At 40.3% G+C, this 57,671-nt stretch carries 41 protein-coding genes and 1 tRNA gene (2 of these 42 running past the window's edge); 22 read left to right on the forward strand and 20 right to left on the reverse strand.

Annotation, left to right across the window (positions count from 1 at the left end; translation table 11 throughout):
- Nucleotides 1-1,871: the 5' portion of an ATP-dependent zinc metalloprotease FtsH gene (gene ftsH, locus AABJ44_RS11180; protein WP_338369150.1), read on the reverse strand. 220 nt of this gene lie to the left of the window's left edge; only the first 1,871 of its 2,091 coding nucleotides appear in the window; its start codon is at nucleotides 1,869-1,871; its stop codon lies off the left edge, out of view.
- Nucleotides 1,872-2,165: 294 nt separating this feature from the next.
- Here ftsH and fliS point away from each other — a divergent pair, with 294 nt between their 5' ends.
- Both fliS and flgN read left to right on the forward strand, forming a co-directional pair.
- Nucleotides 2,166-2,606 carry a flagellar export chaperone FliS gene (gene fliS / locus AABJ44_RS11185; protein WP_074642487.1) on the forward strand — a complete coding sequence of 147 codons (441 nt, stop codon included), beginning with the start codon at nucleotides 2,166-2,168 and terminating at the stop codon, nucleotides 2,604-2,606.
- Nucleotides 2,607-2,619: 13 nt separating this feature from the next.
- Nucleotides 2,620-3,102 (forward strand): flagellar export chaperone FlgN, encoded by a 483-nt coding sequence (gene flgN, locus AABJ44_RS11190; protein ID WP_074642484.1) that lies wholly within the window; start codon nucleotides 2,620-2,622, stop codon nucleotides 3,100-3,102.
- Between the two features lie 61 nt (nucleotides 3,103-3,163).
- On the opposite strand, the gene AABJ44_RS11195 is transcribed toward flgN, so the two are convergent.
- Nucleotides 3,164-5,443 carry a glycoside hydrolase family 3 C-terminal domain-containing protein gene (locus AABJ44_RS11195; protein WP_338369151.1) on the reverse strand — a complete coding sequence of 760 codons (2,280 nt, stop codon included), beginning with the start codon at nucleotides 5,441-5,443 and terminating at the stop codon, nucleotides 3,164-3,166.
- Nucleotides 5,444-5,573: 130 nt separating this feature from the next.
- Here AABJ44_RS11195 and AABJ44_RS11200 point away from each other — a divergent pair, with 130 nt between their 5' ends.
- The 4 genes from AABJ44_RS11200 to AABJ44_RS11215 are packed head-to-tail and all read left to right on the forward strand — an operon-like array spanning nucleotide 5,574 to nucleotide 8,882.
- On the forward strand, nucleotides 5,574-6,353 hold the full coding sequence (locus tag AABJ44_RS11200; protein WP_074642479.1) for an ABC transporter permease: 780 nt from the start codon (nucleotides 5,574-5,576) through the stop codon (nucleotides 6,351-6,353).
- A 17-nt stretch (nucleotides 6,354-6,370) separates the two neighbouring features.
- A complete protein-coding gene (locus AABJ44_RS11205) occupies nucleotides 6,371-7,087 on the forward strand; it encodes an ATP-binding cassette domain-containing protein (protein WP_338369152.1) in 717 nt (238 codons plus the stop codon).
- Complete coding sequence (locus AABJ44_RS11210; protein WP_338369153.1) at nucleotides 7,084-7,992, forward strand: MlaD family protein; 909 nt, start codon at nucleotides 7,084-7,086, stop codon at nucleotides 7,990-7,992. The genes AABJ44_RS11205 and AABJ44_RS11210 overlap by 4 nt, the downstream gene beginning before the upstream one ends.
- Entirely contained in the window at nucleotides 7,992-8,882 is an 891-nt protein-coding gene (locus AABJ44_RS11215; RefSeq protein ID WP_338369154.1) for a tetratricopeptide repeat protein, read from the forward strand. The genes AABJ44_RS11210 and AABJ44_RS11215 overlap by 1 nt, the downstream gene beginning before the upstream one ends.
- Here the strand turns inward: AABJ44_RS11215 and AABJ44_RS11220 are convergent.
- Genes AABJ44_RS11220 through AABJ44_RS11230 form a run of 3 tightly spaced genes read right to left on the reverse strand, consistent with a single transcriptional unit; the run spans nucleotide 8,872 to nucleotide 12,607 of the window.
- Nucleotides 8,872-9,774, reverse strand: coding sequence for a DNA/RNA non-specific endonuclease (locus AABJ44_RS11220; RefSeq protein ID WP_074642470.1), 903 nt, complete (start codon nucleotides 9,772-9,774; stop codon nucleotides 8,872-8,874). The two genes, AABJ44_RS11215 and AABJ44_RS11220, sit on opposite strands and share 11 nt — an antisense overlap.
- Nucleotide 9,775: 1 nt before the next feature.
- The gene (locus AABJ44_RS11225; protein ID WP_338369155.1) at nucleotides 9,776-11,140 is read right to left on the reverse strand and encodes a M16 family metallopeptidase; all 1,365 of its coding nucleotides are present in this window, start codon (nucleotides 11,138-11,140) and stop codon (nucleotides 9,776-9,778) included.
- The gene (locus AABJ44_RS11230; RefSeq protein WP_338369156.1) at nucleotides 11,141-12,607 is read right to left on the reverse strand and encodes a M16 family metallopeptidase; all 1,467 of its coding nucleotides are present in this window, start codon (nucleotides 12,605-12,607) and stop codon (nucleotides 11,141-11,143) included.
- 169 nt (nucleotides 12,608-12,776) lie between these two features.
- Here AABJ44_RS11230 and AABJ44_RS11235 point away from each other — a divergent pair, with 169 nt between their 5' ends.
- Complete coding sequence (locus AABJ44_RS11235) at nucleotides 12,777-14,825, forward strand: ABC-F family ATP-binding cassette domain-containing protein (RefSeq protein WP_338369157.1); 2,049 nt, start codon at nucleotides 12,777-12,779, stop codon at nucleotides 14,823-14,825.
- On the opposite strand, the gene AABJ44_RS11240 is transcribed toward AABJ44_RS11235, so the two are convergent.
- Nucleotides 14,822-15,967, reverse strand: a complete 1,146-nt coding sequence (locus tag AABJ44_RS11240; protein WP_338369158.1) for an ATP-dependent metallopeptidase FtsH/Yme1/Tma family protein — start codon at nucleotides 15,965-15,967, stop codon at nucleotides 14,822-14,824. The genes AABJ44_RS11235 and AABJ44_RS11240 overlap by 4 nt on opposite strands.
- 90 nt (nucleotides 15,968-16,057) lie before the next feature.
- On the opposite strand from AABJ44_RS11240, the gene AABJ44_RS11245 reads away from it, so the two are divergent.
- From AABJ44_RS11245 to AABJ44_RS11255, 3 genes are read left to right on the forward strand one after another with little or no spacing between them, the layout of a single operon-like run.
- On the forward strand, nucleotides 16,058-19,357 hold the full coding sequence (locus tag AABJ44_RS11245) for an exodeoxyribonuclease V subunit gamma (RefSeq protein ID WP_338369159.1): 3,300 nt from the start codon (nucleotides 16,058-16,060) through the stop codon (nucleotides 19,355-19,357).
- Nucleotide 19,358: 1 nt separating this feature from the next.
- Nucleotides 19,359-22,982, forward strand: coding sequence for a UvrD-helicase domain-containing protein (locus AABJ44_RS11250; RefSeq protein WP_338369160.1), 3,624 nt, complete (start codon nucleotides 19,359-19,361; stop codon nucleotides 22,980-22,982).
- The gene (locus AABJ44_RS11255) at nucleotides 22,969-24,987 is read left to right on the forward strand and encodes an ATP-dependent DNA helicase (protein ID WP_338369161.1); all 2,019 of its coding nucleotides are present in this window, start codon (nucleotides 22,969-22,971) and stop codon (nucleotides 24,985-24,987) included. The genes AABJ44_RS11250 and AABJ44_RS11255 overlap by 14 nt, the downstream gene beginning before the upstream one ends.
- Here AABJ44_RS11255 and malQ read toward each other — a convergent pair.
- Nucleotides 24,984-26,489 (reverse strand): 4-alpha-glucanotransferase, encoded by a 1,506-nt coding sequence (malQ, locus tag AABJ44_RS11260; protein WP_338369162.1) that lies wholly within the window; start codon nucleotides 26,487-26,489, stop codon nucleotides 24,984-24,986. The genes AABJ44_RS11255 and malQ overlap by 4 nt on opposite strands.
- 89 nt (nucleotides 26,490-26,578) lie before the next feature.
- Between malQ and AABJ44_RS11265 the strand changes: the two genes are divergently transcribed.
- Complete coding sequence (locus tag AABJ44_RS11265) at nucleotides 26,579-28,279, forward strand: SulP family inorganic anion transporter (protein WP_338369163.1); 1,701 nt, start codon at nucleotides 26,579-26,581, stop codon at nucleotides 28,277-28,279.
- 4 nt (nucleotides 28,280-28,283) lie between these two features.
- Here the strand turns inward: AABJ44_RS11265 and AABJ44_RS11270 are convergent, their stop codons facing one another.
- Nucleotides 28,284-30,350, reverse strand: coding sequence for a right-handed parallel beta-helix repeat-containing protein (locus AABJ44_RS11270; protein WP_338369164.1), 2,067 nt, complete (start codon nucleotides 30,348-30,350; stop codon nucleotides 28,284-28,286).
- A 121-nt stretch (nucleotides 30,351-30,471) separates the two neighbouring features.
- Between AABJ44_RS11270 and polA the strand changes: the two genes are divergently transcribed.
- Together polA and coaE are read left to right on the forward strand one after the other, a co-directional pair.
- Nucleotides 30,472-33,354, forward strand: coding sequence for a DNA polymerase I (gene polA, locus AABJ44_RS11275; protein WP_338369165.1), 2,883 nt, complete (start codon nucleotides 30,472-30,474; stop codon nucleotides 33,352-33,354).
- On the forward strand, nucleotides 33,354-33,944 hold the full coding sequence (gene coaE / locus AABJ44_RS11280; RefSeq protein ID WP_338369166.1) for a dephospho-CoA kinase: 591 nt from the start codon (nucleotides 33,354-33,356) through the stop codon (nucleotides 33,942-33,944). Before polA ends, coaE begins: the two co-directional genes overlap by 1 nt.
- Here coaE and AABJ44_RS11285 read toward each other — a convergent pair.
- Together AABJ44_RS11285 and AABJ44_RS11290 are read right to left on the reverse strand one after the other, a co-directional pair.
- On the reverse strand, nucleotides 33,941-35,776 hold the full coding sequence (locus AABJ44_RS11285) for a tetratricopeptide repeat protein (RefSeq protein WP_338369167.1): 1,836 nt from the start codon (nucleotides 35,774-35,776) through the stop codon (nucleotides 33,941-33,943). The two genes, coaE and AABJ44_RS11285, sit on opposite strands and share 4 nt — an antisense overlap.
- Before the next feature lie 11 nt (nucleotides 35,777-35,787).
- The gene (locus tag AABJ44_RS11290) at nucleotides 35,788-36,762 is read right to left on the reverse strand and encodes a hypothetical protein (protein ID WP_338369168.1); all 975 of its coding nucleotides are present in this window, start codon (nucleotides 36,760-36,762) and stop codon (nucleotides 35,788-35,790) included.
- A 154-nt stretch (nucleotides 36,763-36,916) separates the two neighbouring features.
- Here AABJ44_RS11290 and AABJ44_RS11295 point away from each other — a divergent pair, with 154 nt between their 5' ends.
- The 4 genes from AABJ44_RS11295 to AABJ44_RS11310 all read left to right on the forward strand — a co-directional run bounded on the left by AABJ44_RS11295 (nucleotide 36,917) and on the right by AABJ44_RS11310 (nucleotide 39,731).
- Nucleotides 36,917-37,471 (forward strand): STAS domain-containing protein, encoded by a 555-nt coding sequence (locus AABJ44_RS11295; protein WP_074642432.1) that lies wholly within the window; start codon nucleotides 36,917-36,919, stop codon nucleotides 37,469-37,471.
- Between the two features lie 396 nt (nucleotides 37,472-37,867).
- Complete coding sequence (locus tag AABJ44_RS11300; RefSeq protein ID WP_338369169.1) at nucleotides 37,868-38,932, forward strand: FPP/GGPP synthase family protein; 1,065 nt, start codon at nucleotides 37,868-37,870, stop codon at nucleotides 38,930-38,932.
- Nucleotides 38,926-39,444, forward strand: a complete 519-nt coding sequence (locus tag AABJ44_RS11305; protein WP_074642427.1) for a tetratricopeptide repeat protein — start codon at nucleotides 38,926-38,928, stop codon at nucleotides 39,442-39,444. Before AABJ44_RS11300 ends, AABJ44_RS11305 begins: the two co-directional genes overlap by 7 nt.
- The gene (locus tag AABJ44_RS11310; RefSeq protein WP_338369170.1) at nucleotides 39,441-39,731 is read left to right on the forward strand and encodes a hypothetical protein; all 291 of its coding nucleotides are present in this window, start codon (nucleotides 39,441-39,443) and stop codon (nucleotides 39,729-39,731) included. Before AABJ44_RS11305 ends, AABJ44_RS11310 begins: the two co-directional genes overlap by 4 nt.
- A gap of 6 nt (nucleotides 39,732-39,737) precedes the next feature.
- Here the strand turns inward: AABJ44_RS11310 and AABJ44_RS11315 are convergent, their stop codons facing one another.
- The 6 genes from AABJ44_RS11315 to AABJ44_RS11340 form a co-directional block, all read right to left on the reverse strand.
- Nucleotides 39,738-40,934: a protein-glutamate methylesterase/protein-glutamine glutaminase gene (locus AABJ44_RS11315; RefSeq protein ID WP_074642422.1), complete on the reverse strand. Its 1,197-nt coding sequence runs from the start codon at nucleotides 40,932-40,934 to the stop codon at nucleotides 39,738-39,740.
- A 24-nt stretch (nucleotides 40,935-40,958) separates the two neighbouring features.
- Nucleotides 40,959-41,780 carry a CheR family methyltransferase gene (locus tag AABJ44_RS11320; RefSeq protein WP_074642419.1) on the reverse strand — a complete coding sequence of 274 codons (822 nt, stop codon included), beginning with the start codon at nucleotides 41,778-41,780 and terminating at the stop codon, nucleotides 40,959-40,961.
- 66 nt (nucleotides 41,781-41,846) lie between these two features.
- A complete protein-coding gene (locus AABJ44_RS11325; RefSeq protein ID WP_074642417.1) occupies nucleotides 41,847-42,866 on the reverse strand; it encodes a sugar kinase in 1,020 nt (339 codons plus the stop codon).
- Nucleotides 42,867-42,906: 40 nt separating this feature from the next.
- Nucleotides 42,907-43,545 carry a bifunctional 4-hydroxy-2-oxoglutarate aldolase/2-dehydro-3-deoxy-phosphogluconate aldolase gene (locus AABJ44_RS11330; RefSeq protein WP_074642414.1) on the reverse strand — a complete coding sequence of 213 codons (639 nt, stop codon included), beginning with the start codon at nucleotides 43,543-43,545 and terminating at the stop codon, nucleotides 42,907-42,909.
- A gap of 98 nt (nucleotides 43,546-43,643) precedes the next feature.
- Nucleotides 43,644-44,201, reverse strand: coding sequence for a flavin reductase family protein (locus AABJ44_RS11335; protein WP_074642412.1), 558 nt, complete (start codon nucleotides 44,199-44,201; stop codon nucleotides 43,644-43,646).
- A 431-nt stretch (nucleotides 44,202-44,632) separates the two neighbouring features.
- Nucleotides 44,633-44,705, reverse strand: a tRNA-Asn gene (locus AABJ44_RS11340).
- 110 nt (nucleotides 44,706-44,815) lie between these two features.
- On the opposite strand from AABJ44_RS11340, the gene AABJ44_RS11345 reads away from it, so the two are divergent.
- Entirely contained in the window at nucleotides 44,816-45,457 is a 642-nt protein-coding gene (locus tag AABJ44_RS11345; RefSeq protein WP_338369171.1) for a 5-formyltetrahydrofolate cyclo-ligase, read from the forward strand.
- Between the two features lie 43 nt (nucleotides 45,458-45,500).
- Here the strand turns inward: AABJ44_RS11345 and AABJ44_RS11350 are convergent, their stop codons facing one another.
- The gene (locus AABJ44_RS11350) at nucleotides 45,501-48,638 is read right to left on the reverse strand and encodes a FlgD immunoglobulin-like domain containing protein (protein WP_338369172.1); all 3,138 of its coding nucleotides are present in this window, start codon (nucleotides 48,636-48,638) and stop codon (nucleotides 45,501-45,503) included.
- A gap of 25 nt (nucleotides 48,639-48,663) precedes the next feature.
- On the reverse strand, nucleotides 48,664-49,722 hold the full coding sequence (locus tag AABJ44_RS11355; RefSeq protein ID WP_338369173.1) for a PorV/PorQ family protein: 1,059 nt from the start codon (nucleotides 49,720-49,722) through the stop codon (nucleotides 48,664-48,666).
- Between the two features lie 139 nt (nucleotides 49,723-49,861).
- On the opposite strand from AABJ44_RS11355, the gene AABJ44_RS11360 reads away from it, so the two are divergent.
- Nucleotides 49,862-51,430 (forward strand): hypothetical protein, encoded by a 1,569-nt coding sequence (locus AABJ44_RS11360; RefSeq protein ID WP_338369174.1) that lies wholly within the window; start codon nucleotides 49,862-49,864, stop codon nucleotides 51,428-51,430.
- Nucleotides 51,431-51,505: 75 nt separating this feature from the next.
- On the opposite strand, the gene AABJ44_RS11365 is transcribed toward AABJ44_RS11360, so the two are convergent.
- Together AABJ44_RS11365 and AABJ44_RS11370 are read right to left on the reverse strand one after the other, a co-directional pair.
- Nucleotides 51,506-52,174, reverse strand: coding sequence for a methionine ABC transporter permease (locus AABJ44_RS11365; protein ID WP_074642398.1), 669 nt, complete (start codon nucleotides 52,172-52,174; stop codon nucleotides 51,506-51,508).
- A 1-nt stretch (nucleotide 52,175) separates the two neighbouring features.
- Entirely contained in the window at nucleotides 52,176-53,198 is a 1,023-nt protein-coding gene (locus AABJ44_RS11370) for a methionine ABC transporter ATP-binding protein (RefSeq protein ID WP_338369175.1), read from the reverse strand.
- Nucleotides 53,199-53,409: 211 nt separating this feature from the next.
- Between AABJ44_RS11370 and AABJ44_RS11375 the strand changes: the two genes are divergently transcribed.
- From AABJ44_RS11375 to fusA, 3 genes are all read left to right on the forward strand, one after another.
- On the forward strand, nucleotides 53,410-54,273 hold the full coding sequence (locus AABJ44_RS11375) for an SPOR domain-containing protein (protein ID WP_338369176.1): 864 nt from the start codon (nucleotides 53,410-53,412) through the stop codon (nucleotides 54,271-54,273).
- A 211-nt stretch (nucleotides 54,274-54,484) separates the two neighbouring features.
- Nucleotides 54,485-55,873 carry a hypothetical protein gene (locus AABJ44_RS11380; protein WP_338369177.1) on the forward strand — a complete coding sequence of 463 codons (1,389 nt, stop codon included), beginning with the start codon at nucleotides 54,485-54,487 and terminating at the stop codon, nucleotides 55,871-55,873.
- 70 nt (nucleotides 55,874-55,943) lie between these two features.
- A protein-coding gene (fusA, locus tag AABJ44_RS11385) for an elongation factor G (protein WP_074642389.1) crosses the window boundary here: on the forward strand, nucleotides 55,944-57,671 show its 5' portion. It continues 369 nt past the right edge of the window; only the first 1,728 of its 2,097 coding nucleotides appear in the window; the start codon lies at nucleotides 55,944-55,946; its stop codon lies beyond the right edge, outside the window.

Below are 57,671 nucleotides of genomic sequence, written 5' to 3' on the forward strand. Positions count from 1 at the left end.
AGTTTTACTACGTAATTGTAGCGTTCGTTCATGATACGGGCAATTTCTTCATCAATATAGTTCTGAGACTGTTCACTGAACTCACGGATGAGGTTTGCATCACCGCCACGAGTTCCGAGTACGCCCTTTCCAAGTGTCATGTTCTTGAACTTGTCTGACATACCAAAGTCTGTAATCATGCGCTTAATGATATCTGTAGCGCGGGCAATATCGTTAGAAGCACCGGTAGAAATATCACCGAGAATAACCTCTTCTGCGGCACGTCCACCAAGCAGGCTGTCGATTTCGTCCATCATATCCTTGCGGGTCATGTTGAACTTTTCTTCGCCTTCTTCGCGGTACTGGGTAAAGCCGCCTACTCCATGGCTTCGAGGAACAACTGTAATCTTATTTACAGGCTCGTGGTCCGGATTAAAGGCTGCAACAAGAGCATGTCCTGTTTCGTGAACAGAAACAAGGCGCATCTGCTTTTTATTATCCTTGCGGCTCTTTTTCTTAAGGCCAATGCTTACCTTATCGATAGCATCGTTGAAATCTTCCATTGTTACCTTCTTGCGGCCATTGCGAACTGCAAGAAGAGCAGCTTCGTTTACTACATTTGCGAGGTCTGCACCAGCAAAACCTGTAGTTCCGTGAGCAACCGATTCAAAATCAACGTCCTTATCAAGTTTTACGTTCTTTGCATGGATGCGGAGAATCTCCTCGCGGCCCTTAACATCTGGCTTTTCAACTGGAACCTGGCGGTCAAAACGGCCAGGACGAAGAATTGCAGGGTCAAGAACGTCTACACGGTTTGTAGCTGCAAGAACAATCAAACCTTTTTCGTTATCAAAACCATCCATCTCAACGAGGAGCTGGTTCAATGTCTGTTCACGCTCGTCGTTGCTAGAGAATCCGTTTGCACGGCTCTTAGCGAGGGCATCAATTTCATCAATAAATACAATACAAGGAGCTTTTTCACGGGCCTGCTTAAAGAGGTCGCGGACGCGAGAAGCACCAACTCCGACAAACATTTCTACGAAGTCTGAACCGGAAATACTGAAGAATGGTACTCCAGCCTCTCCTGCTACAGCGCGGGCAAGCAATGTTTTACCGGTTCCAGGGTCACCGACAAGCAGAACTCCCTTAGGAATCTTTCCACCGATATCTGTATATTTTTTAGGAGACTTAAGGAAATCAACAACTTCTACAAGTTCTTCCTTAGCCTCATCAACACCTGCAACATCTGTAAAGCGGGTTTTGATTTTTCCTTCTTCAACAACCTTAGCGCGGGAATTACCGACACTGAAAATACTTCCCATTCCGCCTGAACCGCCGCCCATCTTTCTGAAAAGGAAGAAGTAAAGCAGAAAAATAAGTCCAAATGGAACTACAAGATTCAAAAGCAGCTGGAGGAACCAGTTATTCTGCTTTGCAGCAAACTTATAATGAATATTGTTCTCTTCAAGGAAATCAAGGAAGCTCTGAGTAAGCACTGCTGAAGTCTTATACTGAACAGCAGATTTTACAGAAGGAGCATTAAAAAGCTTAAGACCTTTGCCTTCTGCTTTTGTTTCAATGACATTTCCGTAGCCTATAAAATAGCTGTCGCTTATAACTACAGATTTTATCTCGCCCCTCTCAATTTTCTCCTTGAAATCAGAATAATCAATTAAATCATCATTCTTAGGGAAGAGAAAAACCTCTGCCATAGCTACTACAAAAAGAGTTAGCAGAAGAATTGGCCAGAAAGGAAGCTTCTTTTTGCCATTATTCTTCTTGTTTTTATTCTTATCATCATTATTTTCCGGTCCAGGGAACTTGAAAAACTTATATGGATCGTTTTCGTCATTGTTATTCGAGTTCTGGTTTTCGTTCTGATTCTCTGCCATCGCTGTATCCTGAGTAAAAATTCGTTTGTTACTATAAATATAGTAAAGATATTTGTTTTTTTCCACTAAATTCGAATTTGAAGTGGATTATAAATAAAATATTAGAAACTTCTTACTCAGGTCCTTCCATATTATAAACAAATTAATCGATATATTGGCTCCCAGTCGCGCCAAATTTCGATTTTTTTATAAAAAAACTGTATCTTTTTGCTAAACTAATTTTTTTATTATCCGACAATCAGAGAAGAATACCCGCATTTTTTGCGGAATTCCGTATTTCAAGGAGGAACAGACATGGCTTATCAGAACGCTTATGCTGCATATCAAAAAACTAATGTAAATACCGCAAGTCAGGGACGTCTTGTTGTTTTACTTTATGAAGGTGCTGTAAAAAACTTAAAGGGAGCACTTAATCTTTTTGATCAGAATGATAAGCTGAAACCAGGTGATATTGAGCAATTCGGTATTTATCTTCAGAAAACTCAGGCTATTATTACTGAACTCCAGGTTTCGCTTGATATGGAAAAAGGTGGAGACATTGCAAGAAATCTTATGTCTCTTTATGTGTATTTTAATGAAGAACTGATGGATGCAACTATCAATCATAGTAAAACAAAAATTGAGTTTGTTTTGAACAAGATTGATGATCTTGCAGGAGCATGGAGAACTATTGCAAACAGTACAGCAAACGCTCCGGCTGCAAAAGTTGCAAATACACTGAATATTGTAGGGTAAGGGGAAAAACAATATGGCAGAAATCACACAGGAAGAATTAAACGAACGAGTTGCTATTTTGCGCCGTTTCAGAAGTCTCTTAGAGGAACAGCGCGGCAAATTCCGTGAATATCTTACTGTTCTTGAAAAACAGCAGGATTCTATTACTTCAGAAAATCCAGAAAGCCTCCTCGCTCACACAGAACTTGAGCAGCAGGTTGTAAAGAATATCGCAAATCTTCAGAAGGTTATTGTACCTATGGCAAAAATGTACAAAGCTAATTCATCTAAAGCTGTTTCTGCTGCTGAAGATGCAGATATCATTAAGATTCAGAATGAACTTTCTGACCTGCAGGATAGAGTTCTCAAGCAGAATGCCATTAACCGTGACCTGCTCCGCGTTCATATTGAGCAGCTTAAAACTCAGATTAATAACTTTAAGAATCCATACAAAGCTACAAGAAATGTATATGCGACGGTTCAACCGGTTGCACAGATGGTACATTTTGAAGCATAAAAAAAAAGACCTGTGGTTTGAACGAGCTCAATCACAGGTCTTTTTTTAGATAACTAAAAAATTATTTGTCTAATTCCTTATTATATCTTTCAACCTGTTTGAGAATATCTTCCATAGTAATTCCATTTTTACCGCGGTTTAAGCGGAATGGATTACTCTTTGTCATCTCAATCATAGCATCCTTTGTGAATGGGAACAATTTAGCAAATTCTTCATCAGATAAATCACCAATTGCAGCATAACATGCCTGGTCAAACTCAGGCTTAATAATTGCAGCCATTTCACGGTTACGAAGCATATCGCCCATTGTTGTCTGAGGAGTAATTGTAAAAGCCTTCTTTGAAGTTGAAGTAACATCAACTTCGGCAGTAGCACGAATGTCGCGGCTTGAAGCACCAATGCTGATGATGTATTTTCCAGACGGAGCATACCAGTCATCAATATCGATGTTCCAGAAAGCAAATGAACGGCGGTCCAGCTTGAAAGTAACTTCTTTTGATTCACCAGGCTTAAGATTTACTTTATCAAAGCCCTTAAGTTCTTTTTCAGGACGAACTTCTACGCCGGTTTTATCGCTTACATAAAGCTGAACAACTTCTTTACCTTCAACACTTCCTGTATTTTTAATTGTGATGCTTACTTCTACCCCATCACTATCTTTGAAAGCAGATTTTGAAACCTTAAGATTTGAGTACTCAAAAGTTGTGTAGCTGAGACCGTATCCGAATGGGAAAAGAACAGGCATTTTTCGGCTGTCGTACCAGCGGTAACCTACAAAGATCCCTTCTGAGTAAACACAGGTACGTCCGTTTCCTGGATATGTAAGATAACATGGAGTATCTTCAAGGCGCAGAGGGAAAGTTTCTGCAAGCTTTCCGCTTGGATTTGCCTTTCCAAAAAGAAGATTAACCTGTGCAGTACCAATATTTTCACCACCAAGGTAACATTCAAGAATTGCAGCAACCTTATCTACCCAAGGCATTGCAACAGGCGCACCGTTATGAAGAACTACAACTACGTTCTTGTTTACAGCAGCAAGTTTTTCAATAAGTTCATTCTGAACCTGTGGCATATCAAGAGTTGTACGGTCAGCCCCTTCTGTTTCATAACTTTCAGGGAGACCTGCGAAAACTACTACAGTATCGGCTTCGCGTGCTGCAGCAACTGCTTCATCAGTGAGGGCTGCTGTTGTAGTTACAAAGTCCTCGTTATATCCCTTAACATATTTTACACCAAGTCCAGCTTCGCGGGCTGCATCAACAGCACTTGTCATCTTATAGCATTTAATTTTTGAACTTCCACCGCCACCATAGCGAGGATTTTCAGCAAAACAGCCTGTAAACAGAACCTTTTCTGCAGAAGCTTTGATTGGAAGTACTGCATTATCATTTTTGAGGAGAACACAAGACTCTTCAGCAATTCTTGCAGATTCAGCATGGTCTTTATCCATATCAAAAACGCCGCTCTGCTTATGTTCTGTATAATTCAAAACCATTTCAAGAACATGAGAAACGGCTTCATCAAGTTCTTCCATAGTCAAAGTTCCAGCTTTAACGGCCTGAACAATATCATTGTCTGTATGGCCGCCACTGTAAGGCATTTCAAGGCTCAAATCAGCCTTAATTCCTTTTACACGGTCGTAAACTGCACCCCAGTCTGAAACAACCATTCCCTTAAAGCCCCATTCATCACGAAGAACATCCTTCAAAAGCCATTTATTCTGACTTGAAAGTTCACCGTTGATTGCATTGTAAGAGCACATAATTGTTGTTGGTGCTGAATTCTTTACACAGTTTTCAAAAGCAGGAAGATAGATTTCACGCAGAGTACGCTCGTCTACTTCTTCACTTACAGAGAAACGGTTTGTTTCCTGATTATTTGCAGCAAAATGCTTTACAGAAGTTCCAACATTCTTTGACTGAACGCCTTTTACATAAGCCGCGCCGAGTTCTCCGGCAACATAAGGGTCCTCTGAAAGATATTCAAAATTACGTCCACACAATGGAGAACGCTTAATATTTATAGCAGGACCGAGTACTGTTGAAACATTATAGTTATTAGCTTCTTCTCCAAGAATCTCTCCAAGATTACGAAGAAGATTGCGGTCAAAAGATGAAGCAGTAGCACATCCCGAAGGGAAACTTACTGCAGCACGAGAGTCATTTTCATTTACGCCATTTTCAACCTGAGTACGAAGACCGCTTGGACCATCACTTACCATTACTGATGGAATACCAAGTCTTTCAACTGGCTTTGTACGCCAGAAATCTTTACCGGAACAGAGTCCAGCCTTCTCTTCAAGTGTGAGTTGTGATAATAATTCTTTAATTTTAGTGTCCATAACAATATTTTATCATGACAACACAAAGGATTCAAATATAAGAAAATATTTAATAATTGTACAAAAATGATTAGTAGCGAAATTTCAAGTATTGGTATATTATATAATATATAGAAGAAGGCATTCAAAAATGGTTACCGCACTAGGGCATTCCTTAAGACAAAAAGTCAGAAACTTTTTATACATGATCGGTTATCTCGGCAAACTCATAACCGCATCCTTCTTTTTTGCCAAACGTGGTAAAACCGCACGAAAAATCCTTACAATGCAACTGCTTTTTACATATGTAGAAGCACTTCCTATCTGCTGTTTTCTTGCCGCTGGAATTGGAACTTCTGTCTTTATGATTGGAAATACTTTTCTTACAGCCTTTGGACAGGACAAACTGAAATATGACCTTCTGGTTCTTCTGATTATGAGGGAACTCGGTCCTATTCTGATTGCATTCATCGTTACAGCCCGTTCTGCAACAGCCATCGCTACAGAAATCAGTACTATGGTTGTGCGCCACGAAATAGAAGCTTATATTTCTGTAGGAATTGATCCTATCAGCCATATTGCAGCTCCACGATTTCTTGGCGTTACTTTCTCTCTGTTTTTCCTGAATATTTATTTTTCACTTTTCGGCCTGCTCTGCCCTGCCATCATAATCCAGTTTATTTCTACAACGAGCATTTCCGACTACATCATGAATCTGTTTCTTTCGCTTGATTTGAAAATCATACTGATTTCGATTTTGAAAAGCCTTGTGTTTGGAATGATAATTTCCGGCTCAGCTACACTTTATGGTTTTAATGCCGGACGAGCTTCTACTGAAATTCCTCTGGCGGGACTTCGGGCTGTGAGTAAGGCGTTTCTGTTTATTATAATTGCAGATGCGTTTATTACAACGCTGTCGTATATTTTATAGGAAGACGGGAGTTATTGATGTCGATTTTTAAGATGATAAATGTCTGCTTTGAAGACAACGGTCAGAAAATCATAAACAATATCTCTCACTATATTGAACAAAGTACTGTTACAGCCTTTCTTGGAAAACCGGGAAGCGGAAAGTCGACGGCCCTTAAACTGCTCGCAGGGCTTATTACACCTACTTCGGGAAGCATTACTTTTGAAGATAAAGATATTCACAGCATGACTCACAAACAGAACGAGGCTTTCAGAAAAAGAGCTTCGTTTATGTTTCAGGATTCAGCGCTTTGGGCAAATCAGGATATATACCACAACCTGGAACTTCCGCTTCTGCTGCATTTTCCAGACATGAGTGCGGCAGAACGAAAAGACAGAATTAAAAAGATTACTGAGCTTGTTGAATTTCATAAGCCGTTGATTATCAGGCCGGCATCTCTTTCAATCGGAGAACAGAAAAAGATAAGTTTTGCGCGGGCCTTAATTTGTGAGCCGGAAATTCTCTTTTTAGATGAGCCAACAGAATCAATTGATGAAAAAACAGAAGATCTTTTTATTTCCATTCTTAAGGATTTTATCAGCCAGAATAAAACTGTCATTTACGTAAGTCATGACAATTATTTAATCAATTCATTTCTGTGCGATAAAATCTACTTTGAAGATGGTGAAATTAAAGAAAAGATTCTTCTTGATGATATAAACCAGATAGACGATTATTATGAGGGTGATTTATGAAATTTAAAATTAAGTATGCAGATCAGATTGTTGGTATCCTGAGTCTTCTCGCAATCATTGCGTTAATCTTCATCATCTTTTTAATCGGCTCCACTCAAAAATGGTTTGTTCCAAAACATAATTACTACACTGTAATTTCTTCTGCTTCGAATATCAGCGCAGGAAAATCAATTACCTATAAAGGCTTTGAAATCGGAAAAATCAGAAACTTTACACTGGATGATTCAGACAATGTTATAGTAAATTTTTACATAACAGATGATTACAAAACGAAGGCTGTACATAATTCCATTATAGAAATTCTTACCAGTCCGCTTGGTTCTTCTGTAGTTTTTTATCCGGGAAACAGCATAATTCCACTGGAAGACAATTCCTTTATACCGGAACGTTCAAGTGCTGAAGCCCGAGCTTTAATTAAACAGCGAAAGGTAAGCGTTGTTGAACAGACAGATTCAATCAATACAATTCTTGCAATGGCCACTACCCTTGTAGGCGATATTGATACTCTTGTAAAACAAATCAATATTGCACTGGAAGGAAAGGAACAGACTCCTCTGACAAACACACTCAGACAGGTTAATGCAATTCTTGAAAACATAAATACAATCACTGCCGATACTTCTGGTCTGGTGCCAAAACTGCTTGAAGATGAAAATGCAAAAGGTTCTATAGCAAACGTTCTTTTACAGCTTGATACTACAATGGGTGATATCAATTCAATCACCTCTTCTGTAGAAGGAAACATGCCGGGCATTTCAATTCTGATTTCACAGATGCAGACACTTTTAAAACAGATGCAGGATGTAATGGAAGGCTTAAAGAATAATCCTCTTTTAAAGAATGGAATTTCTGAAAAACCGGAAAAAGAAAATGCAGCTCCAAAACTCAGGGAGGATAATTTCTAATGAAAAAAAATCAGCTTACAGCAAGTATCATTTCAGTTTTGTTTTTTTTCACAGCCTGTTCATCTGGTCCAAAACGTCAGATGTCTATAACAACTATTCAAGATTCCTGCAAACATTCCATTGAATCTGCTAATGCCTGTATTTTAAACGGTAACTACCAGCAGGCAGAAGAAATTCTTGCACGTGCACGAACTCAGGCACTTTCCATCGACAATTATGATTTGTTGCTTTCGGTTTCTCTTGCCCATGTGAGTCTGTACCTTTCCTATAATCCGCCTGAAATTGAAAAGGCAAGACTGTATGTTGAAAACGCTTATGAACTCGTACCAAGCACAACAAAACGAAAGGAAAGTGAACTTCTTTGTGCTATGGGAGAAGCAAGAATTCTTATTGCAGAAAATGCAGTTCAGGAAAATTTCAAAACAATTATAGATAAAATTGATGATGCAAAAAAAGTATTCAAAGACAGTCCGTATAATCATGCTCAGTGTGACAGTATTCTTGGTGATGTTTACAGACTTGCAGGAAGATATAAAGAAGCAGATAAAATCTATAATGAAGCTGCAAAACTTTTTACAGACCAGCGCTATCTTTCTGAAATAGGAATTACCTGGTATAAAATTGCACAGAATCAGTCTCAGTCTGGAAATCAGAAAGGTGCCCTTGAAGCTCTTAATACTGCAATTCACTATGACCGCCTTGCTGAAAATTCAATGGCACTTGGAGCTGATTATTACATAAAGGCTGTTATTCTTTTAAAAGGAAAACCTACAGAAGCAAACAGAGCCGAAGCAAAAAAAGCCCTGCTGCATTCTGCAGAAATTTATACGGCTGCTAATCTGGAAGAACTTGCTTCTAAAAGTCTGGAGCTATTCCTAACTATTGAATAAACTCCATAACCTGTGATTCAAGCACAGATTCAAGTTCATCATCCAGAAGCTCAAAGAAATCATATCCAGTATTTTCTTCTATATAATCTACACTGCAAAGATATTGCTGCCAGCTTCCGTTTTTACCACACCCCTTCTCATTCGGAACACATACAGCAATAATTTGGGTATCAGCAGAAACACGAGAAAGGTCCTCTTCTCCTTCATCAAGAATCAGAAGCACTTTCCAGGTAAATGCCGGAACTGTAATAGAGAGTTCTGTCCCATCTTTTTTCGTAACAGGAATCGCTTCAAAATACCCTTTATCTCCAGTTCCGCCAGCGCCTAATGGCCCTGCAAAAATATAAACTTCTTTACCCTGCAAAACCAGTTCGCGCTCGTACTTTTCCAGAGCCACCCATACAATGCGGTTATTGTCCGGAGACTGCGGAACCATATTCGTCATAAGAAAAGTCATTGAATTATCTTCTGTATTTGCAGTTCGGTCTGCTGAAGGACAAAGATGTCCGCGGTCAAAGCCGTAAGCCGGAAACTTGTAATCCTGCTTGCGAACTGCATACCATTCTGATGGAAGTTCTTTATCTGGACGGAAGGTATCGGCACGGTCTGCATCTCCAAGATCATCGCGACAAAGATGCCAGGCCACCCAGTTAGGATTCAGAGTTGAAGTATTATAGCTGAGCGTAAACTGCGGTCTCTCCATCAGATAGTTTTTATCTGACTCAATGGAAGGCATTGAGTCAGAAGGATTCCCAAAATATAAAGGAGAGTTTTCTGAGTAGCCTACATCAAGAGATGGATCTGAACATTCCTGACTGAAGGCTACACCAGCAAATACAAGAAGTGTAATAATCAGAGAAAATATTTTCTTATTTGATTTCTTCTGCTTCATTCTATTTTAATTCTATTCCTTCTGATTCCGGGCCAACTACAGCAAACCAGCGGGCTGGCTGCTCAATCCAGTACTTATTAAAAACACGAAGAACATCATCTTCTGTTACTGCATGGATTTTATCTACCATAGAAGTATACGCATCCATATCATTATAATCTATAAGTGCAGAACAAACCATAGCGGCTCTTCCACCAGTATTTGTTGCAGAACTATAAATAGAATTGACGAGAGTATTCTTTGTACCAGGCAGAACTTCTGAAATAGGAGCAAACTCATATGATCCATCATCATTTATTTTTGAAACATATTTTCCAGAAGCCATGATAGTACGAGCCTCTTCTGCACATTTCTGGAAATCATTCAGGTTAGAAATCATATAAAAGAATTCCAAACCATAACCTGCTGCAGAGCCATTTATATAAGATCCTGTAGAATAGCAGGTTCCATATTTTGAGCGGACAATATTGAACATTGTTTTACTGTAAATACTTGCCGCAAGATCCGCTGCAAAATAATCTTCGCTTGTATTCGAAGGAGTCTGGAAAGCACATGCTGCATAACCAGTACCAGCTGCAGCCTGATTTGTCAAAATTACAGGATTTCCTGAAATAACAACATCTTTTACTTCAACTTCCGGAAGCGGAGTATTTAATGCTTTTATTGTACCAAGGCTGGAATTAAGCTGCTCTACAAGTTCTTCCGGATTCATTTTAGTAATTGCTATTACACAAATACGGCGAGAATCCAAAACTGTTTTATGTAGTTTTTTCATTTCAGAAATTGTGATATTCTTCAATGAATCTGGAGTTGGACCTGTTGAAGTTTCATACGGATGTCCTTTATAAATATTGTCAGAAACAGTTCTTTTCAATAATGACCATGGATCATTGTATGTTGACTGAATTTCCTGTGAGAACTCTTTCATCATCATGTCATAAACCTGCTTTGGATAAACAGGATTCATAAAACCATCAGTCAGAACAGGAAGCAGCTCTTTGAGATAATAATTAGCACACTGCAATGAAATAACACTTGCATTATTCATATCTGTGCAGAAGATTCCAGAAGTCTTTTCATAAAAAATCTGCATTCTCTTATAATAATTATATTTACCTGAACCTCGTGACATCATTAAAAACAGCGCTTTTTCAAGACCAGACAGTTCAGGCTTAAGCCAGGTACGACCGCCCTTTACAACAATAGAAACATCATCTATTGAGTTTTCATTATTTTCTATATAATACACAGGAATTCCATTCTTCAAAGAATATTCTTTTATATCTTTTGAAGAAGGAGTTGCAAATGCATTTCCTGCAAATAAAACACAGCATAAAGCTGTAAATAAGATCTTTATTTTTTTCATTTACTTACTCCACCAGAATGCATTTTCAGCTGTTATCTGAACAAAACCAGCCTCATCAAACTCGGCTTTTGTCTTTTCATAAACTGCAGGATTTACCAGAACAAATACAACAGGATTTCTGCTGTAAACATATTTCTTCAGATACTCATCAATATCTTTCTTTTCAATTGTTTTAAAATTTTCTGAGCGATTCAGATAATAATCACTTGTAGCATAAGCCCAGTAATAAGAAAGTGTTGAAATAAGAGAATCTGCAGTTTCTGTTTCCCATGCCTGATTATCTTTTAGAGTCTGAAGCAGAAGCTCTCGTTTTTCCTTAGTTTCAAGAGATTTGTCTTTTTCAATTGCAGGAAAAGCTTTTTTAGTTACAGTCTCATAATAATCTTTTGCACGCTGAGGCATATTTTTTTCAGGATTATTAGCCATAGCATTAAAAGTCATAATACCATGATGGCGATATACCTGATATCCACCCCAGATATATGAGCTGTCCGGAATCTGAAGTTTTTTATTCTTCATAATAGTTTTTGTATAAGCACCATTAGGATCACGCATTATCTGAGAAAGAGTCTCACCTACAGCGACATCCTTTATATCAAAATCAGAATCAGTTCCATGAATGGCAATTTGAATCTGTGCAAGCTGAGGAGAAATTTCATTATGAGGAATTACACAATATAAAGGAGCATCCAAAGGATTTGCAGCATAAGGTTCACCAGCCTCTGCCCATGGATCAGGTCCTCTATTCCAATTTCCATACACCTTCTTTACAAGTTCATAAGCTTCATCAGGATTTACATCACCACCAACAAAAACTGCTGCATTATTTGGAATGTAGTATTTATTCTGAATTTCGCGAAGCTGTTCAACTGTTGCATTCTGAATATTTTCTACAGGACCACATGGGTCAAAAGTCCATGGAGCTTCCGGGAAAAGACTTTTTACAGAAAAATAAAAAATCTGCTCAGATGGCTGACTATAATATCCCTGTATTTCAGAAATAACAACTTTCTTTTCATCTTCAAATTCTTTCGGATCCATAAGAGGTTCACGGATTGCATAACTCCAGAATTCAAGGCCATTCTCAAACTGATCTACAGGAACTGTAATAAAATAATTAACACGGTCAACCGAAGTTATACCGTTCCAGTCTGATACTCCCATGTTATTAAGGGCTGTCTGCATAGCCTGGCTGTTAGCATATTTTGAGTTACCCTTAAACATCATGTGTTCGTACAAATGAAAGAGGCCCGCATTTTCTTTTGTCTGAGCAATAGAACCAGCGCGAACTGCAATTTCAATATTAACAAGCGGTGCAGAGTGATTTTCTGCAACAAAAACCGACAAACCGTTCTCGAGCTTGTAATAATACAAATGCTCAATTGATGTTTCTTCTGCAAAGAGCTGAAGAATTGAGAAGATGATCAGCACAACTAAGGCTGACTTTTTTTTAAATCGTGTTTTCATAAATTCACTTCCTTACAAACAAATTTTTACACTACTGTATTATTTGTATAATACAGTAGTACAATTAACATATCAATATACTATAATGACAGTTTGAAGTCACTTTAGTTACATATTTTTTGAATAATCTGTATAATGGCAAAAAATCGATAATTACACGGAGTAAACCTTGAACATTCTTTCCATAAATAATCTGGCAAAAATCGGGCGTGAAAAACCGCTTTTTACAGGAGTAACCTTTGGTATTCAGGAAGGTGAAAAAGCAGCCCTGATTGGCCGGAACGGAACTGGAAAGTCTACCCTGCTCGCTACAATAGCCGGCGTTCTTGTACCAGATGAAGGAACTGTAGTTATAAATAAAGAGGCCGGAGTTTCTTACCTGCCACAGACTCCATCTTTTAATCCGGACGATACAATCCGTGAACATATTTTTAAGAACAATTCTCCAAAGCTTGCGGTAATCCGTGAGTATGAGGAAATCTGCGAGGAGATGGGGACTAAAGAACAGTCCGCAGGCCTTCAGACCCGTTACGAGCAGATTATGCACAAAATGGACAGCGGCGACCTCTGGAATTACGAAGCTCAGATCAGTTCAATTTTAAGCACACTCGGAATTACAGATATGACCCGCCGCATGGGAACACTTTCCGGCGGAATGTGTAAAAAAGTTGCACTCGCTCAGGTACTCGTAGAAGATACAAAACTTCTGCTCCTCGACGAGCCTACAAACCACCTCGACATCACAACAATTTTCTGGCTCCAGAATTACCTGCACGATACAAAACGCTCCATTCTCATGGTTACCCACGACCGCTGGTTCTTAGACGCTGTTTGTACAAATATCTACGAGCTCGCACGCAACAAACTCAAGCTCTACGTTGGTAACTACAGCCAGTACCTCGAGAAAAAAGAAACCGAAGCTGAGATAGAAGCAAACACCGAACGCCGCATAGAGTCCGTTCTCCGCTTTGAACGCGAGTGGCTTCTGCGTGGTCCGTGTGCCCGCGGTACAAAAATTAAAGCCCGCATCCAGCGCGACGAGCAGCTCATAAACCGCGAAAAGTTTCAGGCCGATAAGGGTTTTACCTTTGAGGTTAAAGGAAAAAGGCTCGGTGGCAAAGTACTCGAACTTCACGGCATTTCAAAGAATTATCCAAAAGGTTATGTAGGAACAAATGAAGGGGAAAGCCTTCCCCTCGCTCCAGCCGCGTCTTCCGCTACCCCTTCTAACGGGGGACACCCCCGTAACGCCCCCGAGTATGTTCCGGTTATAAAGAACTTCTCCTATATCTTTACAAAGGGACAGAAAATAGGAATTTTCGGCGACAACGGTTCTGGTAAATCAACCTTCCTTAATATTATAACCGGTCAGATTGCTCCGGACAGTGGAACTGTAGTTGTCGGAGAAAACACAAAGTTCGGCTACTACACACAGAACCCGGTTTTCAAAAATACAAATCTCACCGTACTTGAATACATAAAAGAAACCGCCGAACATATGACACTCAACGACGGCAAAAAAGAAGTGAGCGCTACAAAGTTCCTTGAAGAATTCGGATTTGAAGGAAAGATTCAGCACAGCCCGGTAAGCACACTCAGCGGTGGTGAGCGCAAGAGACTTTATCTTGTAAGACTTCTTCTTGAAAACCCAAACTTCCTCGTCCTCGACGAACCTACAAACGACTTTGATATTTTTACAATGAATATTCTCGAGCAGTTCCTCGAAGGTTATCAGGGATGTCTGCTGCTCGTCAGCCACGACCGCTATTTTATGGACAAAACCGTAGACAGTCTTTTCATCATGGAAGAAGACGGAAATATCAGCGGCTTTGTTGGAAAATGTTCGGAGTATATTGATTACCGCGAAGAAAAACGAAAAGAAGAAAAAGAAGATTCGTCACGAACTTCAGCCAACTCAACTGCCGGGGGCGTTGCGGGGGTGTCCCCCGCTGGAGAGGGTGGCGAGCAACGAAGTGCGAGCCAGGGGGAGACTTCCCCCTCTTCTCAAAAGAAAAAACTTTCTTTCAAGGAACAAAAAGAATTCGAACAGTTGAACGAAGAAATCCCGGCGCTCGAAGCAGAACAAAAATCGCTTGAAGAAAAAATGGCCTCAAGCGATTTTGAAAAAGTCCGCGTTGCCGGAGAACGCTATAAAGAAATCGAAGCGCTGCTCGAAGAAAAGTATCCGCGCTGGGAAGAACTGGCAGAGCGGGCTTAACACTCCGAACACGCCGCTTTTACATCTGCAAGAGTGAACTCTGCGCGTCCTTCCTGTCCGGCACGTAAAGCGGCGCCGTTCAGTACGCTTTCAATTTTCGCACAGGAATATCCGTTGAACAGACGGGCAAGCACATCCGCAGTACACTCTGCTGCCGGCGCCTTCCCGCGTGTATACATTTCTACCAGCTTACGGCGGGCTGCCTCATCAGGATAAGGAACAGTGAGTTTTGCATCAAAACGGCCCGGGCGAATAAGAGCCGGGTCCAGCGCTTTAATGCTGTTTGTTGCAGCAATTACAAGTACACCATTCGAAGCTTCAAAACCGTCGAGTTCATTAAGAAGCGCTGTAACGATTCGTGTATTTTCAGTTTCAAGTGCTGAACCGTTGTAATTTCTGATTGTACCGATACCATCAAACTCATCAATAAAAACAATACAAGGAGCGCGACGGCGGGCCTTCTTAAAAAGCAGCTTTACCTTAAGCGGACCAATTGCCATGAACATACTTTCAAAATCAGTTGCTTTGGCAGGAATGAAATTTATTCGGGCCTCACCAGCAAGAGCCTTTGCAAAAAGAGTTTTTCCGTTTCCAGGTTCGCCTTCAAGAAGAATTCCCTTTGGCATACGAATTCCCTTCTTTGCATACTCAGCAGGCTTTTTCATAATCTCCATTACCTGCACCATATCGCGCTTAAGTTTATCCATACCGACAACGTCATCAAACTTTACGCCTGTTTTATGAACAACCTTAAAGGTATTCGGACTTATAAATTTTCTGAAGGCAATAAAAATCACACCAAAGAAAAAGAGGTAGAAAATCAAATCAAAAATCAAAGAAAGAATTTCTGTACCATCTTTAGCAACAGTCACCTCAATTGCACGCTTCATCAGTTCTTCCTGTAAAACAGGCGAATTAGGATTCTGTGTCTTAAACTTTTCCGAGTTGGTCTTAACTGAAAAATGAATTGTATTTCCTTCAAATTTTACAGAAGAAACATCTCCAGCTTCAACACACTGCCAGAAATCAACATACGAAACATTCTCTTCTTTATTATCAAAATAATTCCATGCAAAATAACCGGCACAGCACAAAACTGCCGCAATCAAAATCACAAAAAATCTAACATTTATTTTCTTCATATATAAAATATATAAATTCGCAGTAAAAAAATAAAGTAAATTGCCACCGAAAAGCTTAAAACATGTTATACTATATACGAGGGGCTTTTGATGAAAAACGTTTATACTTCATGGGATCTTGATCTTCTTGCAGATAAATTAACTGAACAAATCATGGAAAACTGGAAAACTCCTTTCAGTTCTCCGGCAGTCGTTTTTACTGACCCGAAGACAGAGCAGTGGTTCAAGCTTCACTGGCTCAAAAACAAGGGCACCGGCAATTCCATTCTGATGAATCTCAAAACCCTCCGAATCCAGCAGTTTCTTTTTGATCTGGTAACTCCTCAAAGCACTGAAGCCCATAGCGTTGAAAAGCTTTCTGTAGAACTTCTGCGTGATGTCATTATTAAAAAGCTCACAGAAAAAAATGCCGCAGGAAAATATTATTTTCAGACTCTTAACGCTCCAGAAGTTGAAACTTATATCACCGGCGGTTCTTCTGCAATCAACGCAAATCATCTTTATGATTTTTCTGAAACAATCGCCAGCCTTTTTATGGATTATGAAGATGTCCGACCAGATACATTGAATGAAGTACTTGAAAAATCTCACTGGCAGAAAAAGCTTTATGATGAAGTAATTGGAACTGATGGAATTAAAATCAAAGATACCCGATATTTAACACTTTATCAGCTTGCTGAACAGAATAAAAAAACAAATAACGGTTCACTTGCTTTTAGCTGGCCGGACGAACGTCCTGTTTTTATTTTCGGTTTCTCCGGACTTGGTCAGATTTACCGCAGCATTCTGAATGACTTTTCAAAAGAGCATACTCTGGAAGTTTTTATCCAGACTTCTGATGATAAAAATCAAGAAAATCAGCTGCTGGAAAAATGGGCAGTTTTTGGCCGGGAGCACCTTCAACTTTGGACAAAGGACACTCCGCCTCACAACCTGGACATCAGCGTCTCACATTCTAAAACCGACACTATCCTCCACCGTATTCAAAAGTCCATCGCAGAAAACTCTACGCTGACAACAGAGCAATATTCCGAAGAAGATAATTCTCTTACCCTCACCGGAGCCCCTACCCGTCTTCGTGAAATTGAAGCAGTTCATTCAAAAATCTGTAAACTGCTGACACAGAATGACGGCACACAACTTGGAGATATTCTCGTTGTTGCGCCTCAAATTCAGGAATATAAAACTGCAATCGAACAGGTATTTGATCAGACTGACCAGTACGCTGCAGATTCAAACTTTCCTTACATTCCATATACAATTGCAGACTTTTCAGGCGAACGGTCACTGACTGCAGAGGCACTTCACATTCTTTTTGGAATTCTCAAAAAAGGCTATCTGTGCCGCTCTGATGTTTTTGAACTTTTGCATAATTATCTTGTGCAGACTGTACGAAATATTTCCGATGAAGAAGTTTCTAACTGGGCAGACTGGGCCACAAATCTGAATATTTACCGCGACCGTGAAAATCATGAAGAATGGCAGAAGGCTAAAAACCGTTTACTACTTGCCCGTCTCACAACAGACCTCACAGAAACTAACGACTGTCAGTTTTTACCTTATGAATCAATGAGCACAGCAGACAGCAATTCTCTTTACAAGTTTATTCAGGTAGTGGATGAACTTGAAGAATGGGCTTCATATTCTGATAAAGAAAAACTAAACATTGACGACATCACTCAGCTTGAAATACTTCTCAAAAACTGGCTGCTTCTCAGCGACAATATTCCGGATGGACTTTACAATGAAAGCCTTGTTTTCCAGAATGTTGTAGAAGAAATTGAACGACAGCGGCTTACCGCTGAACCTGAAGTTTTTTCAGACTGTTTTGCAAACGCTTTATTTGACCGTTCTGCAGCAGTTACACTTCACAGTGCAAATATTTTAACAAAAGGCGTTACCTTCGCAAACTTTGAATCAAACCGCGTCCTCTCAGCAAAGTATATTTTCTTTATGGGACTTGATTCAAAAAGCTTCCCCGGCGTAGACAGTGATAACGAACTTGATCTCAGAAAACTGAACGACGAACGTCAGCCAGGAGACGAATCAATTCCGTTGAAAAACAAAAACGCCTTCCTCTGCCAGCTCATGACTGCACGCGAAGGATTTTTTATCAGCTACGTAAATAAAAATCTTCAGAAAGATGAAGACTTTTTTATGTCTTCTGTTCTTAAGGATTTATTCGAAACAATTTATCCGTTAAACAAAAAATTAAAAAAGCAGATTTACGAAACTCAGATAAATATTGATGAAGACCGTTTCTGGAGCGAGTTGTATACTCAGCGTGAATTCCGTAACAAGAAAAATTTCATCAAACTTCAGGAAAGCGATAACGAAATAACGCAAACCGGAGAACAATCGCAGCACAACGCAATTCCACAAGACTCTGCTCTTGCATCAGACACTGCATCTGCACTTCCAGACCGTATAACAATAGGCCAGATGAAAGCCTTTCTTCAGGAACCGTTTATCTTTATGGTTAATCAGAAACTGAACAACAATTATGATGATGAAGAAAAAGAGCAGCTTGAATTTGAACCTCTGGCACTGAATGCAAAAGTCAGTTCTGATATCAGAAAGTCATATATTCAATCCAGTCTCAAAAATGAAAACACAATTACAGCAGAAAGCATTTCCTTTGAACTGAATATTCATAATGCACTTCCTGATGATTTCTTTGGAGAAAAAGCAGCCGAGATAGTTCTGAAAAACAGCAAAACAATTCTTGAAGCAATACAGGCGTGCTCATTCACCAGCAATCTTGTCTTTAATGAAAATACAATGCTTCTGATTAAGCAGCTTCCAGGCATCACACCAAAAGACTGGTTTATTTCCGGAGAACTTGCCTGGTACAACAAAGATTTTAATCAGACAAAAATTATCAATACTCTTGAGCTTTCAAATTCAGAAAACGTTCTTACCGGTTATATAACTTCACTTCTCCTGCTCGCTTCACAACCAGAAAGCGACACCAGTGAATACAGCATAACCTTGAATGCTGCCGTTCTCTCGGAAGGTCAGGCAAAGATTAAGCATCAGAAATACAAAACCACTCCAGAGTTTGCGCGAGCTATTCTGAACAAAATCTATAATGCAATGTTCATTTCACGGTTTAATAAAAGTGCACCTGCAAAACTTGTTCAGAATGATTTTAAGAAAAATGATGATGAACAGCTTTCGTTCCAGAACTTTAAGAATAAACTTATTGATTCTTATAACAACGGAGAATGGCAGTATTTTTCAAAACGAAAACTTTTTGATTTAGACAAAGACATCGGCTACTCTCATGAAAAATTTGCAGAAGAGTGGCAGACAGCAAAGGCTCATCAGGCAGAACTGATTCAATACATAGCACAGAGTGCTTCGCATATTACAGGCAGGGGAAAATAGAATGGCACTTAAAGAATTTAATTTAGATAATTATTCTGACATTACAGAATCCATGTATATTCAGGCCTCTGCAGGAACCGGAAAAACTTATAACATTACCGGAATCGTAAAAAAGCTCATTGATAAAAAAGTCAGGCTTGAAGAAATACTTGTCGTAACCTATACCGAAAAAGCAGCCGGAGAATTACGCGACCGAATCAGAGCAAAATGTCCTGATGAAGATGTAGACAATGCTGCAATTTTTACAATTCATTCGTTCTGTCAGAAAACTCTCAGTGAATTTTCATTTACTGCAAATCAGTGTGCATCTCTTTCTCTTGTTGATGATGACGCAATTGATGATTTTATTGACCGCTGGATTCGAGACGTACTGAAAAACAATTCAGATTTCAAGCAGCTTTTTGTAGATGCAGAAAAACAATCTACATTCATAAACAATCTTAAAAGAGATTTCAAACAGGCGCTCTCAAAATATTATCTTGATTATCAGCATGATGAAGTTGAAAGCATTGTAAAGCTTGATGAAGACAATTTTATTTTCTTTGAAGATACACCACTCTCTTTTACCACTTTTGAACAGGTTACAGCTCCACAAAGAATAGAAGATCTTTTTATTATCCAGGGCTTTGAAGAAGCCTGGACAGAACTTAATGAAAAGCTTTATGCAAAAAAAGCTGAAGATTTTAAGAACTCGATTTTATCAAATATCAGTGAAAATCACACTTTTGGTTTTGATGGAAGAAGCATACAGGAGAGATGGATTGGAGAAGAAATCGCCGAAGTCTTTCTGTATTTTAAGAATCTAAAAGAGTCATATAAAAAGCTTCTTGAGAAAAGGTCTACGCTTCCACTTAAGAAATTTTATATTTCTCAACTCAAAAATCTTTACACAGCCTGGCAGAAGGAAAAAGAAAACAATAAAATGCAGAGCTACGATGATATGCTCAGAAGTGTACGCGAAGCTGTCTGTCAGCCGGAGTCAGCACTTAAAAAACAGCTTCAGAAAAAATATAAATACGCAATCATCGATGAGTTTCAGGATACAAACCAGAAGCAGTGGGACATTTTCAAAACCGTTTTTATGGAAGATTCAGATCACGTAATTATTGTGGTAGGTGATCCAAAGCAATCTATTTACTCCTTCCAGGGAGCAGATGTAAACGTTTATGAAAATGCCATTAAGGCAATCGCTGCAAATGGCGGCGGAGAATATTATCTTGCCACAAACTACCGTTCAACTGATTCAATGGTAGAAAGATGTAATGATTTATTTCAGACTAAAAATAACAGCACTCCTTTTTTCAGTCTGGATTCCGGAATAACCTTTTCTGATTCAAAACCTTCTCATAAAAAAGCCCCTGCAAAATACTGCGGAAAAATCATAGAGCCGGTATGGATAGCAGGCCGCACTGAACATAGAACGACAGAAGAAGAGTTTGCCACAATTGCCGTTCAGCAGATTATAGACTGCTGTACTTTTGAAAACGGAAAAACAAAACTCCAGGTTTTCGACAAAGATAAGGAAGACGAGACTGGTAACTGTTCTGAACTTCGCAATGTAAGTTTTCATGATTTTGCAATTTTAGTACGTTCTTCATCTGAATATACAGAAATTGAGAGGGCATTAAAAAAAGCCGGTATCCCGTCTCTGCGTTATAAGGATGCAAATCTTTTTGCAGGAAAAGAATGTACTCAATGGATTTCTCTGTTTAATGCAATAACCGCAAAAGATTTTACAGGACAAAAAAGAGCAATTTTAAGTGAAGCTCTTTTTACAGATTTTTTCTGTATTCCACTTGAATCTGTTGAAAACGAAGAATTTGATAATCCTTCCTGCCCACAAAGACAGATCATAATTCAATGGCAGGAACTTGCACGTCAGAGAAAATGGGCAAAGCTTCTTGAAAATATTTTTGAAGTTACAAATATAGAAAACAGACTTTCCGATTTAGGTCAGATGCTGTCGCTTACAAAAATCCGCCAGATTGGAAAATACGCTGTTGATTATCTGTATAAAACCGATAGCTCTCTCGAAGACCTTAGCAAACATCTTCTTCGACTTTCGACCTCATCGGATTCTTCTATTGATGATGGTGACATTGTAGAAAAAGGAACTGATTTTGACTGTGTTCAGCTTATGACAATCCATGCGTCAAAGGGTCTTGAATTCCCGGTTGTTATCGTTCCTGCTGGTTTAAGAGGAAGAAATAAACAGGGACCATGTGCATGGCTTTATCATGATGAAAACAGAAATGCAAAATTGAGTTTCTGTGATTACGGAAAAACGAAATACCAGACAGAAGAAGATTTTGAAAGAGAACGACTTTTCTATGTTGCATACACACGTGCTTCTTCCATTCTTATGCTTCCTGTTTATGATATCTGGCAATCAGAAGGAGACAAGGACGCAAAAGACGGTATTTATAATTTCTTAAATGATAACATAACAGCTCTTTCTGATAAAAAAGATGAAGAAGAAAAAACTCTTACGAGAAGCATTTCAAAAAATGATAAAAAATTTGATGAACTGAAAGAAGATGTTCTGGCAATACTTCAGGAATTCAAAAAATCAAAAGATGAAACAAACGCCGGGCTGATATTAGAACAGGATATCTCAGAAGAAGAACAGTTGGCAGTTACTAAAGAACTCTCGTCAAAAATTCCGACTCTCTCTATTCACAAACATTCCTACTCTTCTCTTTCTCATAAAAAGTCAGCCGCTGAAGACATGACAGAAAATGGTGGACGAGCGGATAAGGAAGGCACAGAAGAACAGAAGGTTTCACTTGCACGCTTTGATCTGGCAGCAAATCCGGTTTCCTACATTGTAATCCCTGACTCAGATTCAGCTTACCCGCCAGCCGCAGCAGCTCCTTACAATTACCCTAAAGGAACAAAACTTGGTATTGCTCTTCATGAAGTTTTCGAAAAAACTGATTTTTCTGCATCACAGGATGATGAGGGACTGCGCCGTCTCATAACGGCCTGCTTCGAGAAGCAGACCTTGAGTATCCCCGAGAACGATCCAGATCAGTGGCTCACATATACAGCCGCCCTCCTGTGGAATACCCTCAACGCAAAACTTCCGGAGATTACCGGCTTCACACAGACCTGCCGCTATTTTAAACTCAGCGAACTCGCAGCCGAAGACCGGATCAGCGAAGCCGAGTTCAACATGAACGCCGACATAATCGCGGGGTCCGACGTCACCACAGACGGCGATATCACCGGTGCACTAAAAAATTACTGCAATGGCTTTATCGACCTCGTATTCAAACGCAATATCGGTGGCAGAGACCTCTACTCCATCCTCGACTGGAAGAGCGACACCTTCGAAGCCGGCGAATATTCCGACGGTACACTTCTCAAGACACACACCGACGACCGCTATTCTATCCAGCGTGTTTTATATTCTTATAGCCTCATCAAATGGCTTGCTTCTTTCTACAGGGATGAGACCGAAGCACAGATATTCGAAAATCATTTCGGCGGAATTTATTACGCTTACGTCCGAGGCTGTCATGCAGACACCTGCAGCGGAATCTATGCACGAACCTGGAACAGCTGGCAGGAACTGGAAAACGCATTTAAGAAAATAATGGGAGCAGAACATGAAAGCAGATAAACAACAACTCAAAGATTTTATCAAAAAACTCTCCGACATGAACTGCATCACTCCCGTCTGGGAAAAAGTTCTTGATGTTCTAATTCAGCTGGAACCCGATGTCAGCTTTGAAGCGCTCGCCGTAATCTGCATTTATTTTTCTCTCCTCGATGACGGCAACATCTGTATTCCATTAGCAGCAGGTAAACTTACAGATAAATGGCAGAAAAAATGGGAAGGACTTCTTTTGCAGGAAGGCAGACTTTCACAAAAGACTGATGATATTAAATATTTTGCAGACCTTATCGCAAAAAGCTTACCACAGATTTCCACAGAAAAACTTCCGAATCTTATTTCATATTCTGACTCTTCAAAACCTTTTATAATCGATTCCGGATGGCTTTTTGCCGCAAAGTATTATAAGGCAAAAATCAATATAGAAAGAAGAATCAGCCTGATAATGCCTCACAACACAATTTCTCCTCTTGAAGAAGAAAAGCAGAATATTCGGGAATACTTTAAGAATCTTACATGCAGCGAAACTCAGCCTCCAATGATCCTTAAAGACGAACAGATAAACGCAATTCTCCGCGGCCTTGATGAAAACCTCATTATCACCGGCGGACCTGGAACCGGTAAGACAACTGTAGTCTGCTATCTTTTGTGGGAGTTTTTTCTTACAAAGGATATCATGAATTATTCTCTGTTCCTTGCAGCCCCAAGCGGAAAAGCCGCAGACCGCATGAAGGAAAGTATTTCTGAGACACTTGCACGATTGAATCTTAATGCAATTCCCGAAGGCCCGCAGCGCACCACAGCTCGTACAGTTTTTGAAAAACTTAACAGTGCCCAGTCTTCAACAATTCATCGTCTTCTCAGTTTTAATCCTTCAACCAACGGCTTCCGCTATAACGCAGAAAATCAGTTTGAAAAGAAATCGATTTTTGTAATTGATGAAGCAAGTATGATTGATATTACTCTCTTCAGTTCTCTTCTCGAAGCAATTCCAGAAGGTGCACGGGTTTTCATTCTTGGAGATAAAGACCAGCTGCCTTCCGTTCAGGCAGGTGCAGTTCTTGGCGAACTCTTAGCAAAAAAGACCAGTAGTGTTGCAGAGCTTAAGCAGTCCAGCCGCTTTAATGACAATTCAGATGTCGGACGGCTTAAAAACGCAATGCAGGAAGATTCCAGTCTCGACAAAAAACTGGCATTTCTTACAAACTGGAACGAGTGGAAAAACAGCCACAGCTTCACGAGCATACCTCAGGGAGATTTCCCGGTTACAACCTTTGTACCAGAGAAAAATTTTACAGAGCGTACAAAACAACTTGAAGAAATAATAACCTCATGGAGCCAGGCTTTTTATGAAAACCTCGTTCAGCAGGCCCACGATGCTTCTGTAGATTTCACTCCTTCAAAACTCAATTCCCTCTGGCAGTCTGCAAGCAAAGCCCGCATTCTCTGTGCAGAACGCAGAGGTCTTCAGGGCGTTGAAACAATCAACAATCAGATTTGTGAGAGTATTATAAAAAAATACAATCTGCCGGCAGACGACGATTACTTTACCGGCCAGCTTCTGATGCTGACAAAGAACCAAGCAATATTCTGTCTTTATAACGGAGACTCTGGAATTGTTGTAGAAAACAACGGGCTAAAATATCTGATGGTGAAAAAGGAAATAAAAAACAGTTCAGACACAGCGGGACAGCAAGCCACTAACGACCGTTCGTTAGTACAACATGGTATTTTTCAGAAGGGCAGTTACATCTTCTACCCTCTTCATCTGCTTCCAAAAGAATCAATTGAAACAGCGTACGCAATTACAATTCATAAATCGCAGGGCTCTGGTTACAAGGCCATTCTTGTACTGCTGCCATCGCTGATAGGACACCCTCTTTTGAACCGGCAGATTGCTTATACTGCAATCACCAGAACAGAGGGAGCTACATATATTTTTGCTGATTACGATACTCTGGAGCACGCCCGACAGACAGTCATCGAGCGCGACACACAGATTCATCTCTAGTTACGTCCGGCAGCCTTGCTTGCCTGCTTCAGCCATTTAGCCTCATCCGCAGTAATCTGCTCTTCAGTTGCACGCCACTTCCAGTTTTCACCAACCGATGACGGGAAGTTCATTCGTGCTTCGTGGCCCAGACCAATAAGATCCTGCATAGTAAGAATGCACACGAAGGCCTTACACTCAAGAGCTGCTTTCATCATTGTTTCACACATCTGGGCTTTATCGGTAAGCTTGAAGTATTTCATTGCGTGGTCGAGTTCAGCCGGGCTAGCCGACTCAACCCAGCCGTTGATCGGATCGTTATCGTGTGAGCCGGTATATACAATGCTGTTCTCAGGAATATTGTGAGGAAGATAAGTATTTGTATCATCTCCACCAAAGGCAAACTGAATCACCTTCATTCCAGGGAAGCCGCAGTCCTTAAGCATTTTATGAACCTTAGGAGTTAGATATCCCAAATCCTCCGCAATAATCGGAACCTTTCCAAGAGCCTTCTCTACTTCCTTGAATAAATCAACTCCAGGTCCTTTACGCCACTTACCATTCTTAGCATCTTCCGCACCATACTTTATACAATAGAAAGATTCAAAACCGCGGAAGTGATCAATACGCAAAATATCATAAATCTCAAGACTGGCCTTAAGTCTCTGCTTCCACCAGCCGTAGCCGTCTTCCTTAAGCTGTTTCCAGTTATAAACCGGATTACCCCAGAGTTGTCCCTTATCGGTAAACGCATCAGGAGGACAACCTGCAACCTCAAGAGGGACTCCCTTCTTGCTAAGCAAAAAGTTTTCCGGATGAGTCCAAACATCAGCACTGTCGGCAGAAACATAAATCGGAATATCACCAATAATCTTTATATCCTTAGAAGCCGCATAAGCACGAAGATCTTTCCACTGCTTAAAGAAGAGATACTGAAGCATCTTGTAATATTCCATGCGGCGGGCGCACTTCTTTTTCCAGTCAGCCACAGCTTTTTCTTCACGAAGGCGGATATCCTTTTCCCAGTCCATAAAAGAAGCACCATTGTGAGCATCCTTTACAGCCATAAACAGGGCAAAATCCTCAAGCCAGAATTTATTCTTACGGCAGAAAGCCTTGTAATCCTCTGGAGTTTTCTTTTCAAAATTATCCTGAAGTTTTGCAAACAGCTCGTTACGCTTTACATAAAGAAGACCGAAGTCTGCACAGGTCGGATCAGCACCCCAGTCAATTCCATCGTAGTCTTTTTTTGAGAGAAGTCCGTCCTTTTTAAGTAAATCAAAATCTATAAAATAAGGATTTCCTGCAAAGGTAGAAAAGCTCTGATAAGGAGAGTTACCATAACCGGTAGGACAAACCGGCAGAATCTGCCAGTAGCTCTGCCCTGCTTTCGCAAGGAAATCTATAAACTTATATGCATTTTTACCAAGGGTACCGATTCCAAAAGGTCCAGGAAGCGAAGAAATATGCATCAGCACACCGCTTCCACGTTTTTTAAACTGTGTTACGTTTGATTTAGCCATATTTCAAGTATACATCACTTTTCCAAATTCGCAAGCAATGACATAGATAGAATGACACTCTTTTGTAAACTCGGTATAATCATTTCACTATGTTTAAACCAGAGTTACTTAATTCGCTCAAGACTTATAATTCAAAGACTTTTGTGAGCGATCTCATCGCCGGTGTTATCGTCGGCATCGTTGCCCTTCCACTTGCAATCGCATTTGCCATTGCATCGGGAGTGAATCCTGCTGCGGGACTTTTTACCGCAATTATCGCAGGTTTTTGTATTTCTGCATTTGGCGGAAGCCGCGTTCAGATTGGCGGTCCTACAGGTGCCTTTGCAGTAATCGTTTACGGAGTAGTTGCTCAGTACGGGCTATCAGGACTTGCCACAGCAACCGTTATGGCCGGAATCATTCTGATTCTTCTCGGCGCTTTTAAGATGGGTGGTCTTGTAAAGTTTATTCCTTACACAATCGTTACAGGCTTTACAGCAGGTATTGCAGTTACAATTGCAGCAGGCCAGCTCGGAGACTTCTTCGGACTCCGCCCGGACTTCTCAACTCCAATGATGATTCTTGGAGAAGAGTATTCAAAGATGCCAGGTGATTTCCTTCCAAAAATCATCGTATACATCCGCTCAGCTGCATCAATCAACGTTTACTCAACAATCATGGCAGCAGTTTGTCTCGCCTTTATCTTCATCTGGTCTAAGTTTATCAAGAAGATTCCTGGAAGTTTTGTTGTAATCATTCTTGCAACAGTTGTAAGTATCATCCTTGAAAAAACTGCAGGACTTCACACAGACACAATCGGAAAGTTTGCAGACGGCTCACAGCACTTTGTAATTCCAAATACACTTCCAAAGCCACAGCTTCCAGCCCTCAGCATCAAGACAATCACAACACTCTTCCCTACAGCAATTTCTATCGCAGTTCTTGCCGCAATTGAGTCTCTTCTTTCTGCTGTAGTTGCAGACGGTATGATTGGTTCTAAGCATGATTCAAACACAGAGCTTATTGCACAGGGTATCGCAAATATCGCGAGCCCTCTCTTCGGTGGAATCCCAGCTACAGGTGCTATTGCCCGTACAGCTACAAATATCAAGAACGGTGGAAAAACTCCGATTGCCGGAATCATCCACGCAATCACACTTTTGATTATTCTTCTGTTTGCAGGAAAATATGCCGCTTACATTCCAATGGCAGCCCTCGCAGCAGTACTTATCAATGTTGCATGGAATATGGCAGGCTTCCCTGCAATCCGCGCACTTCTTAAAGGTCAGAAATCAGATATCTGTGTTTTTGTTGTAACATTCCTTATTACAGTATTTGTAGACCTTACAGTTGCTATTGAAGTTGGACTTGGCTTTGCTGCCTTCTTCTTCATCAAGAAGATGATTGATCTTTCTGAAGTTCAGAATCAGAGAGAAACACTTACCGGCGGTATCAAGGTTGATCAGCCGGAAGAAAACCTCGACATTCCACCTCAGACTTTTGTTTACGAAATTGAAGGACCACTCTTCTTCGGTACAGTACGCAAGTTCGAGCTTGCAACAGAACGCGCACGCACAGACTGTAAGTATCTCGTACTCCGCATGAGAAACACAATTTATCTTGATGCCGGTGGAATTAAGGCTCTTGAACAGTGTAAGGCCGCATGTGACCGCAAGGGAATTACAATCGTAATCAGCGGTATTCACACACAGCCTTACTTACTGCTTGAAAAAACAGGAATGGCAGACACACTCGGCCGTGAAAATATCTTCGATAATATCACAGCCGCACTTGATCGCTGCCGAAAATAATTAATTACAAAACTGCAATTTCATCCGCAAGCTCTGCGAACGGACCTGGAATTGCATGAGAACCGCGGTGGTTTCCGAAGAAGTCTTCATTAAAGATAATATCGGTTCCATCGCGGTTTTCAAATTTCTGCTCAGGCTCAAAAGCCGCGCCGAGGACAGCAGTAGTTATAATACCGGTCTTATAGTCACCAATCAGCTCTGCAAGATTATTCCTTAAAACACCGCCCTTCAAAGAAATCTTAGCCTTATTCTTTTTATCACCTACAAGCTTATCAGTTTCATGTTTGCAGACAGTTGCACCATTAAAATATGCATTGCCGCCCAGCCATACAGGAAGATGACCGAAATGATATTTTGCAAGCGGTCCCATATCAGGTTCACGGTCCATCATAAAATTACTGATCCATTCATCATAGGTTGGGAAGATATCGAACGGAGCTGTTCCAACTACTTCATAATCTGTAGCTGCAGCAGTTTTTTCCTTATCAGTGATTTGAGCAATCTGAGCAAAGATATTATTGTAAATTCTGTCATCACCATGAAGAATTGTCATAAAGCCGGCAACCTCTGTACGGTGGCGGATATGGTATGGAGTATAACGAGGCTCTCTCTGATCATTTACAATACTGTCTACACCGGAATTGATGAGACTGAAAGAACCAAGGATCAGATTATGAACAACAGCAATTCCTTCACTTGGAATTGTAATGGAAACCTTAGAAAGTAAAAGGTTATTATCAATTGTTGTCGGACCATGTCCAACTTCAATAAACACATCAGTTGAGAACATTGCTCCCTGCGCAGCCTCGCGTCCAGCCGGCCGTTCATTATTGTACATCAGATTCTGAGTAATGCGCGCCCCCTGTGCTTCCCAGTCCAGCCATACACCCATAATACAGTCATGAATATGATTGCGTCGGATTACAACATCAATAGCAGCATGCAATTTGATGCCCGCAGTCTCCGCACCACCAAGCTGCTGAGAATTACAGATATGATGAATATGACAGTCTTCGATAGTAGAGAAAACTCCACCCATACGGCCGACAATACCAGTCTGCTCACAGTGATGAACATGACAACGGCGCACAGTATGAGAGCCGATATTCTCCTTTGTCCAGCCGTGATACTGACCACGACAGACTGCATCGCGTTCCATCTGAGTAGGACTCTTAAGATGCTTAGTATAAAAGTACATATCGTTTTCGTCGTCGCGATATTTACCAAGAGAAATACCACAGCAGCGGCTGTTACAAACCTCAAGGTCTTCGAATACCCAGCCCTTACTCCAGTGAGGTCCAATCAAACCATCCTGATAGGCAGCCGGAGGAGCCCAGGTAGTAGCACCATTACAGATTTTAAAACCGCGCACAGTAATATAATTAAGCCCGTTTACTTCCGGCATAAAGCAGTTACGGCGCGCAAGAATTTCTACACTCTGCTTGTTAGGATCAAGCCCCTTAAAGTTGCAGTAGAAAACAGTGTACTTGCCGGCCTTAATTTCCTTAGCCTGTGCATTGATTATATATTCAGATTTATAAGGACCGTTTGCATTATACTGAGGACCCGGAGCATCTCCTTCCTGTTCGCAATACCATTTGAACTCAGATTCCTTCTGATTCCAGGCACATGGATCAGCCTTACCAGCCACACATTCTTCAAGAGTTGCAGTCTCATACATCATAAAACCGTTCAAAACGACACTTCCAGTATGACGAACCGTAGGAGCAAAATACCAGTCTCCGCAGACATAACTTGTATATGGATTGTAACCGCCAAAAATACTGTTATCAATTTTAGCAGTCCAGACATCACCCTTATATTTTTTCCAGCCCTTCAAAACCTCAGAACCGGTAATTACCGCACCGAGGGGCTTTTCCGAACGGTAAACAACAGGCTGCCCTTCTTCACCGCCAAAGCGAGGCACAACCTGCTCGCGGTAAATACCAGGCGCAACAATAACCTCATCTCCCGCCTTAGCCAGCTGTGCAGCTTCATTTATAGTCTTAAAAGGAAGCTCTTTACTTCCGTTTCCATTTTTCTTAGTTTTAGCGTTTACATAAAAAATCATACAAAAATCTCCTGTACGATATTATTATACACCGCCATTTCAGAAAAAATTGAAATATTGTCTACAAAAATAGATGAAAAGTACCCTTGTTTGAAGCCTTCTTTTTGTCTAAAATACTCTTATGGAATTCAATGACAAAACTGTATACGTATTAGACAGCTACGGACTTATTTTCCGTTCTTATTTTGCATTTATAAACCGTCCGCTCACAAACCCGCGCGGCGAAAACGTTTCGGCCCTCTTCGGCTTTTTCAGAAACTTTCATTTTATCCTTGAACATTACAAGCCGGGCTACATAGTTGCAGCCATGGACAGCAAAACTAAAACTTTCCGTCACGAAATGTACAATCAGTACAAGGCAACACGCCCAAAAACACCGGAAGATCTTCACGCACAGATTCCGTGGATCTGCGACACCCTCAAAGCCCTCGGAATCCCGGTTCTTCAGTGCGACGGCTACGAAGCAGACGACATCATTGCAACCGTAGCCCGCAAGTGCCGCGAAACAGGCCGCACCTGCCGCATCCTCAGCGGTGACAAGGATCTAATGCAGCTCGTAGACGAAACCACACAGATTATGAAGCCGGAAACAGGCGCCAACACTTGGAAGGTAACCGGCATAGAAGGCGTTGAAGCCGAATGGGGTGTAAAGCCTCCTCAGCTCCTCGACCTGCTTTCTCTCTACGGAGACACCGCCGACAATATTCCTGGCGTTCACGGAGTCGGAGTAAAAACCGCTTCCAAACTCCTGGGCGATTACGGCGACCTCGATGGCATCTACGCCCACATCGACGAAATCAAAGGCGCAATGCAGAAAAAGCTCGCCGACGGTAAAAAAGACGCCTACTTCAGCCGCGACCTCGTCCGCCTCTGCGACACCGTTCCGTGCCCTGACATCGACGCCGCCATTAATTCCGACAAGTACACCTTCAACTACCACGCCGCCGCCGACCTCCTCATGAGCTTCGGTGTTCCGGCCGTAGCCAAAAGTTACGCCGCCTTGGGAGTTGAGAATGGACAAAAGATGGAAGGGGGAAGTCTCCCCCTCGCTCCAGCCGCCGACGCGTCTTCCGCTACCCCTTCTCCTAGGGGTTCCACCCCTAAAACCCCGGGCAGCACGGTGGTTGAGCCTGTCGAAACTACCGCAGATTTCGTCCCATTAAAACAAAACGATACTTCAAACTATAAAGCACTTACAACCTTGCCTGACCTCACAGCTTACATAGATTCAGCTCTCAAATCCAAGGCCGTTTCCTACGACAGCGAAACCGACGGCCTCGATACAATAACCGCAAACATCCTCGGCTTCTCCCTCTGCTGTGAAGAAGGAAAAGCCGTATACATACCAATCTCCCGCGACGGCGGAGATCTCTTCTCTGAATCTGTTGGAGTTCCTCTCAAAGACGCACTCACACAGCTTCTCCGCCTCTTTGACGCAGACATCACCTTAGTAATGCACAACGCCAAGTTCGACCTCAAAGTTCTTGCCACAAACATCAGAAAAGCAGGCTTTAAAGACGCAGACATAATCATCAATAAAATCTTAAAAACAAAACTTCACGACACAATGATATACGCCTGGCTTCAGAATCCTGAACGCCTTGGCAAAAACGGCTACTCACTCGAGTTCCTCGGAGAAACAGTTCTCGGCCTTAAAGGAATTGAGTTCTCAGAACTTGTCTCAAAAGGCCAGACCTTCGCCGACGTTCCGCTCGAAAAAGCCGCACCTTACGCCGCCGAAGACGCCGACTTCACACTCAAGCTCTATAACAAACAACAGAACACAAATGACCTCTTTGCCCTCGAAATGTCCATCCTCCCCGTTCTCACCCGCATGGAGCTCACCGGAATCCATCTGGATACCGCTACCCTCCACGCCTACAACAAAGAACTCACAGAAGGAATCGAACAGGCCGAGCAGGCAATCTACAAAGAAGTTGGCCATGAGTTCAATATTGCATCTCCAAAACAGCTTCAGACAGTTCTCTTTGAAGAACGCGGACTCAAAGCCGGAAAGAAAACAAAAACCGGCTACTCTACAGATACTTCCGTTCTCGAAGAACTCGCTGCCCTCGATCCAGTCCCTCGAATGATTCTCGATTACCGCGAAATGGCAAAACTCAAATCAACCTACGTTGAAACACTTCCAAAACTTACAGACAATCAGGGCCGCATCCATACAGATTTCGTGCAGACAGGAACCGCCACCGGCCGTCTCTCATGCCGCGAACCAAACCTTCAGAATATTCCGGTACGAAACGAAGCCGGCCGCCGCATCCGTTCAGCTTTCACAGCTCCAGACGGAAAAGTCCTGATCTCTGCCGACTACGCACAGATTGAACTTGTAGTACTCGCACATCTTTCAAACGACGTAAATATGTGCAAAGCCTTCAATGAAGGAACAGACGTTCACAAGGCAACAGCTGCCCTCATATACGGAGTTGAGCCAGATGCCGTTACCCCGGATATGCGCCGTACCGCTAAAACAATCAACTTTGGTGTAATTTACGGAATGTCTGCATTCCGCCTTGCAAACGACCTTGGCATTTCCCGCACACAGGCTTCAATGTTCATTGATAACTACTTCCGTATGTACAGCAGCGTAGATGCCTTTATCAAAGAAACAATTCAGAAAGCAGAACAGACTGGCTATGTAGAAACAATCTTTGGACGCCGCCGTCCAATTCTTGCAATCAACAGCCGAAATAAGGTAGAAAAATCAGCTGCAGAACGAATCGCCGTAAATACACCGGTTCAGGGTTCTGCTGCAGACATCGTAAAAAAAGCAATGCTCGCAGTTTCTGCCGCCCTCGAGGAATCAAAATCTCCAGCCCGTCTCCTTCTTCAGGTACATGACGAACTGATTTTTGAATGTCCGGACGACCAGGCAACAATCGACGCAACAATCGCGCTCATAAAAGATAAAATGGAAAACGCCGTAAAACTCAACGTTCCGCTCCGCGTAAGCATTGAACACGGCAAAAACTGGGGAGAATTCCACTAATGTTCGACAAAGGCAGTAAGGCATCAACAGCAGATAATACAACAGGAACTCAGGTAATCGCCGTAGTCGGCCCAATGGCCGCCGGTAAAAACTATATCTGTTCTCAAATGGAAAAAGATGGATGGGCATCCGTGGACGCAGATATTCTCGTTCACGAAGCCATCGAAATTGCAAAAGATCGAATCCTTGACACTTTTATTCCTTATGCCGAACAGCAGAATCTCAAACTTACCAGAATTGACGGAACAATCGACCGCCGAGCCCTCGGTAAGCTCCTGTTTGCAATTCCAGAACTGCTCAAGATTCAGGAATCAATTGTGTATCCTATCATCACAAAAAAAATAGATGATTTTATAAACGAACACAAAAAAACAATTATAAATGCAACCGTGCTTTATAAGACTCCGGAGCTTCTCGTCCGCTGTGAAAAAATTCTGTTTGTAACAGCTCCCCGCCTTACACGACTCAGACGAGCGCGTCGCCGAGATCATCTGTCTTACAGACAAATATTCCGCCGTTTTCATGCACAGCGGAACTTATTAAGAGAATATAAAAAGTCTGGAATTCCTTTAGAGATAATTCAGAATTAAACTCTTGAATGTCTTGAAACAAACAAAACGGATGCACAAATCAGCATGATGATGTAAAGGACCAGTCCTGTTATCATACCGCCTGAAATTCCAAGTCCACCTAACAGAACGTAGTTTATGAGACGGAACAGGAACATCATCATCTTATTGAAAAGCATCGAAATAAGAATAAACGGAATAAAGGCAAAAGCCCACGAGAACTTAAAATACTGGTTCACATCAATTCTGTTATTCCAGCCGAAGCCTGCGAGCAGAACAAAAATCACAAGAATCCACAACGGGAAATACATTCTGTTCATAAGTGACTGACCGTAAACCTCAGTACAGAAACCATATTTTTCTGCCATTCGAACAAGCTTAATCAAAGAAGGCAATGACATAGATTCCGGGGTTGAAGTTGAACGCTCCAGCAGCAGGAAATCATCATAAGGAATTGAAAGCAGTAGATACTCTGGTGTCGTTGCAGTTTCTCCATTCTGATATGTATAAAGCGGTTCATTATGAATATCAGGGGAGTCTCTACCCACAGACTTCAGCAGAATATATGGAACACAGTCGATACTGTCATCAATTCCCATAAGAGCCTTTGTAGTTGGAGTAAGGGTTTTTACAGAAACAGGAAGAACCTTAGCATAAGGAACCGTCATTGTTCTGAAAACATCACCATTGCGGCTTATAGAAACTACAGTTAATCCACGCAGATACTGAATGGAATTGCCGGTAGAAGCAACCGTTGTCATTCCCTTAAAATAAACAATATCGCGTGAACCATCTGCATATTCATAGGCAAAATAAATATCATTTGCGCTTTCAAAACTCTTAAGTTCGAAGGTTTCATCTACAAAGAAACTGCGTTCATTGATACGGTTTTCAGCAATCTCAAGATAGAAAACAACATCCGGATCAGACTGCATTTCGCGCGAAGACTGATAAAGCTCGCGGAAAATATAATAAGCTTTCAGGTCATCCTTTTGAACAAGAGCAAGATATCCCTGATACTTCTTTTCAAAAATTAACTGCCCTTCTGTTTTTGCAAGATTATGATATTCAGTAAGATTATTCCAGGCAGCTGTAGAAAGCTTTTTCAACTCTTCAAGGTTCGGATCCTTTGGAGTAGCAAGCTTAATTCCAAGTTCTGAATAATAATGTGCATTGAACCATTCTTTTTTATCAAAGGCCGACTGAGCTTTTTCATATAACTGATAAACCTCATTTATCTGCTTTGCATCAATTACAACACGGTCTACCTTTTCAGCTTCTTCAACAGATTCATAAAGCTTAAAACGGATATTTGAAGTGCGGGCACGGTTAATTTCTACGTCAGCACGATCCTTCAGATTGATTGCATTTTTCTCATTCGGACTGAGTTTAAGAGCAGCTTCTGCATAATTCATAGCGCGTTCGTAATAGCCGTTATCAAAAAGCTTGTTTCCAACGTTTATATAATCATTAACAATTTTAGGACGATTTATAATCGAAGCTTTTTTATTTGCAGTAAGAAGGCCTAATACTTCAGAACATACAGTCAAAAAGAAAGCAATCGAAATTGAAACAATCATAACCATCTTAAAACGTTCCATCATAGCCTTTGAGAAACGTTCTGTACTTCCTTCCGGATTACGACCAAAATGCACTGAGCAGCTTACAACAAAACCTGTTATCACAACACCAGGAATATACCTTCCAAAATTCTGAAGGCTTGTCATTATTTTATAAACAACAACAGAAGATTCTGGAACAGCAGCAGGAATATTGCTCATAAAACCTGCAACAAAACTGACTACAAGTCCGATTGCTACGAATATAGAAAGTATGCCAACTAATTTTTTCATATTCTCTTCCCCTATCTAGCCTTTTTAGCATGCTTTCGGATTGCAAACTTTACAACACCAGAGGTTATAAAAAGGAAAGCAAAGAAACAGTTGAGTATAAAAAGCAAAGGCTCGCTTACTATTCCACTAAGGGCCTTAAGAAAAGTCTTAGTCATAATTGTCGTTTTTATAGAATCAAACATCGGAGTAAAATACACAGAATTAAGACACAGAATAAGCGCAGTTGTAATAAACAGAATTACTGCATTCAAAAGACGCCAGTCAAAGAAATTTGTAATTCCATAAACTGAACAAAGAAGTAGTACAAAAGAGATTAAAGTAAGAATATGCTGAATACCACCAGAATAAGCACCACTTATCATGGAATTAAGAAGTCTGAAATCCACAGGAATCGGATTACTATTTTCTCCAAAAATATTCTTCAGCTGAACTTCACGGAAAGGCTGTGCCTTACGGTTCAATACAAAATTTGAGTTATCTCCAATGGTTTTATATTCAACTCCGCCATTTTCTGTTGTATCAATTATGATTGCCTGTGCTTCCGGAGCTCTACCCTTCGTTGATACACTGAACTCCGTTGTAAAATAATAAACATCATCATCAACCTTTCTGAAATAATTCGGAGAAAGAGATTCAGTTTTATTTTCAAAGGTGAATTTACGAGAACAGAAATCCTTAAGCTTAAAAGTACATGGAACAAACAATGCCCAGGTTAAAGCACAAAGAACAATATAAACAGTAAGCTGCAACGCTCCACCCGGATGTCTGATTCTGTAATAAGAGATTAAAGGAAGAATAAAAATCTGCATACAGAACATTACATAAAACAAAGACTTAAAAAGCTCTTGATCTCTAAAAAATGTAATATCACGACCTGCAATAAATCCAAGCAGATTCAAATAAAGAGAATATAAAAGTGTTCCAAGAATAGTTCCAGGAATCAGAATAATAAAATAAATTAAGGCCAGTTTTAATGCTTTTCTCATAATCTTCCTTATATATTATAATACATTATAATTATCGGTATAAAAATGGTAATTTTTTAATATATAAAAATGATTTAGAAAAAGTACGATTATTCCGATAATAAGTTTGACATATAATGCATTTGTTAGATATAATAAGAAGATAGGATTATATATGGATAATAATAACGGAATTATTCCAGGTTTTGACAACGACAAAGATGACAGCCTTACTATCTCTCTGAGAAAAGCTGAAGGTGTACCACATGGAATGTTTATCTATCTGAGTGGATATATCGATACATACAATTCCAGCTTTTTCCAGAAACAAATACAGAAAGTAATGGATGCAGGGTTTATTAACTTAATTTTCAATTGTTCTTCATTGAATTATGTATCTTCTACCGGAATCGGATCATTTACAGTGTTCCTTAAGGTTGTAAAGCCAAAGGGCGGAGATGTAATTCTTCTTGAAATTCAGCCAAAGGTTTACGAAGTATTCCAGCTGCTTGGTTTCTCTCAGTTCTTCAACATTAAGAGTACAGCAGATGAAGCTATCGCCTACTTTAATAACGGTGGTACAGATTCCGGTTCTTCAGTATTTCCACTCGTAATTTCTTGTCTTGTATGCAATAAGAAGTTACGTGCTACTAAATCAGGACGCTTCCGCTGCTCAGGTTGCCGCTCAATTCTCGCAATCAACGAGATGGGGGAAGTTTCACTGGGCTAAATAATAAACAAATCAGAATGCAAAAGACCTTCAGTTTTCTGAAGGTCTTTTTTTATTTATTTTCGTTTCACGCGTGAAACAAAAGCGGTGGATAAATTGTGGATAACTTATGAATTTTTCACAAATTATTCACTACTTTTTAACTTTCTTTTGCTTAAAAAGAACTTAAAATTTTAGGTTGCTTTCAATCTATATTTTTAATTCTTTATATTATATAGAATTAAGTCAACTGTAATAAATTTTCGTAAATTTTCGTATTTTTTTTAGAAAACACTATTGACAAGTCATTTTGACACACTGTGAGTTAAAAATGTGGATAACTTGTGGGTTAATAGTGTACAAGCGGTGAATAATATCTATTTGTCTTTTTATCAAAACTTCTATATACTTTAAAGTATGAATACAGAATTCAAAGAGATGCTGGATAAGATAGAAACAGCACTGCACAATGCACTTCCTCAAACCTCAAAAACTGCAGACTGGATACCTGCATCCTTCGGGTCACTTCCAGAAGGCGCATCTGCTGAATATATAGATAAACTCATTGAACCAAATTATGCCCTGATAACTCTTGGCGGTAAAAGATGGCGTCCACTTCTTTTGATGCTCTGTTACAAACTTGCTTCTAAACTTACAGAAGAAAAAGGCGGAAAACCTGCCCTCACAGAAGAGCAGGCCTACTCTATTACAGCTCTTGTAGAGTTTGTACATACAGCAAGTCTTATTCATGATGATATTGAAGACAGCGCAGATCTTCGCCGTGGTAAACCAGCTGCACATATAACATACGGACTTGATACAGCCCTTAATGCAGCTGCCTGGCTTTATTTTGAAGCTCCGGTCTGTATAAATCAACTCAATGCATCAGATTCGCTCAAGCTTGAGCTGTACAAAACCTATACAAATGAACTTCGCCGCCTTCATCTTGGACAGGCAATGGATATTTTCTGGCATAGAAACGCTGAAGTATTCCCTGCTAAACAAGAATATCTTGCTATGGTAAAAAATAAGACCGGAACTCTAGCAAGCCTTGCAGCAAAACTTGGTTGTATTGCAGGCGGACTTACAGCAGAAGAGGCAGAACGCTTCGGGGCAATTGCTGCAGATATTGGTATTGGCTTTCAGATTATTGATGATGTAATCAACCTTACAACAGGAAATCCTGGAAAGAAACGTGGAGATGACATCGTTGAAGGCAAAAAAAGCCTTCCAGTGCTTATTCACACCACAGAACATCCGGAAGATAAACAGAAAATCGCAGATTATATGAAAGAAGCTGCAGCCAAGGGAATTGAAGCACCTGCTGTAGAGCAATGTATATCACTGTTAGAGACCAGCGGCTGCATCAAAAAAGCTGCTGAACAGGGCCGTATCCTTATCGAAGAAGGCTGTGCCCGCTTTAACTCTGACCAGATAAAAGAGCTTTTCACTTCTATGATACCGGAGAATTTCAGATGTTAGAAAGATCAGATACACTCAACAATCAGGCTATTCTCCTTGCTTCAGACGGCGCATACAACGAAGCTATTGCCTGCTTTAAGCGTGCAATCGTAATCGATAAGGAAAACTATCTTCTCTGGTTTAATCTTGGAGTTACCTATAGAGATGCAGGAAATCTGGAAGACGCAGAAAATGCCCTTGAAACAGCATACCGTATCGCACCAGAAAAAGAAGATGTAGCAGAAACCTATGCAACCATCTGTCTGATGCAGAAAAAACATGCTAAAGTTCAGTGTATCTGCATGGATTCGCTTGATTTGAATCCATTGAATCCTCATTTATGGAATCTGCTTGGAGTAACCGAGTTCCAGAGCGAAAACTACGAAGAAGCTTCAAGTTATTTCGAACAGGCAGTTTCAATCAATCCTTATTATCTGGATGCTCTTTATAACCTTCGCGACACTTATTCTGTCTTGCATAATCACAAAGGAGAATCTGCCTGCGAAGCCAGAATTAAGGAGCTGGACAAATGACAGACGAAAACATCACAATCGTAGAAAAAAACATTCACCGTACAAATCTTCGTCGTCTGATAGATACACTTTATCTTTTTGTACCGATTGCATTAGCCTTTGCAGGCTGTTTTCTCGCTGCCCCACTCTGGACACTTATAACAAAAAAAGAAGCGGTACCTGAGTGGTTCCGCTTTGTCTGTGCAACAGTTCTTTTTGTAATTGCCGTTACCTTTGTCTTCATCAAGACCAGAAAAATAAACCCGATCATGAAGATCGGGATTTTCAGCAAAAATAGTAATCAATAAGTGGTTCTAAGCCAGCAGATGTTCTTTTGCCAGTTTGCTGATTTCGCCAGCCATATCTGCAAGCGCAACCTGCTTCTGAACACCACCCATTTCAAAGGCAACCTTCGGCATACCGTAAACTATACTTGAATCTTTATTCTGTCCAATTGTCCAGGCACCTTTTTTACGCATTTCTGTAATCTGAGCCGCACCATCTCGTCCCATACCAGTCATAATTACGCCAAGAGCCTTGTTCTTAAAGATATTTGCAACAGACTCAAAAAGTACATCACATGAAGGTCTATGACCGTTTCTAGGCTCATCCTGAGAAAGCTTAATAAAGTTTCCAAGAGGCTTATGTTCAACAAACATATGATAACTTCCCGGCGCAATATAAACATGACCGCCGAGAATAGGTTCTCCGTCCTTAGCTTCAGATACAGGAAGCGGACAAATATTATTAAGACTGTTAGCAAATTCTGCAGTAAAGCCAGCCGGCATATGCTGTACAACAAGAACAGGCTGTTTAAGATTTGGATCAATATCCTTAAATACATCGCGAAGTGCATTTGGACCACCGGTGGAGATTCCAATTGCAATCAACTCAATCTTTCCGCCTTCGCGTTCAGGAGTAATAACAACAGGCTCTTTAACCTTTGGCTGGAACCAGGTAGAAGGAACAACATCGGCTTTTGTAATTGAAGCAGCTTTAGCAGCCTCTTCACCCTTCTTCTTAATTACAAATCGTTCTGCTTCCTTAAGCTTAATCTGATGATGGAAGAATTCCGGATCAGGAATACTCTTTCCATGCATTGCAGCATAAGCTCCACCATAAGAAGCAATATATTCAACGATTTCACTTGTAACATCGCCAATTTTAAGGGTAACAGAAGCACCAGGCTTTGTAATAAAGTCAGAAGCACCAAGTTCAAGACATTCAATAGTAACTGCAGCACCTTCCGTAGCAACACTGGAAAGAATAATTACAGGTACATCAAGATGCAGTTCTTTTCTCTTTTTAAGGAACTGAAGACCTGTCATAACAGGCATTTCAATATCAAGAAGAATTACATCAGGTTTAGAAGTTTTTAATTTTTCTATAAGATCCTGGCCGTTTTCTGCTTTTCCGCAGACACTCAAACCAGTAGTTTCATCAACAATTCTACCGATAAGATTCCGCATCAATGCAGAATCATCGCATATCATTACTGAAATATCATCCATTATTTTAAATCTCCGATAAAAAGTCTATTTACTAACGCCCTTACCGTAAAAGCAAGCCCATTCAGTCTTAATAAACTCAAAATTAGTCTTCATTCCAAATAATGATTCTGAATGACCAATATAAAGATAAGACTTTGGTCCCATAGCATCATAGAAATGATTTATTACGGCAAGCTGAGCCGGCTCATCAAAGTAAATAAGAACATTACGACAGAATACAACATCAAGGTTTCGGGCACCGGAATCATTCTTAAGGTTATGATAGTCAAAATGGATTGTTTTCTTGATTTCATCCTTAATCTGATAACCGCCATCTACCTTCGTAAAGTATTTTGACAGATAGTTCTCAGGTACTCCATCAACACGTGCTTCCGGATAAAATCCCTGCTGTGCAGTCATGATAGACTTGAGGGAAATATCAGAAGCTGTAATATGGAAATTAAAATCTGGAGGGCAGATCTCCTTCATAATCATAGCAATTGTGTATGGCTCTTCTCCAGTAGAACATCCGGCACTCCATATTTTAATTGTATGGTCGCTGGATGTCTTTTTATTTTCAATTACATGTGGAATTACATAATTCACAAACGAATCAAAATGCGGCTGGTTTCTGAAGAAACGTGTAAGATTAGTCGTTACGGCATCGAGCATAATCTTCATTTCTTCCGGGTCTTTAGAAATCAGTTCATAATATTCCTGAGGCGTATTAAGATTTTTCTTACGAAGCATTTCTTTAATACGACTGTCGAGAATAGATCTGTTCGTAGCCGAGAAAGTGATTCCGCTTTCATCATAGATTACTTTGCGGAACAATTCGTAGTCGGCATCGGTAAGTACGTCTAACATAAATTATATTATACACGAGAATTTTGTAATTGTAAAAAAATTTATTATTTATTTGTTATTTTAGTACTAACGCTGAATTCGGCCAGATCCATTACCTGCGGCAAGTTTTTCAACCTCATCTACGCTTACCATGTTGTAGTCGCCTTCGATAGTGTGCTTGAGACAGCTTGCAGCTACTGCAAATTCTACAGCATCCTGAGTTGATTTACCGTTGAGCAGAGAGTAAATAAGACCACCGCCAAAGCTGTCACCACCACCAACACGGTCTACGATATACATTTCGTATTCCTTGCTGAAGCAGTAATCCTTTCCATCATAAAGAAGAGCAGCCCAGTTATTGCGGTTTGCATTGATAGAAGTTCTGAGAGTAATTGCTACCTTCTGGAAACCAAACTTATCTGCAAGCTGCTTTGCAACAGATTTATAGCCTTCCTTGTTGAGTTTACCGCCAGTAATATCTGTATTTTCAGCTTCAATTCCGAATACGTCTTTTGCATCTTCCTCGTTAGAAATACAAACATCTACATACTGACAAATCTGAGTCATAGCTTCGCGGGCCTGCTCACGAGTCCAGAGTTTTCCGCGGTAGTTGAGGTCGCAGCTTACAGTAGCACCAGCAGCCTTTGCAGCCTTGCAGGCTTCAATACAAATCTGAACAAGGTTACCGCCGAGAGCAGGTGTAATTCCTGTAAGATGAAACCATTTACAGTCCTTAAAGATTTCAGTCCAGTTAAAGTCTTCCGGCTTTGCTTCTGCAATAGAAGAATGAGCACGATCGTAGATACACTTTGAACCACGCTGACTTGCTCCACGTTCGTTGTAATAAATACCTACACGGTCGCCACCACGGGCAATATAGTTTGTGTTTACACCAAAGCGGCGGAGCGAGTTTATTGCAGCCTGACCAATTTCATGTTTTGGAAGCTTTGTTACATAATAAGCATCCAGGCCATAATTAGCGAGAGAAACAGCAACGTTAGCCTCTCCACCACCAAAAGTTGAAGTCATTTTATCTACCTGAACAAAACGGAAATATCCTTCCGGTTCAAGTCTCAGCATAATTTCACCAAATGTAACTACTTTCATATTTATCTCCTTCATGTCATCCCGAACTTGTTTCGAGATCTTACCCTCTAATTTCCTTAACAATTGCAGCAGCCTCGCGGGTCAGCTTTTCAATTTCTGCAAAATTACCGGCGTTAATCAAATCACCCTTCACCATCCAGCTTCCGCCACATGCAAGAATCTTGTCACAGGCAAGGTAGTCGCGAACGTTAGTTGCATTGATTCCACCAGTCGGCATGAACTTCATCATAGTATATGGAGCACTCATAGCCTTAATCATCTTAAGTCCACCGGCATTTTCTGCAGGGAAGAATTTTACAACATCAAGACCAAAACCAAGAGCAGCTTCAAGTTCAGAAGGAGTCATAATACCAGGAGTAATCGGATATCCCTTTTTAACACAATAATCAACAACCTTAGGATTAAGACCAGGACTAACAATAAACTTAGCACCGGCACCAATTGCACGATCTACCTGATCTATAGTAAGAACAGTTCCAGCTCCGACAAACATCTCAGGGAACTTTTTAGAAATAGCACGAATGCTTTCTTCAGCCGCATCTGTACGGAAAGTAACCTCTGCACAAGGAAGACCGCCCTTAATAAGAGCTTCTGCCAATGGTTCAGCATCACTCACCTTATTCAAAACAACAACAGGAACAATCCCAGTTGCTCCAATCTGCTTTAATGTATCATTCATAAATGCCTCTTATTGCTTTATGTAATATACTAGTATTCTAGTTACACTTATTCTAACACGTTATGAGGAGAATGTCATCAGTAAATTATCGTATATGCTTATCTTAAAGCCTTACCGTCAGAAAAAGCCTTGCCCACTGCTTCACCAAGAACATTGTAATTATGGGCTACCGGATCATAGCAGATTGGCTTAAGCTTAGATGCATCAATTTTACCGTCTGTAAGTACAGCCTCATCAGCACTCACGTTTATAATATTTCCTACAATATAATCACTGTCATCGCTCATCTGAGCAACCTCACACTCAAGAACCATAGGAAGTTCATTAAGAACCGGCGCATCAACAAACTCAGACTTTGTAACAGTAAAGCCTGCCTTTTTAATTTTATCAGGCTCAGTATTGCCGCTGACAATTCCAAAATAGTCACATTCCTTTACGTGTGCAGCATCAGCAATACTCACTGTAAAAGCACGGCGGGCAGCAATGTTCTTAGTAGTTTTATGACTCTTATCAAGACAGATTCCAATCTGATTTGTATCGTGAATTCCCCCCCAGGCAGCATTCATTGCATCCGGATTTCCATTTTCATCATAAGTTGCAATAATCAAAACCGGCATAGGATAAAGATAAGTCTGTTTTCCAAAATTCTTTTTCATGGTTACCTCGTTTTTTAAGTTATTATATTTTAGACTATGGAGCTTGTGACGTCAAATAGGATTTTTTTATGTATGAGGGGGAAGTCTCCCCCTGGCTCCAGCCCGCATTCGCGGTCTTCCGCCACCCCCTCTGCGGGGGACACCCCCGCAACGCCCCCCATTTAACTTCTGACAGATTATTAAATTACAGACATCTTAATGGCTGCAGGTTTTGCCGTTACAGTCGCAGACCTCCTGTCTGCTCCTTCCACGGCGCCTGCGTTCACTTTCGAGCACCTCCTGTGCCCGAATCTGAAAAAATGCTGCTCCACTGCTCGCATTTTTTCAGACCGCTCACTCCGTTTCAAAACCTGCAGCAGCCAGTTTTCAGAACTCCAAAAGTTTAAAGCAAAAAAAAAGACTTTCTGAAATCTCAGAAAGTCTTTAGTTAGCGGCTGCTGCAGGTTTTGAACCTGCGACACATGGATTAACAGTCCATTGCTCTACCAGCTGAGCTAAGCAACCGTTTGTTCATTGCTGAACGTGAATATTACTATATTGAAATCGCATCTTAGTGTCAATAGGAATAAATAGATTTTTTGTATTTTTTTTCGATTTTATGATATAATTTTTATATGATCAAAGCAGATATCAGGAAAGAAATTAAAAGCCGTATTTCAGCTCTGTCGGCAGAAGAGTTAAAAGCTCAGTCTGAAGTTCTCTGTAAAAATATTCTCGAATCAAAAGACTTCTCGCGCTGCACTACCCTGCTTGGCTATATGCCTTTACCAGATGAAGCAGATATAACACCTGTAATTCAGGCGGCACTTTCAAAAGGCAAAAAGATATTTCTGCCTAAAGTATTTACAGGCACATCTAAGATGGAGTTCTACCTTTACGATAACACGACCAATACACAGACAGGTAATTTTGGGATAACTGAACCTGGTGGTGAAACTCTCAGTTTTACAAAATTTCTTGAACAGCTTTCCATACAGCAGTATTCACCGGCTGCTCATTCGTCAAATTATGTCGATATTGATGAACACGACCAGCCTGTAGAACATATTCTTGTTCTGGTTCCAGGCCGCGCCTTTACAAAGAATGGAAAAAGAATTGGACGTGGAAAAGGCTTTTATGACATTTATTTTTCACATGTGCCGTTAGTTTTTGACATAAAAAAATCCGGCGTGTGTCTGGAATGTCAACTTTTCGAAAACCTTCCAACAACGCCGGATGATATTTTAATGGATAGTCTTTATTGCGGACAATCCTAAGCCGACCCTTTCGGCCCGGTTTTTAACGAATTTCCGATTATTACTATTTCTGGAGAATAAACTCAACGCGTCTGTTCTTCCAGTTGTTATCCTTATCCTTAGGATTTACAACAGGTCTTGTACCACCCATACCCTCTGTAGAAAGAGCAGCAGCACTTACACCCTTCTTTGTAAGGTATGCCTTGATTGCATCTGCACGTTCCTTAGAAAGAGGCATTGAAGCACGTCCCCATTCCTGAGGATTATCTACAGTCTCTTCATTAGGATTATCAGTAATCTTATTAGCATGTCCTACGATTGTAACCTTGTAGTCCTTGAACTTCTTGAGGATTTCTGCAATACGGTTCAAAACCTTAAGATTGTTTTCAACCTTTGATGCATCAAGTTTAGCATTAGAAGTCTGGAAGTTAGCAGCATCAGATTCGAAGATAATAGAAGGAACTGCCATCTTCAAAAGGTTACCATCACGGATAACAAGAACATCAACAGGAATTACACCGTTTACAGTAGAAGTCATTCCAAGGTTATCAGTTACAGTAAATGCATAAGGATAGTCCATAGCAGACTGTACGCGCTCAGCATTTCCGTTTGCATCTTTCTGAACATTACTCAAACCGTCCCAGATAATACGTTCTGTAATCTGGCTCTTTCCAGAAGTCTTCCAGAAGTCTTTTCCTCTAGGATCTTTGATTGTAAATGACCAGCTCTTAATCTTAGCTTTAGTTGAACCAGAAAGTTTGATGTAAAGATCATCATCTACACCATCGTTATCCGGGCTGAAGTATTCAGGAGCAGTTTTTACACTGAGTTTTGGAGCTGTAGCAGTACAGATAAATGGAGATGAAACTGCACTTACCTTATTACCAGTAATGTAAACAATTTCAAGAGTTCCTGTGAAAGTTCCTTCGCAGGCAACACCGTCTTTTCCAGCACCATTCCAGTTGATTACAGCAGGAAGATTTGCACTGTCTTTTTCTGAAAGACCGTAAACACTTGTTCCGTCTTCCTTACGAACATCAAAGTTCCATGCCTTAATATTATCTGTTACAGATGTACGGATATCAAACTTCTGAACATCAAGTGTACCATCGTTATTAGGAGAGATTCCTTCGTATTCAGCAGTGATATAAGCCTTTGTTTCGCGGTTATCAAGAGTGATTCCCTTAAGTTCTGTAGAGAAGCTGTTTCCAGCATCATCAGTTGAGAAAATCACGATATTATACTTTCCGTCTGCAGCCATATTACCAGCTTCATCAGTTCCATCCCATGTAAAGTTGTCTTTGCTTCCATTCCAAGAGAACTTCTTAACAGCCTTATCTTTTGAATTACGAACTTCTGCATTCCAGAGTTTTTCTGCAGTACTTTCCTTTATTGAAACAGGAATTGTCTTCTGTGCACCATTTCCATTAGGTGAGAATGAATTCCATGCTGTTTCTGCAACAAGGTTAGGAGCTGCTGTATCAAGTTCAAAATTCTGAGTAGAAGCAGATGCAGTAGAACCGTTTACAGCCTTTATAGAAAGCTGTGCTGAATATGTTCCATCAGGACAAAGAAGTTTTGCTGAATCTTTTCCATCCCATACAAAGTTTACAGGAAGCTTTTTATCTTCTTTTACAGAATAAACTGTATTACCCTTCTTATCGCGGATAATGAAATCATAAGCAGATACATCTTTTGTAGCAGTTACAGGAGTAAATGTAATTGTATCTTTTACTTTGTTGCCATTTGGAGAGAATGCAGTATCAGACATAGCAAGAAGCAGCTGAGCTTCTGTAGTATCAAAAGTTACAAAGTCAGTAGTCTGGCTCTTTCCAGTATTTCCAGCAAGGTCAGTTCCTGTCAAAACAAAGCGGTACTGTCCCTTATCTGCGATATTTCCTTCAGAAGAAATACCGTTCCATACAACTTCAGTTGGAGGATACTCACCAAAATCATAAGATCTTACAACTTTACCGTCTGCATTCTGAATTTCACCAATCCATGAAGGAACAGCAGCACCATCAGAAGGAACAGGAGAAATCTTAAAGATTACAGAATCCTTTGAACCGGCACCAAATACCTTTTCAGAAGCTGAGATCTGAGCAGAAGGCTTGTCTGTATCAAGAACAAGCACTGGAGAAGAAATAGGAGCAGGCTCATATCCATTCAGATATTTTGCAGTAACAACAGCCTGATATTTACCGTCCTTAAGCTGTTTTCCATTATCATCATTACCATCAAATACAATAGAAGAAGGTGGAACAGCACCATTATTAGACTGATTATATGTACGAACTGTCTTTCCGGCAGAATCTTTTACTGTAACAGCCCATTCAACAAGCTTATTTCCGCTCTTTTCTTCTGGAACAGGAATTGAAACATCAAGAGTAACAGCAGAAGTCTTGCTGTCTGTTTTTGGAGAGAAGTAGCGTGAGCCCTGTACATAAAGATTTGTAGCAGGCTTTTCAGCAGAATAGATGATGTTTGTGATTGATGCAGGAAGTGAAGTATTTCCCGCACGGTCTGTAGCAGAGATTTCATAAGAGTAAACACCATCATAAACCTGAGCATCTGTATCATCAGTACCCTTCCACTGGAATTCTGCAGGTTCTGCATTTACCCACTTTACAGTTTTTACAACTTTACCATCGGCAGCACGGAACAAACCAACCCATTCATCTTCAACAGAACCAGTCTGTTTGATTCTGAGGGCAGCCTTTGCACCTTCACCAAAAATCTTGTCTCCAGGCTGAGAAAGCTCTACATCAGGAGCAACTGTATCAACTACAACCTCATATTCCTTTGTTTTACCGGTATTACCGTTATCATCAGTTGCAGTAATATAATAGAAATAATTGCCGTCTGGAGCAGTTTCACCATTGTTCATTGCACCATTCCAGACAACAGTTTCTGGAACTGTAACGCCCTGTTTTGGTGTAAAAAGCTGCTTAAAGAAAGCCTTAAAAGTCATCTTTGTAGGACGAGCAATCTTATTTTCAATAGTACGAACAATGTTATGGTTTGAATCCATAATAACAAGGCTCCAGCCCTGAACATAACGCTTATCCGAAATCTTCATAGGAATTGCAAGTTCATCCTGAATACCATCATTATTTGGAGAAATATATTTTGGTTCTGCAACTGCAAATACCGTAACTGCGGCCATAAGAAGGCCGGAAATTAAAATTTTCTTATCCATCATTAAAACTCCTTTTTACCTTCTTAAATTATTCCTTTTCATCCCATACTGTAATCTTAGGAGGCTCATTATCAGCCATACCAAGATCAATATCTACACCAGCAGATACAGCATGTACTGTTTTATAAAGATTCTTGTAGCCGGCAGAAACTGTCATTTCACTCTGGCTCCAGCCATTATCTTCAAGATACTGATTGTTTTTTACGTCGAAAGAGAACTTAAAGAGGAAGGCAATTGAAGGAATAAAATTGTTTTTACCCTTAATTACCTCTGCCATATTGAACTTTTCACCTACACTGATGATGAATGCATCCTTAAAGGCAACCTGTGCATTAAAATCAACAATAAAATTCTGGAAGCAAGGTACTGAAAAATCAAGTCCAAGACCGATTTTTGCAATTTCTGTATTAAGGATTGTACCTGCAGCACCAGCTTTAAGAGTAGCAAGTGTCGGATATGGTGTATTCTGGGCTTCTTCATCAATTCCCCAGCGATCTACATCACTATACATCTTACCAAGATTAAGCACTGAAGCTCCAATACGGAAATCACTGAAAGGCCCAAGATTTCCCCAGTTATAAAGGGCACCAAAATCTGCATACAAAGACCAGTCATTACCATAAGTCCATGCATAACCACCACCAGCATTAAGACCAATGCTAAGTTTATCAGTTATCTCTTTTGCAAGGCCAGCCTTTAAATTAAGTGATTTTCCAAGATGCATTTCCTTAAACTGTGCAAAAGTGCCGTTCATATTACCACTAAAAATAAACATCTTAAATGGAATAAGAATACCAGTCTGAAAAGAAGCACCAAGCTGTGTTTCATTCTCTTTATTTGCTGAATAAAGGAAAGTATAACCTGCTGTAAGGTTTACTCTCTGTTCTCCAGCAATAAGTGCAGGATTTACAAGGATAGAATCTGCATTAGCATCGAACAAAGCTCCTCCAGAAACAGACTTTGCTCCAGAAAGACTTAACGGATTTCCAAGAAGTGTCAAATCTTCTCCACCAGCAGGTGGATTGTAAGAATATGCAGAAGTCACAAGCAGGGCAGCTGCAAAGAACGTAAATAAGATTTTTTTCATAAAAAACTCCTTCACAACAAAAACAACGCAGCTCAAAAAAGGCAACGTTTTTATCATTTTTTTAAATAATTATATGCCTAAATTAAAACGACATCAAGTTATCTTGAATTATTGCAGTTTTTACCATATTATAATATGTATGGACAGTACGAAAAAATCTTCAGAAAGCGCAGCATCTAAAAAGCCTGTAGAAAAAGAGAGTTTCTTCCAGTCGCTGCTTTCTTCATTATTCAAATCCTCAAATCCCGAGGCAGAGAAAAAACGTCGTCTCAAAAATCTTGCAAAAACAATTTCTAAAACAAAATATCACAGCTTCTATCGTCCGGCTTCCGGCGAAATGCTTGCCCCATTCGGAAAGCTTATTTTTGATTTATACAAGGCAATTTCTTCTGCTCAGTTATATTTCAGAAATACTCAGAACCCGGCAATCTTTAAGCGTCAGATTATAAATTTCGTTCTCTCAGAAAATCAGCTTGCCCTTCTGGATGATCTTGATGAACAGAAAATCCTTGAACTTGCAAGAACCGTTCCTTTTGGAAAGCTTCAGCAGGATATTGAGCACAAGCTTCAGGTTTTCACAAATGATTTTAACGAAACCCGCGCCGCTAAAGCAGACAGCCTTGAAAAAGCCTTTTCTGTTTTCCAGGATTTCTGTGAATTCGATTATTATATGATTCTTAAGAAGTTTGATTCTTCTTATCAGGAATTCTCATTTAATGCTGTTCCTCGTCTTGAAAAAGTAAACGCAGAATATATTCTTGATGATCTCAAGGATTTCCTTGCAGTTGCCTACAGCATTACCGACGATTCAATTGACTGGTCTATTCTTTTTGAAATGTTCAAAACAACTCAGAGCCGTGAACTTGTTTCACTCGGAAACTGGAAAAAGATTATTGCAAAAATGAAGAACATTCAGTCTTCAAAATCTTTAGACCTGATTATCCAGCATATTTCAGAAGATTTTGCATATGAAACAAAGACTTCATATCATCATGACTCTGTAATTGAACCATATATCGACAAGATTGAAACTGATACAAGAAATCTTCTGGCAAAAATTGAAACAGAACAGAAGGAATCTAAGGCTTCTTCTATCTGTATGCAGATTTTTGGAACTGCAAGTCCACAGAGCCTTAAGTTCTACACAGCAGAATTCAATGCACCTCTTGAAAAGAAAGGTCTTTCAGTTCTTGAATACACAGAGCCTCTTAACTTCCTCAAGGCATTCCTTGTAGAATTTGTAAAGAAAGCTATCCGTGAATATTATGATGTAGTTGTAATCCGCGGTCAGTGGGACGCTACCCTTTCCGCTCCTATGTCAAATGCCTATCAGGAACTGCTTAAACTTTCTGATGAAGTAACTTCTTTTGATGAAATGATGGCAGAAGAAGGCCCTATGGGAATTAAGGTAAAAACACTTTTACCTAAGACTGCCCATGATGCTGGTGCTGAAAATATCATAAACCGCGTAGTTTCAGATGCAAATGAAACAGCACGCGGCTATATTATTCAGGGAACTCAGAACCTTATTACAATTGGAAAGACAATCAAACAACTTATAGAAGATTATGTTCTTCCAAAGCCATTACTTGTAGCTAACTGGAAAGAGCTGGAAAAATTCTTTGAGATTCCTCTCAAAGAATTCAGCGTAGACATTTATAAAAAGATTTATCTTTTCGTACAATTAATGCAGAATTACATCAATTAACCGTCATTGCGATCGTAGCGAAGCAATCCATTATAGATTGCCACGTCGCTATCGCTCCTCGCAATGACAAGAACTTTAACGCATTGCCTGCATCTTATTACTGATGCGGGTACCAATCACCTGAATCACTTCAACCAGCACAAGAATAATAACTACCGCGCCAATCATATACTCAACGCGGTAACGCTGGTATCCGTAACGGATGGCAACATCACCAAGTCCGCCGCCACCAACAGTTCCAGCCATTGCTGAATAACCAATAAGATTTATGATTGTAAGGGTAATTCCATTTACAATAGAAGGAAGTGCTTCCGGAAGAAGAATCTTAAAGATAACCTGCTTATCTGTTGAACCCATAGAACGAGCAGCAGCAATTACTCCAGGATCAACTTCTTTAAGGCTTGATTCAATTACGCGGGCAACAAAAGGTGCTGCTGCAATTGTAAGCGGTACAATAGAAGCTTTTGTTCCAATCGCAGTATGAACGATTATACGTGTAAACGGAAACAAAAGAATTACGAGAATTACAAATGGAATTGCACGAAGGATATTGATTATTACCGAAAGCACCTGATTCAAAAACTTATGAGGTCTCAGACCGGCAGCAGGATCGCTTGTGCACAAAAGAATTCCGAGAGGGATTCCAATAATCATACTAAATATAGTAGAAAACAGAACCATTACGAGAGTCTGCCAGGTTGCAGTTCCAATTACAGAAAGATATTTTACCAATGCCGGATTCATATTACACACCTGCCTTTTCTACTATTATATTCTGATTGCGAAGATACTCGAGAGCTTCTGAAACCTGGAATCCTGAAAAATCTACAATCATCTTACCAATATCACCATCTGTAAGATGCTGAACACCAGCCGCACGAATATTGAACTCAACATCAAACTTTTTAGCTACATTGCTCAAAACAGGAGCACCCTGCTTTTCACTTGGGAAGCTCAGTTCATATTCACCGCCTTCCTGACTCCAGCGTACAATATTAGAGCCGTCTGAAGGCTTACGGTCTGTACCAATATGAGAAATAAAGTCTTTTGTTACAGGACTCTTTGGATTTAAGAAAATATCATTTACAGATCCAAGTTCAACAAGCTTACCTTCATTGATTACAGCAACCTGACTGCAGGCATCACGTACTACTTCCATCTGATGAGTAATCATAACTACAGTAAGATTCATCTGACTCTGGATTTTTCTGATAAGATTCAAGATTGATGTTGTTGTCTGAGGATCAAGAGCAGAAGTTGCTTCATCACAGAATAGAATATCCGGCTTGTTTGCAAGGGCACGAGCAATAGCAATTCTCTGTTTCTGTCCACCGCTCAAAGTGCTTATGCGGGCATCCTTACGGTCTGAAAGTTCAACCAGTTCAAGAAGTTCATCTACACGGCAGTTAATTTCGTCCTTTGGAACTCCACAAATTTCCATAGGATATGCTATATTCTGACCTGCCGAACGCGAAGAAAAAAGGTTGAAGTTCTGAAAAATCATACCAATTCTGCGGCGGCGCATTACAAGCTCTTTTTCACTGAGGTTGTCTACTCGTTCTCCGTCATATAAAACTTCGCCGGAATCCGGCTTTTCCATCATACTGATAAGACGTACAAGGGAAGATTTTCCCGCACCACTCTTTCCGATAATTCCAAAAATCTGATTAGAAGGAATTTTAAGGGATATGTCATTTACAGCAGCAACCTTTGAAAGCCCGTCTGCCGAGTTATAAACCCTTACTAGATTGTTTAATTCTATATGCATTCTTCTATTATATTAAATCTCGCCATTCCTCGCAATTCCCGTCATTCCGAGTCATTGCGAGGAGCGTAGCGACGTGGCAATCTATTAAATGGATTGCTTCGCTTCGCTCGCAATGACGATAATTTTCTTATTTTTTCCTAAACTATTTTTTTCAGATTCCGATATTTTGTATAAGGTGGCCGGTGGATTTGCCGGTGCAAAGAGGAAAAATATGGAACAGAAAAAAACATTATGGATTATTGCCGCAGTCGGCGTATTCTTGCTGGTAGTTTTGGGAGTACCAGCTATTTTACATTATCCTTCAAGAAATCCCGTTCCCGCTTATGCAAGCATTTCTCCAGTAGAAAAGAAAACTTCTAAAGACGGATGGACAAAACCATCTGCTGATGTAACTGCACCAACAACACTTCCTCAGGATGTAGCAGCAACAAAAGTAAACGAGCTGGTTGTTCTTGCTGACAACGCAACTGTTTACGCACAGAATACAGATAAACCTGCTGATAATGGTACAACAATTGATTTGAATGCACTTAAAAATGAAATTGTAGCAGAAACTCAGAATCAGGCTCCAAGTCAGCCACAGAATATTAACATTACAGTAAATATTCCAGAGCCAAAAGAAGAAGTAAAGGTTACTCCAAAGTCAGAACCTAAATCCGAGCCTAAATATGTTGCAAAAGCAGAACCTGTTGAAAATAATGTAAAGGTAGTTCAGAAAGCTGAAGCTAAAGCTGCAACTAAAGCTACAAAAACAAACGCACAGGCTAATGCAAATACAAAGAAATCTGCAGCAGCCCCTGCTCCTAAGGCAGAGCCTAAGAAAACTCAGTACTGGGTACAGGTTGCCGCTTACAGCAATAAAAAAGGTGCAGAAGGAGCCCGCTCAATTCTTGATGAAAACAAGATTCCTTCTGATATCTTTACTTACAGAGACAACAAGGATAAGCTTTACTACCGTGTTCGTGTAGGACCTTACACTACAAAGAGTGAAGCTGAATACTGGCGTACTCGTATTATTAAAATCAGTGATATTGATAATGCGAATGACAGTTATATAACAAGTACAACAATCTAACAAAAAAATAAATATACGAAATCTTTTAATTTGAGGTGCTGTCGCCGAAAAACGACTCGCTTCGCAGGGACGAAAAAGATGCTCAGCGAGGTCGTTTTTCTACTTCGCACCTCAAATTATATAAACCTGCCTTTTTTGTTTTTAACAGTTTTTTCAAAATATTTTCTGAAATCATTTCCTTTTTTATTTAACTTTATACTATTTATATTATGTGAAAAAATTATTTATAACTTTTATGCTTTTAATTGCCTGGGGTGCTTTTGGGGCAGCGGAATCTTTTAAGCTTGAACTTTATGGCGACTCTCAGAAGACTGGCGGGCTGAGACTTTCTGTTCCTCTTATAGATTTAAGAACTGTAATTCAGCCGGATAAGTACAATTTTGGAATACAGCTTTCAACTTCAAAATTTATTAAAAAACTCCCTGTAGAAGTAAAGTTCGGAAATCTTTCTGCTTCAGGTTCTCTCTCAAGATTAAACTCTCCGGAATTAAGCAGCAGTACTTCCCCATTCTCTAATGGAATTATTTCCACAACAGGATTAACCGCAAGTCTTCCCGGATACACAAGTTTTTCAAAAGCTGAAAGCACTTTTTTACAGATAAAAACAAATCAGCTGACAACGCATCCTTTTACAATGTATCTGAATTTATGGTTTTCGCCGGATAATCCTGATCCGGTATTCTCTGCAATGATTTATGACAAGTTTTTTGATAACCGATTAATTATCAGTTCATCTTTCACAACAGGACGATTTATGTATGAAGCAAACGACAGTTCATCCTGGTTTCTTGACAATCCATATTATATGGCAGATGCCCATTCCTGTTCATTGATTCAGTTTTCTGCTGAAATAAAAAACAAAACAAGAAAGAATTCCATTTATACAGGATTTATGACTGCCATTTATGAAAGTCCCTTTGGTCCTTTAACAGCTGCATATAGATTAGACCTTAAACTTTCTATAAAGCACACTGATTTTTATGCATCAGCATTTCTTAATCAATATGAAGATATACTCACAAGTTCTGCAAAACTGCTTAGCCCCAGTGTTCAATTAAAGTGCGGTTTTCTTACCAAAAAGCCTGTTCCTGCTAAAAATCAAAAACTCTATTTTATAAAAACCGGGGCCAATATTTATTCCAGAATCAACCTTACAAAACCGGAACATCCGCTCAGGCTGAATGCAGGTTTTCAACTTACTTCGGATATCACTACCCTTTCACTTTCCGTTTCCGGAAATGCAAAATTACTGGCGGTCTCTGCGGAGCTGCCGCCGGAAGATATAAGTTTTACTTCTATTTCAATGCAGTTTAAAAACTCCTGGTATTTAAAAACTTTCACACCAGGCATAACCCTTTCTGCAGAAAAGAGATTTGATGATTCTTCAGACAGTGATTCCGGGAAAATGAAATATAAAGCACAGCTGAATTTAACAAATAATTCAAGGCATAAAATAAGCGGTAACTGTGCCTTCAGTTTCTCATCAAAAGATAAAGAAATAACAGATAAGAAATTTTCAGCAGGCCTTACCTGCAGAATGAACATAAAAGCCGTTACGATAATCGGAAAACTTACAATTTCAAGTTTATATCTTGAATAGAACTTATTTTTTCATTAAAATAACGTGATACTATAATCTAAGGAATAATTTTTTTAAAAGAGGTATTAATATGGCTTGGGATATTTCAAAAGTAAGAAATATCGGTATCAGTGCCCACATTGACTCTGGAAAGACAACAACTTCAGAACGTATCTTGTTCTACTGTAACAAGATTCACGCAATTCACGAAGTTCGTGGTAAGGACGGTGTTGGTGCTGTAATGGATAACATGGAACTGGAGCGTGAGCGTGGTATCACAATTCAGTCTGCTGCTACTCAGGTTCAGTGGAAAGACTACACAATCAACCTTATCGACACACCGGGTCACGTTGACTTTACTGTAGAAGTTGAACGTTCCCTTCGCGTTTTGGACGGCGCTATCATGATTCTTTGTGCCGTTGCCGGTGTTCAGTCTCAGTCAATCACTGTAGACCGCCAGCTCAAGCGTTACCATGTACCACGTGTTGCATTTGTAAACAAGTGTGACCGTCAGGGTGCTAACCCAGTTCGCGTTCGCATGCAGCTTCGCGAAAAGCTCGGTTTGAACGCATATATGATGGAGCTCCCAATTGGTCTTGAAGACAAACTCGAAGGTGTTGTAGATCTCGTTGCTATGAAGGCTATCTACTTCGACGGACCAAACGGTGAAGACCTCCGCATTGCAGAAATTCCTGCAAACATGACTGCAGATGCAGAAAAATACCGCGAAGAACTCCTCGACGCAGCTTCTATGTTCGATGATTCTTTGATGGAAGAAATCATGGAAAAGGGTTACGATGGAGTTGCAGAAGACAAGATTATCGCTGCTATCCGTAAGGGAACTCTTGCTGAACAGTTCGTAGGTGTATTCTGTGGTTCAGCTCACGTAAACAAAGGTATTCAGCCTCTTCTCGACGCTGTAGTACGCTACCTCCCAGCTCCAAACGAAGTACGCAACGTTGCTCTCGACCTCGATAACAACGAAGCTGAAGTAGAACTTGAATCAGTTGATAACAAACCTTGTGTTGCACTTGGTTTCAAACTTGATGATGGTCAGTACGGTCAGCTTACATATACTCGTGTTTACCAGGGTAAGATTAAGAAGGGTGAAGAACTCTATAACACACGTAACAAGAAGAGATTCAAGGTTGGACGTCTTGTTCGTATGAACTCTGCTCAGATGGAAGATATCAACGAAGGTTGTGCAGGTGATATCGTAGCACTCTTCGGTGTTGACTGTGCATCTGGTGATACATTCGTAAGCGGTGGAGTAAACTACTCTATGGCTTCTATGTACGTTCCAGAGCCTGTAATTTCTTTGTCTATTACTCCAAAAGACAAACAGGCTTCTATGCAGATGTCTAAGGCTCTTAACCGCTTTACTAAGGAAGACCCTACATTCCGCGTATACACAGACCCAGAATCAAATGAAACAATCATTAAGGGTATGGGTGAGCTTCACCTTGAAGTATACGTTGAACGTATGAAGCGCGAATACAACTGTGAAGTTATCACTGGTAAACCACAGGTTGCATACCGCGAATCTATCACTACAACTGGTGACTTCAACTACACACATAAAAAGCAGACTGGTGGTTCTGGACAGTACGGTCGTGTTGCCGGATTCATGGAACCAGATTCTGAGAAAGACTACGAGTTCGTAGACGCAATTAAGGGTGGTGCTATTCCTAACGAATACATCCCTTCTTGTGATAAAGGTTTCCAGAAGGCTATGAAGGAAGGTTCTTTGATTGGAGCTCCTATCGTAGGTGTTAAGATCACAATTAATGATGGTCAGTACCACCCAGTAGACTCTAAC

The sequence above is a fragment of the Treponema bryantii genome (assembly GCF_036492245.1).
Classification (GTDB): Bacteria; Spirochaetota; Spirochaetia; order Treponematales; family Treponemataceae; genus Treponema_D; species Treponema_D bryantii_C.

What these genes read in the sequence shown, in the direction of transcription:
- AABJ44_RS11315 (WP_074642422.1), bottom strand. Translation starts at nt 40,934, where the DNA reads ATGGATGATATTTCAGTAATGATATGCGATGATTCTGCATTGATGCGG.
- AABJ44_RS11245 (WP_338369159.1), top strand. Translation starts at nt 16,058, where the DNA reads ATGAAAAACGTTTATACTTCATGGGATCTTGATCTTCTTGCAGATAAA.
- AABJ44_RS11205 (WP_338369152.1), top strand. Translation starts at nt 6,371, where the DNA reads ATGTCGATTTTTAAGATGATAAATGTCTGCTTTGAAGACAACGGTCAG.
- AABJ44_RS11210 (WP_338369153.1), top strand. Translation starts at nt 7,084, where the DNA reads ATGAAATTTAAAATTAAGTATGCAGATCAGATTGTTGGTATCCTGAGT.
- AABJ44_RS11250 (WP_338369160.1), top strand. Translation starts at nt 19,359, where the DNA reads ATGGCACTTAAAGAATTTAATTTAGATAATTATTCTGACATTACAGAA.
- AABJ44_RS11195 (WP_338369151.1), bottom strand. Translation starts at nt 5,443, where the DNA reads ATGGACACTAAAATTAAAGAATTATTATCACAACTCACACTTGAAGAG.
- flgN (WP_074642484.1), top strand. Translation starts at nt 2,620, where the DNA reads ATGGCAGAAATCACACAGGAAGAATTAAACGAACGAGTTGCTATTTTG.
- malQ (WP_338369162.1), bottom strand. Translation starts at nt 26,489, where the DNA reads ATGGCTAAATCAAACGTAACACAGTTTAAAAAACGTGGAAGCGGTGTG.
- AABJ44_RS11295 (WP_074642432.1), top strand. Translation starts at nt 36,917, where the DNA reads ATGGATAATAATAACGGAATTATTCCAGGTTTTGACAACGACAAAGAT.
- AABJ44_RS11270 (WP_338369164.1), bottom strand. Translation starts at nt 30,350, where the DNA reads ATGATTTTTTATGTAAACGCTAAAACTAAGAAAAATGGAAACGGAAGT.
- AABJ44_RS11370 (WP_338369175.1), bottom strand. Translation starts at nt 53,198, where the DNA reads ATGCATATAGAATTAAACAATCTAGTAAGGGTTTATAACTCGGCAGAC.
- AABJ44_RS11215 (WP_338369154.1), top strand. Translation starts at nt 7,992, where the DNA reads ATGAAAAAAAATCAGCTTACAGCAAGTATCATTTCAGTTTTGTTTTTT.
- AABJ44_RS11325 (WP_074642417.1), bottom strand. Translation starts at nt 42,866, where the DNA reads ATGAAAGTAGTTACATTTGGTGAAATTATGCTGAGACTTGAACCGGAA.
- AABJ44_RS11375 (WP_338369176.1), top strand. Translation starts at nt 53,410, where the DNA reads ATGGAACAGAAAAAAACATTATGGATTATTGCCGCAGTCGGCGTATTC.
- coaE (WP_338369166.1), top strand. Translation starts at nt 33,354, where the DNA reads ATGTTCGACAAAGGCAGTAAGGCATCAACAGCAGATAATACAACAGGA.
- AABJ44_RS11255 (WP_338369161.1), top strand. Translation starts at nt 22,969, where the DNA reads ATGAAAGCAGATAAACAACAACTCAAAGATTTTATCAAAAAACTCTCC.
- AABJ44_RS11345 (WP_338369171.1), top strand. Translation starts at nt 44,816, where the DNA reads ATGATCAAAGCAGATATCAGGAAAGAAATTAAAAGCCGTATTTCAGCT.
- AABJ44_RS11365 (WP_074642398.1), bottom strand. Translation starts at nt 52,174, where the DNA reads ATGAATCCGGCATTGGTAAAATATCTTTCTGTAATTGGAACTGCAACC.
- AABJ44_RS11310 (WP_338369170.1), top strand. Translation starts at nt 39,441, where the DNA reads ATGACAGACGAAAACATCACAATCGTAGAAAAAAACATTCACCGTACA.
- AABJ44_RS11320 (WP_074642419.1), bottom strand. Translation starts at nt 41,780, where the DNA reads ATGTTAGACGTACTTACCGATGCCGACTACGAATTGTTCCGCAAAGTA.
- AABJ44_RS11300 (WP_338369169.1), top strand. Translation starts at nt 37,868, where the DNA reads ATGAATACAGAATTCAAAGAGATGCTGGATAAGATAGAAACAGCACTG.
- AABJ44_RS11330 (WP_074642414.1), bottom strand. Translation starts at nt 43,545, where the DNA reads ATGAATGATACATTAAAGCAGATTGGAGCAACTGGGATTGTTCCTGTT.
- AABJ44_RS11230 (WP_338369156.1), bottom strand. Translation starts at nt 12,607, where the DNA reads ATGAAAACACGATTTAAAAAAAAGTCAGCCTTAGTTGTGCTGATCATC.
- AABJ44_RS11305 (WP_074642427.1), top strand. Translation starts at nt 38,926, where the DNA reads ATGTTAGAAAGATCAGATACACTCAACAATCAGGCTATTCTCCTTGCT.
- AABJ44_RS11240 (WP_338369158.1), bottom strand. Translation starts at nt 15,967, where the DNA reads ATGAAGAAAATAAATGTTAGATTTTTTGTGATTTTGATTGCGGCAGTT.
- AABJ44_RS11220 (WP_074642470.1), bottom strand. Translation starts at nt 9,774, where the DNA reads ATGAAGCAGAAGAAATCAAATAAGAAAATATTTTCTCTGATTATTACA.
- AABJ44_RS11350 (WP_338369172.1), bottom strand. Translation starts at nt 48,638, where the DNA reads ATGATGGATAAGAAAATTTTAATTTCCGGCCTTCTTATGGCCGCAGTT.
- AABJ44_RS11225 (WP_338369155.1), bottom strand. Translation starts at nt 11,140, where the DNA reads ATGAAAAAAATAAAGATCTTATTTACAGCTTTATGCTGTGTTTTATTT.
- AABJ44_RS11335 (WP_074642412.1), bottom strand. Translation starts at nt 44,201, where the DNA reads ATGAAAAAGAATTTTGGAAAACAGACTTATCTTTATCCTATGCCGGTT.
- AABJ44_RS11285 (WP_338369167.1), bottom strand. Translation starts at nt 35,776, where the DNA reads ATGAAAAAATTAGTTGGCATACTTTCTATATTCGTAGCAATCGGACTT.
- fliS (WP_074642487.1), top strand. Translation starts at nt 2,166, where the DNA reads ATGGCTTATCAGAACGCTTATGCTGCATATCAAAAAACTAATGTAAAT.
- AABJ44_RS11290 (WP_338369168.1), bottom strand. Translation starts at nt 36,762, where the DNA reads ATGAGAAAAGCATTAAAACTGGCCTTAATTTATTTTATTATTCTGATT.
- AABJ44_RS11355 (WP_338369173.1), bottom strand. Translation starts at nt 49,722, where the DNA reads ATGAAAAAAATCTTATTTACGTTCTTTGCAGCTGCCCTGCTTGTGACT.
- polA (WP_338369165.1), top strand. Translation starts at nt 30,472, where the DNA reads ATGGAATTCAATGACAAAACTGTATACGTATTAGACAGCTACGGACTT.
- AABJ44_RS11265 (WP_338369163.1), top strand. Translation starts at nt 26,579, where the DNA reads ATGTTTAAACCAGAGTTACTTAATTCGCTCAAGACTTATAATTCAAAG.
- AABJ44_RS11360 (WP_338369174.1), top strand. Translation starts at nt 49,862, where the DNA reads ATGGACAGTACGAAAAAATCTTCAGAAAGCGCAGCATCTAAAAAGCCT.
- AABJ44_RS11200 (WP_074642479.1), top strand. Translation starts at nt 5,574, where the DNA reads ATGGTTACCGCACTAGGGCATTCCTTAAGACAAAAAGTCAGAAACTTT.